The 56984-nt window shown below is 60.8% G+C and carries 52 protein-coding genes and 1 tRNA gene (1 of these 53 only partly in view); 27 read left to right on the top strand and 26 right to left on the bottom strand.

The features are described from left to right. Nucleotides 1-198 carry the final stretch of a peptidoglycan D,D-transpeptidase FtsI family protein gene (locus SU48_RS06620; RefSeq protein ID WP_064014563.1) on the top strand. Its footprint begins 1926 nt before the window's first position, so the window shows 198 of its 2124 coding nt (coding positions 1927-2124); the start codon falls outside the window, past its left edge; it ends in the stop codon at nucleotides 196-198. A gap of 129 nt (nucleotides 199-327) precedes the next feature. On the opposite strand, the gene SU48_RS06615 is transcribed toward SU48_RS06620, so the two are convergent. The 4 genes from SU48_RS06615 to SU48_RS06600 all read right to left on the bottom strand — a co-directional run bounded on the left by SU48_RS06615 (nucleotide 328) and on the right by SU48_RS06600 (nucleotide 6415). After that, a complete protein-coding gene (locus tag SU48_RS06615) occupies nucleotides 328-726 on the bottom strand; it encodes an OsmC family protein (RefSeq protein ID WP_064014562.1) in 399 nt (132 codons plus the stop codon). A gap of 80 nt (nucleotides 727-806) precedes the next feature. After that, nucleotides 807-2024, bottom strand: coding sequence for a hybrid sensor histidine kinase/response regulator (locus SU48_RS06610; RefSeq protein WP_064014561.1), 1218 nt, complete (start codon nucleotides 2022-2024; stop codon nucleotides 807-809). Nucleotides 2025-2148: 124 nt separating this feature from the next. Further along, nucleotides 2149-5622: a CHASE domain-containing protein gene (locus SU48_RS06605; protein WP_231881704.1), complete on the bottom strand. Its 3474-nt coding sequence runs from the start codon at nucleotides 5620-5622 to the stop codon at nucleotides 2149-2151. Next, nucleotides 5615-6415 carry a shikimate dehydrogenase family protein gene (locus SU48_RS06600; protein ID WP_064015894.1) on the bottom strand — a complete coding sequence of 267 codons (801 nt, stop codon included), beginning with the start codon at nucleotides 6413-6415 and terminating at the stop codon, nucleotides 5615-5617. The genes SU48_RS06605 and SU48_RS06600 overlap by 8 nt, the downstream gene beginning before the upstream one ends. Before the next feature lie 518 nt (nucleotides 6416-6933). Here SU48_RS06600 and SU48_RS06595 point away from each other — a divergent pair. The 5 genes from SU48_RS06595 (at nucleotide 6934) to cdd (ending at nucleotide 11322) form a co-directional block, all read left to right on the top strand. After that, a complete protein-coding gene (locus SU48_RS06595; protein ID WP_064015893.1) occupies nucleotides 6934-8046 on the top strand; it encodes a PhoH family protein in 1113 nt (370 codons plus the stop codon). A gap of 183 nt (nucleotides 8047-8229) precedes the next feature. After that, nucleotides 8230-8697, top strand: a complete 468-nt coding sequence (gene ybeY, locus SU48_RS06590) for an rRNA maturation RNase YbeY (RefSeq protein ID WP_064014559.1) — start codon at nucleotides 8230-8232, stop codon at nucleotides 8695-8697. 9 nt (nucleotides 8698-8706) lie between these two features. Then, entirely contained in the window at nucleotides 8707-9081 is a 375-nt protein-coding gene (locus SU48_RS06585) for a diacylglycerol kinase (protein WP_064014558.1), read from the top strand. Between the two features lie 431 nt (nucleotides 9082-9512). Further along, nucleotides 9513-10853, top strand: coding sequence for a hemolysin family protein (locus SU48_RS06580; RefSeq protein ID WP_064014557.1), 1341 nt, complete (start codon nucleotides 9513-9515; stop codon nucleotides 10851-10853). Next, on the top strand, nucleotides 10846-11322 hold the full coding sequence (cdd, locus tag SU48_RS06575) for a cytidine deaminase (RefSeq protein WP_064014556.1): 477 nt from the start codon (nucleotides 10846-10848) through the stop codon (nucleotides 11320-11322). The genes SU48_RS06580 and cdd overlap by 8 nt, the downstream gene beginning before the upstream one ends. 4 nt (nucleotides 11323-11326) lie before the next feature. On the opposite strand, the gene SU48_RS06570 is transcribed toward cdd, so the two are convergent. The 4 genes from SU48_RS06570 to SU48_RS06555 form a co-directional block, all read right to left on the bottom strand. Continuing rightward, a complete protein-coding gene (locus tag SU48_RS06570) occupies nucleotides 11327-11956 on the bottom strand; it encodes a hypothetical protein (protein WP_157451102.1) in 630 nt (209 codons plus the stop codon). 96 nt (nucleotides 11957-12052) lie between these two features. Beyond that, on the bottom strand, nucleotides 12053-13378 hold the full coding sequence (aceA, locus tag SU48_RS06565; RefSeq protein ID WP_064014554.1) for an isocitrate lyase: 1326 nt from the start codon (nucleotides 13376-13378) through the stop codon (nucleotides 12053-12055). Nucleotides 13379-13688: 310 nt separating this feature from the next. Further along, complete coding sequence (locus tag SU48_RS06560; RefSeq protein WP_064014553.1) at nucleotides 13689-14315, bottom strand: HAD family hydrolase; 627 nt, start codon at nucleotides 14313-14315, stop codon at nucleotides 13689-13691. A gap of 82 nt (nucleotides 14316-14397) precedes the next feature. Further along, complete coding sequence (locus SU48_RS06555) at nucleotides 14398-15105, bottom strand: hypothetical protein (protein WP_082869697.1); 708 nt, start codon at nucleotides 15103-15105, stop codon at nucleotides 14398-14400. Between the two features lie 87 nt (nucleotides 15106-15192). Between SU48_RS06555 and SU48_RS06550 the strand changes: the two genes are divergently transcribed. After that, nucleotides 15193-16242, top strand: a complete 1050-nt coding sequence (locus tag SU48_RS06550) for a DHH family phosphoesterase (protein WP_064014552.1) — start codon at nucleotides 15193-15195, stop codon at nucleotides 16240-16242. Between the two features lie 41 nt (nucleotides 16243-16283). Here the strand turns inward: SU48_RS06550 and SU48_RS06545 are convergent, their stop codons facing one another. From SU48_RS06545 to SU48_RS06535, 3 genes are all read right to left on the bottom strand, one after another. Further along, nucleotides 16284-17291, bottom strand: coding sequence for a serine hydrolase (locus SU48_RS06545; RefSeq protein ID WP_231881716.1), 1008 nt, complete (start codon nucleotides 17289-17291; stop codon nucleotides 16284-16286). A gap of 140 nt (nucleotides 17292-17431) precedes the next feature. After that, on the bottom strand, nucleotides 17432-18277 hold the full coding sequence (locus tag SU48_RS06540) for a DegV family protein (RefSeq protein ID WP_064014550.1): 846 nt from the start codon (nucleotides 18275-18277) through the stop codon (nucleotides 17432-17434). 102 nt (nucleotides 18278-18379) lie between these two features. Further along, entirely contained in the window at nucleotides 18380-21760 is a 3381-nt protein-coding gene (locus SU48_RS06535) for a heterodisulfide reductase-related iron-sulfur binding cluster (RefSeq protein WP_064014549.1), read from the bottom strand. A 331-nt stretch (nucleotides 21761-22091) separates the two neighbouring features. Between SU48_RS06535 and SU48_RS06530 the strand changes: the two genes are divergently transcribed. Both SU48_RS06530 and SU48_RS06525 read left to right on the top strand, forming a co-directional pair. After that, a complete protein-coding gene (locus tag SU48_RS06530) occupies nucleotides 22092-23120 on the top strand; it encodes an AAA family ATPase (RefSeq protein WP_064014548.1) in 1029 nt (342 codons plus the stop codon). 91 nt (nucleotides 23121-23211) lie between these two features. Beyond that, complete coding sequence (locus SU48_RS06525; RefSeq protein WP_064014547.1) at nucleotides 23212-24342, top strand: vWA domain-containing protein; 1131 nt, start codon at nucleotides 23212-23214, stop codon at nucleotides 24340-24342. A 178-nt stretch (nucleotides 24343-24520) separates the two neighbouring features. Here the strand turns inward: SU48_RS06525 and SU48_RS14280 are convergent. Beyond that, nucleotides 24521-25520 (bottom strand): IS630 family transposase gene (locus tag SU48_RS14280; protein WP_197474693.1). Its coding sequence is split into 2 segments (ribosomal slippage): nucleotides 24521-25048 and nucleotides 25050-25520, totalling 999 coding nucleotides; the frame shifts between segments, so codons are not numbered across the junction. A 331-nt stretch (nucleotides 25521-25851) separates the two neighbouring features. Between SU48_RS14280 and SU48_RS14135 the strand changes: the two genes are divergently transcribed. From SU48_RS14135 to SU48_RS06500, 7 genes are all read left to right on the top strand, one after another. Continuing rightward, complete coding sequence (locus SU48_RS14135) at nucleotides 25852-26280, top strand: hypothetical protein (protein WP_157451101.1); 429 nt, start codon at nucleotides 25852-25854, stop codon at nucleotides 26278-26280. A gap of 107 nt (nucleotides 26281-26387) precedes the next feature. Continuing rightward, nucleotides 26388-27107: a hypothetical protein gene (locus SU48_RS14130; protein WP_157451100.1), complete on the top strand. Its 720-nt coding sequence runs from the start codon at nucleotides 26388-26390 to the stop codon at nucleotides 27105-27107. A 291-nt stretch (nucleotides 27108-27398) separates the two neighbouring features. Beyond that, nucleotides 27399-27746, top strand: coding sequence for a hypothetical protein (locus SU48_RS14125; protein WP_157451099.1), 348 nt, complete (start codon nucleotides 27399-27401; stop codon nucleotides 27744-27746). Then, nucleotides 27746-28915, top strand: coding sequence for a hypothetical protein (locus tag SU48_RS14120; protein ID WP_157451098.1), 1170 nt, complete (start codon nucleotides 27746-27748; stop codon nucleotides 28913-28915). Before SU48_RS14125 ends, SU48_RS14120 begins: the two co-directional genes overlap by 1 nt. Nucleotides 28916-29034: 119 nt before the next feature. Continuing rightward, complete coding sequence (locus SU48_RS14115) at nucleotides 29035-29358, top strand: hypothetical protein (protein WP_197474692.1); 324 nt, start codon at nucleotides 29035-29037, stop codon at nucleotides 29356-29358. Nucleotides 29359-29428: 70 nt separating this feature from the next. Next, nucleotides 29429-30862 (top strand): hypothetical protein, encoded by a 1434-nt coding sequence (locus SU48_RS06505; protein WP_064014543.1) that lies wholly within the window; start codon nucleotides 29429-29431, stop codon nucleotides 30860-30862. After that, entirely contained in the window at nucleotides 30859-31359 is a 501-nt protein-coding gene (locus SU48_RS06500; protein WP_064014542.1) for an NUDIX domain-containing protein, read from the top strand. The genes SU48_RS06505 and SU48_RS06500 overlap by 4 nt, the downstream gene beginning before the upstream one ends. A 26-nt stretch (nucleotides 31360-31385) precedes the next feature. Here the strand turns inward: SU48_RS06500 and SU48_RS06495 are convergent, their stop codons facing one another. Continuing rightward, nucleotides 31386-33671, bottom strand: coding sequence for an ATP-dependent helicase (locus SU48_RS06495; RefSeq protein ID WP_064014541.1), 2286 nt, complete (start codon nucleotides 33669-33671; stop codon nucleotides 31386-31388). A gap of 121 nt (nucleotides 33672-33792) precedes the next feature. Between SU48_RS06495 and SU48_RS06490 the strand changes: the two genes are divergently transcribed. Beyond that, nucleotides 33793-34716, top strand: a complete 924-nt coding sequence (locus tag SU48_RS06490; protein ID WP_064014540.1) for a cation diffusion facilitator family transporter — start codon at nucleotides 33793-33795, stop codon at nucleotides 34714-34716. Between the two features lie 63 nt (nucleotides 34717-34779). Here SU48_RS06490 and SU48_RS06485 read toward each other — a convergent pair whose 3' ends face one another. The 5 genes from SU48_RS06485 to SU48_RS06465 all read right to left on the bottom strand — a co-directional run bounded on the left by SU48_RS06485 (nucleotide 34780) and on the right by SU48_RS06465 (nucleotide 39619). After that, nucleotides 34780-34986, bottom strand: a complete 207-nt coding sequence (locus SU48_RS06485) for a DUF1540 domain-containing protein (RefSeq protein WP_064014539.1) — start codon at nucleotides 34984-34986, stop codon at nucleotides 34780-34782. Between the two features lie 205 nt (nucleotides 34987-35191). Then, nucleotides 35192-35701: a hypothetical protein gene (locus SU48_RS06480; protein ID WP_064014538.1), complete on the bottom strand. Its 510-nt coding sequence runs from the start codon at nucleotides 35699-35701 to the stop codon at nucleotides 35192-35194. 169 nt (nucleotides 35702-35870) lie between these two features. Continuing rightward, complete coding sequence (typA, locus tag SU48_RS06475) at nucleotides 35871-37652, bottom strand: translational GTPase TypA (protein ID WP_064014537.1); 1782 nt, start codon at nucleotides 37650-37652, stop codon at nucleotides 35871-35873. Nucleotides 37653-37876: 224 nt separating this feature from the next. Then, nucleotides 37877-38824 (bottom strand): GNAT family N-acetyltransferase, encoded by a 948-nt coding sequence (locus SU48_RS06470; RefSeq protein WP_197474691.1) that lies wholly within the window; start codon nucleotides 38822-38824, stop codon nucleotides 37877-37879. Nucleotides 38825-38887: 63 nt separating this feature from the next. Then, nucleotides 38888-39619, bottom strand: coding sequence for a PQQ-binding-like beta-propeller repeat protein (locus tag SU48_RS06465; RefSeq protein WP_064014536.1), 732 nt, complete (start codon nucleotides 39617-39619; stop codon nucleotides 38888-38890). A 312-nt stretch (nucleotides 39620-39931) separates the two neighbouring features. Between SU48_RS06465 and SU48_RS06460 the strand changes: the two genes are divergently transcribed. Further along, nucleotides 39932-41578 (top strand): methylmalonyl-CoA mutase family protein, encoded by a 1647-nt coding sequence (locus SU48_RS06460; protein WP_064014535.1) that lies wholly within the window; start codon nucleotides 39932-39934, stop codon nucleotides 41576-41578. 75 nt (nucleotides 41579-41653) lie between these two features. Here SU48_RS06460 and SU48_RS06455 read toward each other — a convergent pair whose 3' ends face one another. The 3 genes from SU48_RS06455 to miaA all read right to left on the bottom strand — a co-directional run bounded on the left by SU48_RS06455 (nucleotide 41654) and on the right by miaA (nucleotide 46057). Continuing rightward, the gene (locus tag SU48_RS06455) at nucleotides 41654-43489 is read right to left on the bottom strand and encodes a hypothetical protein (RefSeq protein WP_064014534.1); all 1836 of its coding nucleotides are present in this window, start codon (nucleotides 43487-43489) and stop codon (nucleotides 41654-41656) included. 141 nt (nucleotides 43490-43630) lie between these two features. Further along, a complete protein-coding gene (glgC, locus tag SU48_RS06450; RefSeq protein ID WP_064015890.1) occupies nucleotides 43631-44872 on the bottom strand; it encodes a glucose-1-phosphate adenylyltransferase in 1242 nt (413 codons plus the stop codon). 234 nt (nucleotides 44873-45106) lie between these two features. Next, the gene (gene miaA / locus SU48_RS06445) at nucleotides 45107-46057 is read right to left on the bottom strand and encodes a tRNA (adenosine(37)-N6)-dimethylallyltransferase MiaA (RefSeq protein ID WP_064014533.1); all 951 of its coding nucleotides are present in this window, start codon (nucleotides 46055-46057) and stop codon (nucleotides 45107-45109) included. 30 nt (nucleotides 46058-46087) lie between these two features. Between miaA and SU48_RS06440 the strand changes: the two genes are divergently transcribed. Further along, complete coding sequence (locus SU48_RS06440; protein ID WP_064014532.1) at nucleotides 46088-46504, top strand: Hsp20/alpha crystallin family protein; 417 nt, start codon at nucleotides 46088-46090, stop codon at nucleotides 46502-46504. A gap of 233 nt (nucleotides 46505-46737) precedes the next feature. Here SU48_RS06440 and SU48_RS06435 read toward each other — a convergent pair whose 3' ends face one another. Next, entirely contained in the window at nucleotides 46738-47076 is a 339-nt protein-coding gene (locus SU48_RS06435) for a hypothetical protein (RefSeq protein ID WP_064014531.1), read from the bottom strand. A 303-nt stretch (nucleotides 47077-47379) separates the two neighbouring features. Between SU48_RS06435 and SU48_RS06430 the strand changes: the two genes are divergently transcribed. Together SU48_RS06430 and SU48_RS06425 are read left to right on the top strand one after the other, a co-directional pair. Beyond that, nucleotides 47380-47946: a hypothetical protein gene (locus SU48_RS06430; RefSeq protein ID WP_157451095.1), complete on the top strand. Its 567-nt coding sequence runs from the start codon at nucleotides 47380-47382 to the stop codon at nucleotides 47944-47946. Nucleotides 47947-47979: 33 nt separating this feature from the next. Then, on the top strand, nucleotides 47980-48654 hold the full coding sequence (locus SU48_RS06425) for an ImmA/IrrE family metallo-endopeptidase (RefSeq protein WP_064014529.1): 675 nt from the start codon (nucleotides 47980-47982) through the stop codon (nucleotides 48652-48654). A 13-nt stretch (nucleotides 48655-48667) separates the two neighbouring features. On the opposite strand, the gene SU48_RS06420 is transcribed toward SU48_RS06425, so the two are convergent. Both SU48_RS06420 and SU48_RS06415 read right to left on the bottom strand, forming a co-directional pair. Further along, a complete protein-coding gene (locus tag SU48_RS06420) occupies nucleotides 48668-49096 on the bottom strand; it encodes a response regulator (RefSeq protein WP_064014528.1) in 429 nt (142 codons plus the stop codon). Nucleotides 49097-49455: 359 nt separating this feature from the next. Continuing rightward, the gene (locus SU48_RS06415; protein ID WP_064014527.1) at nucleotides 49456-50676 is read right to left on the bottom strand and encodes a type II secretion system F family protein; all 1221 of its coding nucleotides are present in this window, start codon (nucleotides 50674-50676) and stop codon (nucleotides 49456-49458) included. A gap of 126 nt (nucleotides 50677-50802) precedes the next feature. Here SU48_RS06415 and SU48_RS06410 point away from each other — a divergent pair, with 126 nt between their 5' ends. The 3 genes from SU48_RS06410 (at nucleotide 50803) to SU48_RS06400 (ending at nucleotide 52991) form a co-directional block, all read left to right on the top strand. Then, on the top strand, nucleotides 50803-51474 hold the full coding sequence (locus tag SU48_RS06410) for an L-threonylcarbamoyladenylate synthase (protein ID WP_064014526.1): 672 nt from the start codon (nucleotides 50803-50805) through the stop codon (nucleotides 51472-51474). Beyond that, entirely contained in the window at nucleotides 51471-52019 is a 549-nt protein-coding gene (scpB, locus tag SU48_RS06405; RefSeq protein WP_064014525.1) for an SMC-Scp complex subunit ScpB, read from the top strand. Before SU48_RS06410 ends, scpB begins: the two co-directional genes overlap by 4 nt. 210 nt (nucleotides 52020-52229) lie before the next feature. After that, nucleotides 52230-52991 carry a DUF4388 domain-containing protein gene (locus tag SU48_RS06400; protein ID WP_064014524.1) on the top strand — a complete coding sequence of 254 codons (762 nt, stop codon included), beginning with the start codon at nucleotides 52230-52232 and terminating at the stop codon, nucleotides 52989-52991. 12 nt (nucleotides 52992-53003) lie between these two features. On the opposite strand, the gene SU48_RS06395 is transcribed toward SU48_RS06400, so the two are convergent. Next, nucleotides 53004-53879, bottom strand: a complete 876-nt coding sequence (locus SU48_RS06395) for a prephenate dehydratase (RefSeq protein WP_064014523.1) — start codon at nucleotides 53877-53879, stop codon at nucleotides 53004-53006. Between the two features lie 164 nt (nucleotides 53880-54043). Between SU48_RS06395 and SU48_RS06390 the strand changes: the two genes are divergently transcribed. From SU48_RS06390 to SU48_RS06380, 3 genes are all read left to right on the top strand, one after another. Beyond that, nucleotides 54044-55504: an amidase family protein gene (locus SU48_RS06390; protein WP_231881703.1), complete on the top strand. Its 1461-nt coding sequence runs from the start codon at nucleotides 54044-54046 to the stop codon at nucleotides 55502-55504. Between the two features lie 66 nt (nucleotides 55505-55570). Then, nucleotides 55571-55645, top strand: a tRNA-Val gene (locus SU48_RS06385). A 256-nt stretch (nucleotides 55646-55901) separates the two neighbouring features. Then, entirely contained in the window at nucleotides 55902-56105 is a 204-nt protein-coding gene (locus SU48_RS06380; protein WP_064015888.1) for a hypothetical protein, read from the top strand. Between the two features lie 278 nt (nucleotides 56106-56383). Here the strand turns inward: SU48_RS06380 and SU48_RS06375 are convergent, their stop codons facing one another. Beyond that, nucleotides 56384-56923 (bottom strand): metal-binding protein, encoded by a 540-nt coding sequence (locus SU48_RS06375; RefSeq protein WP_064014522.1) that lies wholly within the window; start codon nucleotides 56921-56923, stop codon nucleotides 56384-56386. Nucleotides 56924-56984 lie beyond the last annotated feature (61 nt).

Raw genomic sequence — 56984 nt, 5'->3', positions numbered from 1 at the left:
GGCGAAGGCTCCGGCCCCGCCCTGAACGCCACCGCCAAAATGTACGCCGCCCGCTGGTGCCTGACCCTAGACGAACGCCACCACGCCACTGGGCCTCAGCAGCCCTGCATGGGCGAACTGGACAACATGCACAAGGTCATGAAAATCCGGGCGCAGCGGGCCGCCGCCACTGCCGCAAAGGGGACGGCGGAAGAATAATTGGCAGCTTTGATTGTTCGGCCTGAGGGCAAGAAGTTTATAGGTCTAGGGTCTAAGGAAGGGCAAAAGCTGAAGCACTCGCTCTTTTCTTAGACTCTTAGACGTTCTTCGGCCCTGTCACGCCAACGCCTACCCCAATTTAGTTTCCAGCACGATTTCACTGCTGATACTCGCCGCCACCGAGCAGTATTTTTCGTGGCTCAGGTGGGCGGCCTTGCTCAGCGCGTCCTCGGTCACGCCTTCCCCGCTGGCGATATGGCGCACGGTGATGGTGGTGTAGCGTTTGGGATCGGTGTCGGCCCGCTCGCCTTCCACTTCTATGCGGTAGCTGCTTAACGGCGTGCGGCGCTTTTTCATAATTTCCACCACGTCATAGGCAGTGCAGGTAGCAAGTGCGCCCAGCAGGGCTTCCATTGGGGACACACCGATTTTGGTGGGGCTGTTGTCGATCAGCAGTTGGTGGCCGCTCTCGCTGACGCCGAGGTAGCGTTGCTCGCCCAACCAAGTCACGTTCAGGGTCTTCTTCATGGGCTTAGGCTAGCGCCTTCGGAACATGGGGCAAAGTCAGCCACTACGCCTTTCCCATTCACCACCTACACAACGTCTTTCTAGGCGTACCCGTCGTCTTCCCCATTGTCTTCATCGGGCATGGGCAGGCGCACGCGGAAGGTTGCGCCGCCGCCGGGGGTGTCCAGCACGTCAATCGTGCCGCCGTGCGACGTGACCACTTGCTGCGCGATGGTGAGGCCCAGCCCCGCCGAACCTGCCTCTTTGCCCCGGTAGAACTTGTCGAAAATGCGCGGCTTGATGGCGTCGGGCACGCCGGGGCCTTTGTCGACGACGCGAATCTCTATTTCTCCGGCCCGTGGCACGATGTTCAGGCTGACCAGATCGGCTGACCCCGACACGCGCACGGCATTGCTGACCAAATTCACGAACACCTGCGTCAGGCGGCCCGGATCACCCACGATTTCTACGTCAGGCACTTCGGCTTTCACACTAAAGTCTCGGCCCACTTGCCGCAGCAGTGTGCCCAGATTCATAAAATGCATTTCTATGTTCTGCACCAGTTCGCCGCGAGACAATTGCAACAGGTCATTGACGAGGCGGGTCATATTTTCGGCCACGCGCTGGGCATCTTGCAGCACTTGGCTGCCGCCTGCCTCGCGTTCGGCGCGGCGTAGGTAGCCTAGCAGGGCGGTCAGGGGCGTGCGGAGTTCGTGGCTGGTTTCGGCCAAAAACGTCTTCTGAAGATTCAGTGCCTCCTCCAGTTGCCGCGCCTGCACTTCTAAGCGCTGGCTTTGGCGTTCGGCGGTGTTCCGCAGGCGTTCTACTTCCAGCAGCCTCGCCTGCAACGACTGGTTCAGTTCGTGCACGGCCTGCTCGGCGCGGGCGCGGGAATCGCGGGCCTCGACCTCGGCAATGGCGCGGCGCACACTCGGCACCAAGCGTTCCAGCCGCTGTTTCAGGATGTAATCGGTCACACCCTGCCGCAAGGTATCCACCGCGATTTCTTCGCCCATCGCGCCCGTTACGATAATGAAAGGCAGCAGCGGATCGCGGGCATGAACGGCGTGGAAGGCGCTCAGGCCGTCGTATCCGGGCAGGGCAAAGTCGCTGAGTACCAAGTGCGGCGGATCGGTTTCCAGAGCGTGAATAAATGACGCCTCGTCTTCCACACGCTCCAGTCGCACCGTCCACGGCAGGTCGTCGGCCAAGTTCATCGCCACGAGTTCATGGTCGAGTTCGCTGTCCTCCAGGTGAAGGATGTGCAGAACGTCGCCGCGAGCAGGCATGGCGCGGAGGGCGGGAATAGGCAGGGTCATTGGGTCTCCGGACTGGGCATAGGTGGGGATACAGCTTAAAGGGTGAAGCGGGCGGGCAATGTGGAAAACTCAGGGTGCAGGACTATGTGTGAACAATTCAGGGTGCAGTCCTAGGCTGGAATCCTCAGGTCTGCGGCGACTGGAGGGGCAGGGTTACCCGGAAAGTGGCCCCCTCCCCCGGCACGGACTGGGCCTGCACGCTGCCGCCGTGCCGCATGACCACGCGGCGCACGTTGGCGAGGCCGATGCCCGTGCCTTCAAATTCTTCGGCGCGGTGCAGGCGCTGAAAGACCCCGAACAATTTGTCGGCATACCGCCCATCAAATCCCACACCGTTGTCCTGAACCGTAATGACGGCGTGATTCTGGGCGGCTTTTTGCAGATTGACCCGGCCAGACTGCGTGTGCACCGACTCGGATGCTCCGGAGCTTGAAAGGAGCGGCCACTCGGCACTGACCTCGATTCGGGCATCGGGCCGGTTGCGGGTGTACTTGATGGCGTTGGACAGCAGATTCACGAAGACCTGAGTCAGCAGCGCGGCGTCGCCGGGGACGGTGGGCATGGGGCCAACGGTCAGGACAATCTCGCGGCCCTGTCGGTCTGGTTCCAGCGTATTCCACACCGTCTCCAGCAGCGGCCCCAGCGGCACTGGCCCGCTCCGCAGTTCCTGACGGCCCATGCGCGAAAACTCCAGCAGGTCGTCGATCAGGCGGCTCATGCGGCTGGCGGCGTCGGTCATGACGGCCAAATAGCGCTGGCTTTTTGGCCCCAGCCCCTCTCCGGCGTCCTTTTTCAGCAGGTCGCCAAAGCCCACGATATGCCGCAGCGGGGTTCTGAGGTCGTGGCTGACCGAGTAGCTGAAGGCTTCGAGTTCGCGGTTGGCTTCCTCAAGTTCCAGCGTGCGCCTCTGCACCCGTTCCTCCAGCGACTGGTTCAGGGCCTGCAAATCCTGCTGGGCACTGATGGCCCGCACACGCAGGGCGTCGTTGTCGAGGGCGGTGGCAAAGCGTTTGGCAAGTTCCTGCGCCAACTCCTGATCGCGGTCAGTCAGGGCCTGTCGGTAGGTGAGGGCCAGCACGCCGCGCAGGGTGCCGTCGCGGCCCATCAGCGGAAACAGCAGCGCCCCGGTGGCGTTTACGGCGTGCAGCAGCGGATGAGACGGAATAATCAGCGGTTCTTCCAGCTCGGCCACGCGCCGCACCGCCGCCGTTGCCGCCGCCTGCATATGGGCCGCCTGCCACACCGCGCCCGTGCGTGAGGCGGCCAACACGGCCAGTTCGGGCGGGGCGCTCCAGAGGGCGGCACTCTCGGCCAGCCGTCCCGTCAGCAGTTCCAACGCCGCGTGATAGTGCCCGGCGCGGGCGGCCAGCGGGTCTTCAGCGCGGGCACTCAGTTGCTCGGACACGTCGGCGATCAGGCGCGAGGCGGTTTCGGCGTACACGCTGTCGTCCACATCGGTGCTGGTGCCCACCCATTCGATGACCTGACCCTGCGCGTCGTGAACAGGCAGGCCGCGCGTCACGAATGTTCTGTACCAGCCGCCTTTTCCCAGCAGGCGGTGTTCGGCTTCGAAGGGACGGGTGGCCTTCACTGCCGCCGCCCAGCGCTGCTGGTATTCGCCCCGGTCATCGGGGTGCAGCAGGTTCAGCAGGCCCGTGCTGGCGCGTTCTTCGCCCACGTATTCATCCCAGCGGCGATTGAAATAGGTGGGCAACCCTGCCGGATCGGTGAGCCACACGATCTGCGGCATGCCCTCCAGCACGCCCCGGTAGCGCTCCTCGCTGCGCTGGGCCAGCCGCTCGGCCTCTAGGCGGTCATGAATATCGGTGGCGCTCGCCACCCACTCGGCCACGCTGCCCCGCTCATCCAAAATCGGGGCCACCCGCACCACGAACCAGCGGTAAGCCTCGCCCACATGCAGGCGCACCTCGCACTGGGCGCGGTCACCGATTTCGTAGGCGCTGTGCCACATGTTGTCGTAGGTCAACAGATCGGCGGCCAGCACCGCCTCCCGCACGCTGCCTTCGCTCAGGCGCTCGTGATGTTGCGCGTTCACGTAGGTGACGTCGCCCGCCGGACTGCTGGCCCACAAAATGTGCGGAATGGCGTCCAGCACGCCCCGGTAGCGCCGTTCTCCGGCCTGTACGGCCCGCTCGGCCTGCACGCGGTCTGTCACGTCGCGGATCACTTCCAGCAGGCCCAGTTGCTCGCCGCGCCCGTCGACGACTTCGCTGCGCTGGGCCTCGCCCGAGAACACGCTGCCATCGGCCCGCTGATACGGCGTGGTGATGGCCTGAAAGGTGGTGCGCCCCTCCAAGCGGCGGTCTAGATGCAACCGGGCCAGCGGTTCTCCGATCAGGGCCGCGCTGTCCACCCCGAATTGCTCGGTCAGGGCGCGGTTCACCAGCCTCACGCGCCCGGTGTCGTCGGTAAAGGCGGCGGCGTCCTGCATGGCCTGAAAAATCGCCTCAAACTCGGCCCGGTCACGCGCCTGACGGGCCTGCACCAGCGTCAGGCGGCGGTTGATTCGCTCGGTACTCTCGCGGGACTGCACCTGCACATGGGTCAGCCGGAAGGCCAGCCCGGCCACCAACAGCCCAGCCAGCAGCGTCAGCAAGGGCAGATTGGCCGCCAGATCTCGCCCAAATCCTATGGGCGCGCCGTAATTCAGCGTCCACGCCTGCCCTGCCAAGGTCAGCTTGGTATCGGAACGGAACGACAGAGCGGCAGGCAGCGGCACTTTTTCCAGCCGTTGCCCGGCCAATCTGGTCGTGATGCTGAGGCCATTCGGCGTGCCTCCCTCGTCCAACTGGGCCAGAAACTCGTCGGCGCGGGCCACCAGATAGATGAAGCCCGCCAGTGTGCGTGTGCCGCCGCCTCCATCCTGAACCTGCTCGTCGTCGGTGGGCTGCATTCCATTCCATACCGGCAAAATGAGCAGGAATCCGAGATCGGGCGGGCCACCGGGGGTGCGCTGCAAATTCACGCGCCCGGTGGCCTGCACGCTGTTGTTCAGGCGGGCCAGATCCAGCGCGGCGCGGCGATCCGGGTCGCTGTAGAGGTCGAACCCCCACGCACTCTGCGTAGCATTGTTCAGGGGCGACAGGGTCACCACAGGCGCGCGCATGGCCTGACTGGAGGTCAGCGGCTTGATGCGGTATTCGGAACCGGCCCCGGCCCGGATGCCCGCTTCCAGTTCGGCGGTGTCGGCGGCAGGAATCCACGCGGCGAACCCCACAGCAGCCACGCCCGGATAGCGGCGCGTCAGGTCAAGGCGGGTCACGAAGTCGTCGAAGACCGACGGCAACACCATGTCCTGATTGCTCATCCAGTAGGCGCGGGTGGCCCGCAACAGGTTCTCGTAATCGCCGATCCGGTTTTTCAGGGCAAAGGTGTGGGCCGTCGCCTCGCGCTCAAAGCGGGCTTCTTGCTGATCGCGCACGAAACGGGCGATGGTGGCCGCCGTCGCCACCGTCAGCAGCAGCACCAGCAGCAGCACCGCCAGCGGAATCATGCGCGAAGTGCGGCCCAACAGCCCGTGATCCGGCTGGTCTATCAGCGTGTCTTTGACCGACATCGGTGCGGGGCGCTCAGACATGCTCGGCCTCCGGGCTAGGCAACGGACTGACCACCTGCGCCGCGTGCAGGGCGTCCAGAAACACCCGCACCGGAACGTCTACCCCAGTCCACGCCAAGAAGGCCAGCCGAGCCTGATGGGCCAGCATTCCCAGCCCGTTTTCGGCCCGCAGTCCAGCGGCGCGGGCGTCGCGCATCAGCCGGGTGTCCGCAGGTTTGTAGACCATGTCGTAGATCAGGGCCGACTTGGGCAACGGGGAGAAATCGAAATCTGGGAGTGGGGACTGATCGGGGGCACTCAGACCAGCGCTGGAAGCGTTGACGATCAAGCCGACTTCGGCCCACCGAATCTCTGGCAAGTCGGCAGCCAGTCCGCCCAGATCGGCAGTGAGGCGTTCCGCTTTGGCACGAGTCCGGTTGACCACAAACACTTGACGCCCCTGAGAACCGAGCGGAGAACGCAGCGCCCACACCGCCGCCCGCGCCGCGCCGCCCGCACCCAACACCACCGCTGCTCCGTCCGGAGAGACGCCAACATCCGCCAGAGCCGCAAGAAATCCGGGCGCGTCCGTGTTGTCGCCCAACAGCTTGCCTTCCCGGTAAATAATGGTGTTCACTGCACCGATAGCCCGCGCCGCTGCGGTCAGGCTGTCTAGATACGGCAGGGCGGCTTCCTTATGGGGCAAGCTCAGATTTGCGCCCAAGATGCGCCCCTGCCTCAGTTCGGCAAGGGCCGCGCCTAGGTCGGCGGGCGGCACACGCACCGCCTCGTAACTGCCTGCCAAGCCCGCCCAAGCAAAAGCGGCGCGGTGCATGGCGGGAGACAGGGAATGCGCGGCGGGGTCTGCATACAAAAAGGCGCGAAGAGCGGCCTGCGCCCCGTCCGGATAGACGCCAGTGAAACTCACGTTTCCAAGTGTATCCCGGCCCGCGCCTCAAAAAGATCAGACAACAGGGTCAGGCCGCACAGGCAGACAACATGGTCAGACAACAGGGTGGGAAGCTCAAGGCCTAAGCCAGCCCCGCGCCCCTGCTAGGCCAATTGCATCTGGCTGGCCCGTGCCGCACGGGTTTAGGCTACGGCCATGCTCTTCCATCCTTTCCGCTGTTTCCTCAGCTTCCAGCGCCCTCTGCCTTGAGAATCTGCTGACCCTCATCCCAGAAACACCGCAGAATGTGCAGCGGGACACGCACCCCTCTGCCTTCCCGTCCGACAATGGGGCATCCGAATGACGAACCCACCCCTCTCCTCTCACCCGGCCAAGTCGGGGAGAGACTGCGCCTGTGTGGCGTGCTTGGAGCCAATCTCTTGACAGACAAGAAGCAAGACCAGATGCCCGAACAGACGCCCGAGTCTCAGACGCCCGAAACGGCTGCAAACGGCGCACACACCGGGACACCCACGGCCCCGACCACCAGCAATCCGGTGACGGCCACCATCACGCTGACCAACCAGCGTCAGGCGTTTGCGCTGCTGGGCACAGGCGACGTGAACCTGCGCCGGATGCGCGAACTGACCCGTGCCCGCCTGATCGCACGCGGCGAGACCATCACCATTACCGGAGAAGAAGCCGACGTGGTGGCTGCCGAACGCATGGTCAAAGACGCGCTGGACGTGATTCGCGGCGGCGGTGAGCTGACGCCCGACAGCCTGCTGCGCTCGGCCCGCCTGAGTGGAGAAGGGCGCAGCCTCGCCGCCGAAACGCAGGTGAACGGCATGAGCCTGCCGCGCGGTATCCGGCCCAAAACGCCGGGGCAAAAGGTGTATCTGGAAAAGGTCGAAAAGAGCGACATTACTTTCGGCATCGGCCCCGCCGGAACCGGAAAAACCTACCTCGCGGTGGCGATGGCGGTGCAGGCCCTACGCAACAAGCGGGTCAAGCGCATTATTCTGACCCGCCCAGCCGTAGAAGCCGGAGAAAAACTGGGCTTCTTGCCCGGAGACTTGCAGGCCAAAATTGACCCCTATCTGCGCCCGCTGTACGACGCGCTTCAGGACATGCTGGATCAGGACAAGTTCGAATCCTACCTGACGAGCGGCGTGATCGAAATTGCTCCGCTGGCGTTTATGCGCGGGCGCACGCTCAATGATGCTTTCGTTATCCTCGACGAAGCGCAGAACACCACTGGCGAGCAGATGAAGATGTTCCTGACCCGCATGGGCTTCAGCAGCAAGGTGGTCGTGACGGGCGACGTAACCCAGATCGACTTGCCGCGCCATATTTCCAGCGGGTTGGCCGTCGCCAAACGCGTGCTGAGCAACATCGAAGGCATCGAATGGCACGAATTTACAGACGTGGACGTGGTGCGTCACCCGTTGGTGGGCCGGATCATCAAAGCCTACGAAATCGCTGAAAATGCCGAGCAGGACAAGCGGGCCGCACGCCGGGGCGAGTTTGCCAGCATCCCGGAAGTGGACACCGACCCGGTAGGCGCAGACGACTGAGCAACTGGCTCTGAACTAGAGCCATCAACAAGCCAGAAACGGCGTCGGGGATGCACTCCCGACGCCGTTTCTGGCTATCTGCAAAAGGAGCAACTGCCCTTCCCTAGACCATAGACCCTGAGACTCCTAGCCACCGCACCCGGAGAACGCTCGCCGCACCCCAACCTTGCTATGCTCCCCCATGTGATCGACCTGATCGTTCAGAAAAAGCCGCCTGCGGGCCTGCGTCCGGCGCTGCGGGCCTCGCTGGAAGCGGTCATGGCGCATTTTGGGGTGCAGGAGCGGGAAGTGACGGTGGTGCTGGTGGGTGACCGGGCCATCCGGGCGCTGAAGCTGGAGCATTGGGGCGAGGACGCGGCCACCGACGTGCTGAGTTTTCCCGCGTGGGAACCCGGCGATCCGTTTGTCCCCCCCATTTTGGGCGACATCATCATCAGTCTGGATACGGCGGGGCGGCAGGCAGAGGCGCGGGGGCATTCGCTGACACGGGAAGTGGCGCTGCTGGCCAGTCACGGCATGACGCATCTGGTGGGCCATGACCACCCACACGCCGATGGGCTGGGCTTCGAGGAAGGCGCGGCGGGGCCAGAGTGGACGGTGTTTCACGGCGCTTGGGACGCCGCCCGCGCAGCCCTCCCCGACGGGATCTAGGCGGGGCGCATGCGTTCAGACGGCTCGGCCCTGAATCTGCGCCGCTGGTGGCGTTCGGCGGGCTTTGCATGGGCCGGGGTGCGGCAGGTGTACCGCTCGCAGGCCAATTTCAGAATCGAGGTCTGGGCGGGGGCAGTGGCTCTGGCTCTCGCGCTGGCGTTGCGCGTGCCGCTGCCCCCCATCTTGCTGTGTTGCGCGCTGGTGCTGTCGCTGGAACTCCTGAATACGGCGGTGGAAGCGGTGGTGGATCTGGCCAGCCCAGAGGTTCACCCGCTGGCAAAAGTAGCCAAAGATGCCGCCGCAGCCGCCGTGTTGGTGGCCAGTATCGGGGCTGCTCTGGTGGGGCTAGTGGTGCTGGGGCCTGCGCTGTGGCAACTGTTCTAGGTTGCGTATGGGCCGTGGCGTTTGGATTGTCGGAGGGGCGGAGTGGCTGTTTGATCTCTTTTTCCAACAAAGGGGAAAGCCCTGAAAACACAGTACAGGTCGGGCCTCCCGGCAAATTCATCTCCATAATCTCAACCTTAAGACGTTGTCAATCCTGCGGTTCTGACCAGCCGGGGCGCGTGCTATAGTCCGGTCTGCTATGGAGCCTCCGAGTTCTGGCTCTGAATCCACGCCCGGTGAACTCCGCCTCAGGGCGGGTTTTTTGCTGTGGCCCAGCAGTATCAAGTATGACCAAGTGACAGGACAGTCACCCGAAGACCCTTTCCGGCGTCCGACGCTGCGGGTTGGCAGGCCGATTCCGGCCCAAGCCACAGCAGCGGGCAGCATGTGCCTTGCGGAACGCCGGGGCGCGGCATGGAGCGCGCCCATTCATGAATGACATTCTTGGCCTGTTGGCCCTGTTCGTACTCGTGCTGATCAACGGCTTTTTTGTGGCCGCAGAGTTTTCGCTGGTGGCCGTCCGGCGTACCCGCATAGATCAGCTTGCAGAAGAAGGCAATACGGTGGCCCGCGCCACCCAGAAGGCCCTCAAAAGCCTCGACCTGTATATCGCCGCCACGCAACTCGGCATCACGATGGCGTCGCTGAGCATCGGTTTTGTGGCCGAACCCGCCATAGAACACCTGATCAGCCCGCTGCTGGAAGGCCGCTCGCTGTCCGAAGGGCAAATTACGGCCATTTCGTTCGGCTTGGCGTTTGCGGTCAGCACCGTGCTGCATATCGTTTTTGGTGAGCTGGCCCCCAAGACGTGGGCGTTGCAGCGCAGCGAACAGGTGGCCCTGATGGTCACGCGGCCCCTGTTGGCCTTCACCTTCGTGTTCAAGTGGGCCATTCGTGGCCTGAACGCGCTGGGCAACGCCGTTGTCCGGCTGTTTGGCCTGCGCGGCGTCACCGGACACCACAGCGCCCACAGCGAAGAAGAAATTCGCATGATCGTGAGTGCCTCCAGTCAGGAAGGCGTACTGGAAGAGGACGAGAAGGAACTCGTGTACAACGTGTTCGACCTGTCGGATACCACCGTGCGCGAGATCATGACGCCGCGCAACGACATGGTGGCCGTGGACGGCGCTTCTCCGCTGCGGAGGCTGCTGGAACTGAACACCGAACACGGCTATTCGCGGGTTCCGGTCTTTCACGATATGGCCGACAACATCGTGGGCATCGTGCATACCAGCGATATGCTGCGCCACCTCGACGCGCTGGACGACACCGTGATTGCCGACGTGATGCGCCCCGTGTATTTCGTGCCCGAAGGCATGAAAATCAAGGATTTGCTGGCCAAGATGCGCGACAAGAAAAGTCACCTGAGCATCGTAGTGAACGAATTCGGCGGCACCTCGGGCTTGGTGACGCTGGAAGACGCGCTGGAAGAAATCGTGGGCGAAATCTACGACGAGACCGACGAAGACGAACTGCCGATGGTGGAAGTCATCGCGGAGGGCGTGTACCTGATGGACGCCAGCCTGACTGTAGGCGAGGCCGAGGAACGGCTGGGCAGCAACTTGGAGGACGGCGAGGGCGAATACGACACCCTGTCGGGCTTCATGACCAACCACTTTGGTGATATTCCGGAAGTGGGCCAGAGCTTCGTGCATGAGGGCTGGGCCTTTACTGTAGAAGAAGCCGACCAACGCCGCGTGGTACGTGTGCGTGTAGAGCGGGCCACCGAGGAAACCCTGCCCGAAGCTCTTGAGGAGACTGTGCGTGAGTGACGTCAATTTGGCCGCCCGAACCCCAGACCTGTCCAGTGACCGCCTCGGCATCACGCCCGACGCCGAACTCTTGGCAGGTGCACAGGCCGCGTTTGCCAAAGCCTACGCGCCCTACAGCAAATTCCGAGTCGGCGCGGCCCTGAGAACTGCAGACGGGCAAGTGTACCGGGGCGCAAACGTCGAAAACGCGAGCTACGGCTTAGGCCGCTGCGCCGAACAAAGCTCGATTCAGGCGATGGCGACGGCGGGCGGGCGCGACTTTATCGACATCGTGGTGTACTCGGAAGCCACGCCGCCTGCCAGCCCCTGCGGAGCCTGCCGTCAGGTGTTGTACGAATTTAGCCCCGACGCCCGGATCGTGTGCGTGAACCCGCACGGCGACATCGTCAGCGGCCTCGTGCGCGACTTTTTGCCCAACGGCTTTCGGCTAGAGCAAAGGGACGACGGGCATGGAGTGGGGACGGAGTAGGCGATTAATTCAAATCGGACGACGAAAGGGGGCGGCATTCCGCCTCTTTCGCTTTTTGCTGGCTTGGAATGTGCGGCAGTGTTGTCACGGTCAGCACCTTGAGCGTTGGCAGGGCGTAGCGAAGAGTCGTCATGGTGGTGCGGTAAACACCATTTACAGGAAGCATACGGCCCACCGATACGCACAAATCAGCTTTGCCCGAACGACTCTGGGCCAGCCAAAGCCGCTGCACCACTGACCCCACCACCGGAGTCGCCGCCGTTCTGACGCCGCCCACCAGATTCCACAGCCGAAGCGTATTGGCCCCGGCTCCGATCAGATATTTCCCGTCCGTAGTCCAGAGCAGTTGGCTCACATCGCCTTTGGGCAGGGTCAGCACAGGCTGTGCGGCCCATGCCAGCTTGGTTTCACAGCCCGTATATTTCACTGCATTCCAGCAAAAGCGCACGGCGGCGGCCTGCTGAGTTGGTGCATACAGGGTTTGCCGGAGCGTCCAAGGATATTCGGCGTTCTGGGCAGTGTTGGCTTGCCCCCGGACGACCTGCGCGGCCATGCCGGGAAAAGTGACAGTGGCTTGCGGAGAGGAAGCAGAGGCAGCAAAAGCGAGGGCCATTGCCAGAAGAAGGGCGAACATGGTGCAAGGTAGCCCGCCATGCATCCGAGGGCATCCAACCAAAGAGAGTGGAGCAGCCCGTTCAAGGCTCCCCCACTCCCCTACTTTCGTTGCTGCTCAGTCGTGCGCGGCGGCCAGTTCCTTGTGCGATTTGCCGAATTGCTCGGCTTCGGTGCTGCCTGCGAGTGCGGTGGTGCTGCTCTGGCCGCCGCCTGCCGCCGTTGCCACCAGGTCAAAGTAACCCGTGCCCACTTCACGCTGATGCTTGACGGCGGTGAATCCGCGTGCCTGCGCTGCGAATTCGCGCTCCTGCAACTCCACGAAGGCGCTCATCTGGTTGCGGGCGTAGCCGTAGGCCAGATCGAACATGCTCATGTTGAGGCTGTGGAAGCCCGCCAGCGTGATGAACTGGAACTTGTAGCCCATCTTGCCCAACTCGACTTGGTACTTGGCGATGGTTTCGTCGTCTAGATTCTTCTTCCAGTTGAAGCTGGGCGAGCAGTTGTAGGCCAGCAACTTGCCGGGAAACTGCGCGTGGATGGCCTCGGCAAACTTGCGGGCGTCCTCTAAGTTCGGCACGCTGGTTTCGCACCAGATCACGTCGGCGTAGGGGGCGTAGGCCAGAGCGCGGCTGATGGCCTGCTCGATGCCGGGCTTCACGTGAAAAAAGCCTTCGGGGGTGCGTTCGCCTGTCAGGAAGGGCTTGTCGTTGTCGTCGATGTCGCTGGTCAGCAGGTTGGCGGCGTCGGCGTCGGTGCGGGCGATCAGGACGGTGGGCACGCCGGACACGTCGGCGGCGAGGCGGGCGGCGTTCAGGGTGCGAATGAACTGGCTGGTGGGCACCAGAACTTTGCCGCCCAAGTGTCCGCACTTCTTCTCGCTCGCCAATTGGTCTTCAAAATGCACGCCCGCCGCGCCCGCTTCGATCATGGCCTTCATCAACTCGAAGGCGTTCAGGGGGCCGCCAAACCCGGCTTCAGCATCGGCCACGATGGGCGCGAAGTAGTCGATGTCGTCCTTACCCTCGCTGTGCTGAATCTGGTCGGCGCGGCGCAGGGTGTTGTTGATGCGCTTGACCACGTCGGGCACGCTGGAGGCGGGGTAGAGGCTCTGGTCGGGGTACATCTGGCCCGCGTTGTTGGCGTCTCCGGCCACCTGCCAGCCGCTCAGGTAGATGGCTTTCAGGCCCGCTTTCACCTGCTGCATCGCCTGATTTCCGGTCAGTGCGCCCAGTGCGTTCACGAAAGGTTCTTCGGCCATCAAGCGCCACAGCTTCTGCGCCCCGTGCTTGGCGAGCGTGTACTCGATGGGCAGGCTGCCGCGCAACTTGACCACATCGTCGGCGCTGAAATTGCGCTTGATGCCTTGCCAGCGGCCTTCAGTCTTCCAAGTCTTGTCCAAAATTTCGGCGTGGGTGCGCGGGCTGTGTGCGTCGTGGGTCATGGCGGCTCCTTGGGCGAATCGGGGTGTGAAAAGGTTGCCTCTGCGTTGCCGGAGAGGTGGGAACTGAGCTGGTGCTGGGGCGCGTCGGCCCGGTCTTGAATAGCTGCATTGTGCGGCGGGCACACTGGGTTGGGGGGTGGTGTACTTGGGACGCACAGAGGTACACCAGTGCGGCAGGTACACCAGCAGGGATGTCTAAGGGTCTAAGGAAAGATCAATGGCATAACCCGTGAGAAACTGTATTACTCATGTCAGAGCCAAAAAACCGCCCCGAAGGATGGCACTAAAGTTGAATCCGCAAGGGTAAGCTCTAGCTTTCGCCGCCCAACCACGCCGCCAGTTCTGCTTCAAACTTCGCGTGCTGCTCGTGATGGTACAGAATGCCGTGAAAGCCGTAAGCGTTGGCGGCGTCTATGTTTTCTTGCACGTCGTCTACAAAAGCGACGGCCCCAGCGGGGTGCTGCATGGCTTTTTCCAGTGCCGCGAAGGAATCGGCGTGCGGTTTCTTCTGGCCCAATTCGTTGCTGAACACTAAGGCGTCAAAGCGGGCGAAGCGGGGATCGCGGCGCAGATGATCGCTGACGACGGGGTAGTTGTTGCTAAGTAAGCCCACGCGCACGCCCGCAGACAGGGCCGCGAGGCTGGTGTACATGGGCAGGTTGTCCAGAATGCTGCCCAAATACAGCGCCTCGAACTCGGCATACGGCATCTGCACACCCGTTTCCTCTTGCATCACCGTCCAGAACTGAGGCAGTGTCCACGCGCCGACTTCAAGCTGCCGCACATACCGGAAGTAGCTTTCGCGGACTCGTTCTACCCTGACGCCGCTGCGGTCAGAGACGTTCTGTGTGGAGCGGCCATCGAAGGTACCGATGGTAAAGACGCCGCCCCAATCGAAGGCGACGTGGCGGGTGGGGGGAGCAGCGAGATTGGTCATGGGCCGCACTATGCCGCAGCCGGGGCGGTAGGGGCGGCGGGCTGTTCAGATAGGGGGCAGACTCAGCAGCGGCCCAGACCCTCTACCGTTCGTCTGGCACGATGTCCAGCAGGAGGCCCCGGCGTGTCCACGCGGCCACGTTCAGGGCGTACACCGCTTGCCACGCTTTGCCCCAGCCCTCGGCGGCGTGTTCGGTGGGGGTCAGCTTCTGGCCGCGTCCATGCCTCAGCACATGCGCCCGGTGTGCGTCCAGCAGGGCGGCGGCAGTCAGGTCAGGCCAGCGGTGCAGGTCGATTTGTTCGCTGAGGGTCGGCGTGGGCGGCTGCGGCGCGGCGGTGGTGAGGACACAGGCCACGCCGCTGGCCCGGTCTTTGAGCCAAGTCACGGCCTGTACGAACGGCGGCGGCGTCTGCCCGTGCGGACTGTGCGTGGTGTCGGGCGTCTCACTCCAGCGCAGGGCCAGCGCAGTATCGGGTTCCAGCAGGTAAGCCCGCTGATGCCGCGCCCCACTGATCAGCGGCGCGTAATGCACCCCCAGCTCCTGTGCCCCCAGCCCGCGCAGGGCAGCGTCTTCGGCAGCCAGCGTGCGCGTCTGCTCGGGCGAGGCTCCCCACCCACGCTCGGGCAGGGGCGTGAAGGTCAGGGTGGTCTGAATCTCCGGCCCCGCCAGTGTTCGGCCTTCCAGCCGCGCCCGGCTGACATCGGGCAGCACTGCCTGAGCACCGTTGACGCCGTAAAGAACCTGAAGTTCTTCGGCAGTTAACGCGGCCAGATTGAGGCGGGCGGGCACACCGATCAGGATAGCGTGTACAGCCCAACATTCGAGCGGGCCACCCCCAAAGTGCGCCCTCTCACCCCACACCCGTATACTTTTCTGATGATCAATCCGGCGAATGGAGACACGAGTTATAGAGAAGGAGTCGCGGCGATTGTGCGTCTGCTACGAGAACACAGCGGCCCAGTGGTCATTCTGGCCCACGAAGGCCCGGACGGCGACGCCCTCGGCAGCGTGCTGGGGTTGGCGCGTGCGCTGAGAAGCCTCGGCAAAGAGGTGGTTGCCCCGATGGACGTGCCGCGCTACCTGTCGTTTTTGCCTGAGCCGGGCGAACTGAGCGCCCCGCTGGAAAGTTGGCCCGCAGACGCGCTGGCGGTGGTGCTGGACGTGGACAACAACGATCCTGCGCGGGTCGCCGGGGCCGACTTGAGCATATTTGAAGGGCCAGTCATCAATATCGATCATCACGGCACCAACCGCAGGCAGGCCACCGCCCTGCTGGTCGACCCCGCCCGCCCCGCCGCTGCCATGATGGTGGCCGACGTGGTAGACGCGCTGGGCGTGACGTGGACAGAAGCGATTGCCACCCCGCTGATGCTGGGCCTGAATACCGATACCGGTTCGTTCCGCTTCAACAGCGTCACGCCCGAAACCTTCGAGTGCGCGGCCCGCCTGCTGGCACACGGGGCACGCTTGGGCTGGATCAACGATTCAATGGCCCAAAATCCGCGCACCTACTACCTGCTGCTGCGCGAGGTACTGGGTACGATGGAGTTTTTGCACGGCGGGCGCGTGGTGCTGGCCCGCGTGGACGACGCCATGCTAGAGCGGGCCGGAGGCAGTTGGGAAGATGTGGAATCCTACGTGGGCATGCTCCGCGCCTCGGAAGGGGCCGAGTTGGCTGTGATGGTCAAGGATTTTGGCGAGCGCGTGAAACTGTCGCTGCGTTCTCGCGGCAAAGTCAGCGCCCAGAATATTGCGGTGGCGTTGGGCGGCGGCGGCCATGTGCCCGCAGCAGGCGCGACGGTGGCCGAGCCTTACGCGGCAGTGCGCCCACAGTTGGACGCGGCCATTGGGGCGGAGTTGGCGCGGGCAGATGGCACGGGCAGATGGGACGGGGGCGATCTGAGGGGCGGAAGTCTAAGGGTCTAGGGTCTAAGAGCGGCAATCACTTCGCTCAGACGGCCCTAAGCCTAGTTCTTCTTTTCCCCCAGCACTGCGTCTACCCCGGCATTGATCCATGCGAAGGCGCGGCGGGTATTGGGCATGGTGTAGCTCTGGTCGGCCCCGTGCTGCATGAAGGCGTACACCAGATGCCGCCCGTCTTTGGTTTGCACGTAGCCGCTGTAGGTCAGGATGCCCCAGCCGTTGCCGCCTTTGCCGCCAAACCACGCCACATTGCCCCGGTGTTGCACGTTCAGCGCGCTGCGGCCAAAGCCCTGCGCCATCACTTCACGCTGCCACTTCTGGGCGCGGGGTGAGAGGCCGGGTTGCAGGAATTCGGACGCCAGCAGGGTGCCCCATTCATAGGGCGTGCTGAGGTTATGAACCCGCAAATCGTCGTCGCGGTCATAGCGGGTTTCAAAATAATCGTTGAGCTTGCGCTGAAGATAATCGGCGCGGTACTCGCGGGCGTCGGCGTCGATCTGGGCGGCCAGCTTGATCCGGTCATCGCCCTGTGCGGCGGCCCAACGTGTGGTGCCGTTGAACGTAGCCGACAGGCCCGATTGGGCCACCCACCAATCCCGCGTGGGCAAGATCAGGCGGGTATGACACAAACCCAAGTCGTCGGCCACCGCCTGCACGTTCTGCAACCCCACGCGGCGGTGGAGGATGTCTGTGGCGGTGTTGTCACTCTTTTGAATCATGCGGAGCGACAGGTCTTTGATGGATGTGCCGTCGTAGGGATAGTTGCCGAGGCTCTGGTTGTCGCGCGTCACATTAAAGCGTTCGGTGGGCGAGAGCGTTCCGGCATCGAACTGTCTCAGGACGGCCCACAGCACCGCCTGTTTGTACGTACTCGCCAGCGGAAACAGGCTGTCTGGATTGGTGCCCACAGCCCGGATCGGCGCGAGGGTCACCGGATCGACTTCGGCCACCCACAGGCCCAAGCGCCCGCTGAGGGGCAGGGGCGGTGCGGGGGCTTTGGCGACGACTGGCGCGGTATCGAGACAACCGTTGGGCAAACGCAACACACCCAATTCCACCCGGCCTTCCGGGGCAATCACGACCCGTTTCAGGCTGATGTTTTGGTCTGAGCTGGGGGCAGTGCGGCAGCCCCCCAACAGGCCAGCCAGCAGCACACCCCAGCCGAGAGGGTGTAGAGACGCTCGGCCCACGCTCAGGCGGTGATGGGTTCCAGCGTCGCGCCCATCGTGCCGGGGCCTGCGTGCGTGCCCACCACTGCGCCGATGGTGTGGTCGCCCAGATCGTCGAATTTCAGGTCGCTGAGACCTGCGCGAACCTCACGGATGTACTCCTCGCCGCCCACCGTACACATGAACGACACCCGTGCCCCGCCGTGCTGCGCGACGTACTTGCGAACATAATCCATGATGTCCTGCATGGCCTTTTTGTGGCCGCGTACCCGTCCGCCGGATTCCACTTTGCCGTCTTTGACGGTCAGAATCGGCTTGATGTTCAGTAGGCCGCCGAGGAGCGCCTGTGCGCCGCCGATGCGCCCGTTGATCCGCAGAAAATCCAGTGTATCCACGGTAAAACGGATGTCGGCCACCGCGCCCACGCGCTCCAGTTCGGCCACGATTTCCGGTACGCTCTTGCCCGCACGCGCGAGTTCTGCGGCGCGGATGGCCCGCATCCCGAGGCCCATGCTGACCGATTTGGTGTCCAGCACGGTCACTTTGTTGCCAAATTCCTGCGCGGCCAAGCGTGCGCTGCCCACCGTGCCCGACAACTGCCCGCTGATATGCACGCTCAGCACCTCGTCGGCGGTTTCCAGCGCCTTGCGGTACACCTCGCCAAACTCGGCGGGGCTGGGCTGCGACGTACTGGGCGTCTTCTTGCCCGCCTTCAGGCCTGCGAACAGTTCGGCGGGCTTCAGGTCTATGCCGTCGCGGTGCATCTTGCCGTCGAACAGCACGTACAGGGGCACGCTGGTGAGGCCGTATTGCTCGCACAGGTGCGGGTTCAGGTCGCTCGTCGAGTCGGTGACGATGGCAATGGTCATAGCATGATAGTAGCGTGACTCAGCAGTAAAAAGAGCGCGGCGGGAGTGATGCACAGATCAGCCCCCGCCGCGAAACATTGGATTTAGTTCAAAACCAGGTGATTATTCCTTCTTCTTGGGCACCCACTTCTTGCGTGTGCCCGTTTCCGGGGCGGATTCAGGCGCTTGTGCTGGGGCGTTCGTCGCCCGTACACGTTCCTCCAGCGCATTTTCGCCTACTTGTTCCAACTTGATGTGTTCAGTGATGGGCGCGGCTGTTTCTCCTTCTGCAAGCTCAGTCACAGCTTCAGCAGCCTTTGCCTTCGGCTGCCATTTCGGGCGGGCCGTGGGCACAGCTTCCACCACAGGAGCGGGCGCGGCGGCTCCAGCCTGAGCAGGCTCGGTCTGAGTTTGCAGTACGGCTTCGGCCATCGGGGCGACGGGCGCGGAAGCCGCCGCTTTAGGCGTCCACTTCTTGCGTTCCGGGATGGCAGCTTCGGTGCTTGGGGCTAGGCTGGATTCGGGCTGAGTGGGCTGCACAGGTTCGGCACTCTGAGTAGGAACTGGGGCAACTTCGGCAGGAGCCACAGCCGGGGCCGCGCCCTTCGGCGTCCACTTCTTGCGCTCACCTGCGGAGCTGGCCTCTGATGGAGCAGGCTCAACCGGGGCGACTTCGCCGGGAGTGACAACCTCTGCCACACTCTCAACACTGTGACTGTCAGACACTGGCGCAGCAGTTTTAGGCTTCCACGCTTTGCGGGCGGGCGCGGCGTCTGGGCCGGGTTCGGAAGTGGCCTGAATCGGTGCGGCGGCCTGCGGCTGAACTGCTTGAGTCTGGACTGCTTCTGCCACAGGCGCGGGGCTGACATCATCGCCGGACTTGGCCTCTCTACCTTTGGGTTTCCAAGCTTTGCGGGCCGGGGCAGCGGGGCTGAGTTGACTGGCACTGGGTTCGCTGGGGCTGACGGCTTCTGCCACGACTGGGGCCGGGTTCACGTCGTCTACGGGTGTGGCGGCCTCTCCCCCACTCTTGGGCTTCCACGCTTTGCGGGCGCTGGGTGAGGCTTCCGGCTGTGCCAGTTCCGGGTGCGACGCCTGCGCTTCGGGCTGGGTTCCGGCATTGGCGGTGGGGCTACCGGGTTGCGCGTTGGCGACATCGGCAGCGGTTTCGCCCACCACAGCGGCGGGAGCATCAGCCGCAGGCACCTCGCCCGTGCGTTCCATCGGCAACTCGGCATTGGGGACGGGAACAGGTTCGGATACGGCGGGCGCGGCTACCGGTGCGAATCCGCCCGCTTTTTGCACGCTCTCGAACATCAATTCGGCCACATCTTTTACCACGATGTCGTCGCGCTTCTGCTTTTCAGGCGTGGAATTCATCATGGATTTGCAGAAGGGGCAGCCTACCGCCAGCACCTTGCCCGCCTGCACATTGTCCTTGGCTCCGTCCAGGCGAGCCTGAATCTCGCGGAAGCGGTTGTCGCTGATGCGCTCGCGGCCCTCTTCCTCCTCCTTCCAGAACTGCGCCCCGCCCGCGCCGCAGCAAAACGAGTTGTCGCGGCTACGCTCCAGTTCCAGCACCTCGCCCGCCATCTGGGAAATCAGGGCGCGGGGCGCGTCGTACACGCCGTTGTGGCGGCCCAAGTAGCAGGGATCGTGGTAGGTCACGTTCTGATCGAGTTGCGCCAGTGGCAGTTTTCCAGCGGCCACCAACGTCTCCAGATATTCGGTATGGTGAACCGTGCGGTAGTCGCCGCCCAACTGCTTGTACTCGTGCCCGATGGCGTTCATGCAGTGCGGGCAGGTGGCGACGATCAACTTGGGGCGCACGCTGTTCAGCGTCTCCACGTTTTCCTGCGCCAGCGTTTGATACAAAAATTCGTTTCCGGCACGGCGGGCGCTGTCTCCGGTGCAGGCTTCTTTTTTGCCCAACACGGCGTAATTGATGCCCGCCTTGTCCAGCAGTTGAACAAACGAGCGGGCCACTTTCTGGGCAGCGGGATCGTAGCTGGCCGCACAGCCCACCCAGTAAATCACGTCTGGTTCGGGATTTTCATCAATCGTGGGAACCTTCAGCCCCTCGGCCCATTCCATGCGCTTGTCGCGGGAAATGCCCCAAGGGTTGCTGGTGCGCTCCATGCCCCGGAAGGCGGTCTGCAACTGCGGTGGGAATTCTCCGGCCACCATGACCTGATGACGGCGAATGTCGATGATGTCCAGCATTTGTTCGTCCTGCACGGGGCAGACCTGCATACACGCGCCGCAGGTGGTACAGGCCCACACGCTTTCCTCGTTGATGGCGAATTCCAGCAGCGGGTGCGCGGTGCTTGCGCCCGATTCGAAGGATGTGGGCCGCAGCGTAAACGGGCTGGGATGCGGTGCGCCCACTGGAGCCGCCAGTCCTTGCGCGGCAATGCCCAGCGTGGTCGGCCCGCCCGCCAGCACGCTGTTTTGGTTCTGAATACTTTGACTCTGAACGCGCGGCCCACCCGTCAACACATTCAGTTCCATGCGCTTGTTGATTTCCAGCGCGGCAGGACTCAGCGCCTTGCCCGTCGCGTTGGCGGGGCACACATCCTGACAGCGGTTGCACTGAATACAGGCGTAGGCATCCAGCAGGCGCGGCCATTCCAAGTCTTCCAGTTTCTCCGCGCCCAGCCGGGGTTCATCGGCTTCCATCGCCGCTTCCAGACCCTTCATAGGGGGCAGCACGCCGCTCTTTGACTCACGCTTGAGGGCGTAATTCAGGGGGGCCATAAAAATATGGATGTGCTTGGTGTACGGAAAGTAGGCGAGGAAGGCCAGCACGCTACCGAGTGCGCCCCAGTAGCCGAAAATGCGCCAGCCTTCCAGCGCCGCGTCGGATGCACCGCCGAACAGCACGCGGCCCAGCGCAGAGGACACGGGTTGAAAACCGTCAAACCGTCCATACTCGCGCGCTTCTACGACCATTTTGGCGGAGTTGCCTAAGATTCGGCTGCCGACATGGAAGAAAATAAAGGCGGATACGAACAGGCTGTCGCGCAGGATGTAGTTTTGCTTGAGGAGCGGGTGTAGCAGCGTCTTTTCGGTGAAGCGGAAGTCGCGCTTGCTGGGCGTGTACAGGCGGCGAACCACCAAGCTGACCACGCCGAACAACACCAGAAAGCTGAGAATGTCGGCCAGCAGGTTGTAGGCGGCCCCCAGCGGATTGCTGGACAGGATGCTGAAATGGAAGTAGCCTTCCAAGCCGTCTATCACATTCACCAGCAGGTAAAACACGAACCCGTAGAAAATAAAGCTGTGCAGCACGCTGATGACGGTGCGGCGGCGGAAGGTGCGCTCCTGCGTCAGCGAGGTTCGGACGGCGTAGGCGACGCGCTGGCCCAGCCGATCAAAGCGGGCTTCGTTGGAGGGCGCACCCCGGCGAACTCGCAGATAGAGGCGGTAGAAGCCCCAGACGCCGTAGCTTCCGGCGATCAGAGCAAAGATGAAAAACAGGATTTTGTGGATGTCGGGCAGCACAGGCAGGGCCTCCGGGCAGGGATTACGGATAGGAAGAGTGCGGGAACGGAATATTGAACTGAGTCAAAGTATAACGGGGTCGGCGGCCCAGTATTCTGTTTGGTTGGGATTGGCCGGGAACGCGTGCCACACGGAGAGGAGAGAAAGCCAGCATACGCCTCTGCCCCCGCCCTGATGGTTCTCCGGGTTGCCGTAGACCGCTGACCATCCGGCAAGAACTCTGCCTACGCGCTACGCTCGGACTCTGCGGCGTGTTCTGCTGCCGCGCCCGTCCCGTGAGCTTTTCCCACCAGCGACCATCTACGTTCCACATCCCAAAAGGAGCACTGCCTTGAGCCTCACCCCCACCGAACTGCAAACCTACCTCGCGGCCCTCACACGCGGCCAACTGAAACTGGCCACCATGATCTGGGGGCCTCCCGGCGTGGGCAAAAGCAGCGTGGTGGCGCAAGTGGCGCGGGCGCACAACCTCGATTTTGTGGATGTGCGGCTGTCCCAGTTGGCCCCCACCGATCTTCGCGGATTGCCTGTGCCGCAAGCTGACCCAGAGGGCAACGGCGGAGTGAGCCGCTGGTTTCCGCCCGAATTTTTGCCGCGTGGTGGGCACGGCATCCTCTTTCTGGATGAAGTGAACATGGCCCCGCCCACGATGCAGGGCATGGCACAACAATTGATCCTAGATCGGCGCGTGGGCAGCTACGAACTGCCCGACGGTTGGTTCGTGTGGGCGGCGGGCAACCGCAAGGAAGACCGCGCCAGCGTGTTCGACATGCCCGCGCCCCTAGCCAACCGCTTCCTTCACCTGACCGTGCGGCCTGATTTTGATGCGTGGCGAGCCTACGCTCTGGGCCGCAGCCTGCACGAACACGTGATCGCCTTCCTGACCTTTCGGCCCGAGTTGCTGCACCGCCTCGATCCCCAGCAACCTGCTTGGCCCAGCCCGCGCTCTTGGGAAATGGCCGCGCACCTGCACCGCGCTGGGCTGGACGTGTCGCCCGCGATTGGCGAGGCGGCGGGAGCCGAATTCAGCGCCTTCGTGCGGCTGTTCGAGCAGTTGCCTGACCTCGGAACCGTGCTGAACGGGCAGGGCAGCGGCCTGAAATTGCCCGACGAACCCAGCGTGCGCTACGCCGCCGTCGTGGGTCTGGCTGCCCGCGCCGCCGATGCAGACGAGGCTTACCACGCCTTCCGCTGGCTCAGTGAGTCGGCTGGCCCAGAGTGGCTGCAACTGTATGTGGCGACCCTCGTGACCAAATTTCAGGCGATTGGGCAACTGGGCGAATTGGCCGGATTGCTGGGAAGGGATGAGCGGTTGGCGGAACTGGTGGCGGGAACGTTGGCGCTGAGCGAGGGAGCGTAGTGGAACGGAGGGGGTGGATCGTGGATGGTAGAAAAAGATCAACTCACGATGCACGATCCGTGATCTCTCGACCAACTTCACCGGGAACACCATGACGCCGCCCCCAGATTTCCAACGCCTGATCTCCGGCTCCCGCCTGCGCATTCGCAACAAGTCTGCCTTTTTTGCCACGCTGCTGCTGCACGCCGAATTTGTACCCTCTCAGGAAGTGGCCGCCGCAGGCACAGACGGCGAGCGGGTGTACGTGAATCCCGAAGTGGCCGCCAACCTGCCGCCCGATGTGCTGGACGGCCTGCTGCTGCACGAGGTCTTGCACGCTGCCCTGTCGCATGTGCAGCGGCGCGGCCCCCGCGAGAAGAAACGCTGGAACCGGGCCGCCGACCTGATCGTGAACGGCATGGTCACGGCGGCGGGGTTGCCCGTGCCGCCGCAGAGTTCGGGGGCGCAAGCACCGCAAGACGAGCATCTGGAAAAGCTGAGTGTGGAAGAGGTATACACGGCGCTGGAAGGCGAGGAACACCCCGGCGACGAAGACAGTGACGACTTGCTGGACAGCCCGCCCGGAGACGCGCCGCCCAAAAATCCTAAGCCGGGGCAGCAGGCGGCCAAGCAGTGGCAACAGGCTCTGGCACAGGCCCGCAGCGTGGACGCCATGAGCGGCGGCAAGGGCGACGATCCCCTCGGCATGCACCGAGAGCTGATGCGGCTGGCTCCGGCGCGACTGGACTGGCGGGCGCACCTGTGGCGCTTTTTGGCCCGCACTCCGGTTGATTTTGGGGGCTTTGACCGCCGCTTCGTGGGGCGCGGCCTGTACCTAGAGGCGCTGGACGACGAAAGCCTGACTGCGTTGGTGGCCGTAGACACGTCGGGCAGCGTGGACGATGAAGCGGTGCGGGCCTTGGTGAGCGAGGTGCAGGGCGTGCTGGGCGCGTATCCGCATGTCCGGGCCACCCTCTACTACGCCGACACCGAGGCTTACGGCCCCTTCGACCTGCGCCCCGGCAACCCTGTTCCCCCACCGCAAGGGGGCGGCGGCACCGATTTCAGGCCCATTTTCAGGCTGCTGGACACCCACGAACCTGATGTGCTGATCTATCTGACCGACGGCTACGGCGACTTTCCCGACACGCCGCCGCGTATGCCGACGCTGTGGGTGGTGCCACCGGGCGGGCTGGAAGACGAGGGCTTCCCGTTTGGCGAAGTGCTGCGGCTGGAGGAGTGAGGGAATTGAGCTGACCAAGTGTGTATTGAGACTGTGCCACACGGCGAAAATGTCGCCTAAAGTACTATCTGTCTAGTCATTTAGTTTTCCGGGGGGGGGGAGTAGAGTCACGTCGGATTGGAGAAAGGGGAAAATAACAATAAGCCCTCCACCACAATAGATTTCTATTGATTCCGGTTTAAATCGGAGTTGCCGCCATGAGCCGTTGTGGCAAGCTGATGTACCGAATCCGCTGCCAACCCGCACGGAGCCGCGCTTTGAGTTCTTTGGTCGTCTTGGCACAGAAATTGCCTAGAATGTTGCGTTTGACGTACGCCCAGACCTTTTCAATGGGATTGAGCTCTGGCGAGTAGGGCGGTAAATAGACCAAGGTCAGCCGTTCTACACTCTCCACGAAGGCCGATACGGCCTTCGCTCGGTGAATGGCGGCATTGTCCAGCACCACGACGACCTCGCCTGGCACATGCTTCAAGACATGGTGCAAAAACGCCACCACATTGTCCGTCTTGATGGCTCCTGCCTGCGTATGCTGCAGGAATTGCCCCGTTGAGGTGATCGCACCAATGGTCGACAGCTTCTGCCAACTGGCGGGGAGACGCACGATGGGCGTTTTCCCTTTGGGGGCCCACGTTCGGCGCACCACACCCTTTAAACTGAAGCCCACCTCATCGAGATACACCAGGGTCGCGCCGCGCGCGACCTTTTTTTTCGACCTCCAGGCGCGTGGTCTGCACCCAGATTCGCCGTGCCGTCTCGTTCTGCTCGAGCGCTCCCTTGCTCGGTCGTTGAGGTGAAAACCCTAGGCCATGGAGCAGTTTGCGAACATGATCCGGGTGGTACCACACGCCTAACCGACGACCGATGACCTCACGCACTCGAGGTGTCGTCCACGTGTCATCCGGAAACCCAAACGCGCGAGCACCCTCCTGCAGGAGGGTGCCGATCTGTTGCCGCTGTTCCGGCGTCAAGCGGCCCGGCCGACCGGGCGTGACGGTGGCTTCCAGACCACCCTGCTTGTTGAGACGCTGCTTCCAAGTGTAAATGGTGTGGATGGAAACGCCGAACTGATCGGCAATCTGCTGGTTGGATTGACCACCGGCTTGAATCACGGGCAGAGCGGCGAGCCGTCGTTCTTCAAGTTGAGCGCGGGTGTACTTGGAGGGTTGCCAAAGGGCCATACTTCACCCAAAATAGCAACTTGTATTTGAACCGCTATCAATAAATGGTTTCGCTCTCTGCTTTCACTCAGTGGGAAGGGAGAATCCTTACATAGGCTTGAACTTTCGTAACTACTCAGATGATAAACACGGCAAAAAATCGATACTGATTCGTTTTTCGACTGAATACGATACCAAAATTACGTTCTGAGCATCGATTTGGGAGATCACCCTCAACATAAGAAGGTCGATTACTATCTAAAATGGCCGGTTTATATGCTGAGCAATTACGAACTTCCTTCCTCGTCTCACTTAGCAATTTGAAATCGCCCAACCTGATTGGAGGTGTTACTTGCTCAAGATTATAGGAATGTTCACAGGAGTACTACTACTCTTGCCTGTTAGTGTAAATGCGTCAGGCACAGAGCCAAAAGTACTTTACACATTCAAATCAGGAAAGGTTTACGATGCCAACAGTCGCGTTATTAATAAATCCTGTTATAGTATGATAGGTACTACTGAAGAGGAAGTGAAAAGCGCATATAAAGTTACAATTCAATCCATGAAACTCACATCGCCACCATCAAGTAAAAATATTAAGCCAATTGTTCTATTCATTATCAAAGATAGTAAAATTTTTGATGTGAGAGGAGATAAAATAGATAAAGTCTGCTATTCTATATTAGGTGTTACGGATAAATATGTAAAGTCAATAAAATATGCAGAAATTGCCCAATCTCTTCAAGAAGGTCAATTTTATATATTTAAGGAGATGAAATGAACACACGATACGCCGCATTTTGCATCTTGATTACAGTCGGCCTCGTCGCTTGTGGCAAACAAGACGTGGTTAACACCCCCTCTGAATCTCGTACTACTCTTAAAGTCGTGGCGAAAATCATCAACGGGATAGTATATAGTGCGGACGGGGGCAGAATGTCTATGCAAGATGTTACCAAGACAGATTTGGGTGGACTAAATCCAGAGGAAATCAGCAATGCGATTGATGTAGAGATTATATCAATGGACAATATGACCGAAACACCTGAAAAAATCAATAGAAGTTTCAATGAGACTGAGGAAAGATCTTTAAATGCACAAAATCTGGGCGCACAGGCTTCATGCGTGTTTGATTTTAATAAAAATGGCAAATGTGATACCTACCTAGATTACGAGATCATTGCTAAAAAAGATTATTATGGTAATTTTCGACAATTTCTTTATGAGGGCTCCAGAAATGTGTGCTGGAGCGCCACCAGTACTTTCTGCGAGTTTGGCATGAAGAATACTTACACAGGGAGTGTTAAAGCAAGTGTCACTGGCAAATGGGTGTTTCCAGCAAAACAAGAAATTGGCGGAAGCTTGGACTACACATACACTTGGTCAACAGAGTTAAACGCCACAACTCGCATTCCCAAAGGCTCCTGTGCGCAATATAAGGTTACGCTGAGCAATACAGAATATAAAGGATATTATAAAGCGCCTTTTTATGAAATCACCAATATATGGGGTGCAAAATCCTACGTTGGAACTTATAATATTCCCTACGAAAGATGGAGAGCTGTTGTTCCAGCTTCAACTACAGCCAGAGGCTGGTTTGCTTGCTGATATAGTGTCAGCAATAGTAGGTTACGTCCAAATAGTTAGGAGGAGTATAGAAAGTCAAAAGTAAGTAATTGGCTGGCGGGAATATATTTACTCATTAAATTATGAGCAAATCGGCGGACAGTCCGCGCTGAAGAGGCATCTGAGTCTAACGAACAGGTGATCATTTGCTGGAACCAGATGCCACATTCAAATCGATTTTGCGTTAACTTAGACACAAGAGGATGATACAGCCTTTTTTCCAGTATATTCAATCATAAAAAACTCAGAGCGCATCTAAGTTAAGGAGTCAATATGAAGAGAGTTTTACTTTTGAGTTTATTGACGATCTTGGCATCTTGTGACACGATGTCTGAACCCATACAGCCTACCACTGCCACTGATGAGTTTGCCTATCCCGACACACCACCTGTATCTACAAACCTGCCAGCAATCCGCCCAAAAACAAAAGTGCTGACTCAGTTTGCCTCACAGACAATCCAACAATACTCGCAGGACGGCGAAATAACAATTAAGAAAAACATCAAATTTCCAATACGTGCCCAAAGCGAACTGGGGACTATGAAGATAGATGATGTTGCAGACGTAGAAATTGGCACTCTTATCGTTTCTGCCCTACAACTCAAGCTCCATATGGCCTAATGCGTAAGATTTCCTCTGTCATTCAGAATCCAGATGGAACGACAAGCATGGAAACTGAGGAAACCACTTTATCTGATGTCATTGCGGGGTCAGATGTCAAACCAGGGGATATTCCGAAGCAAATCGTTTCGACTCCTATTGAAGTTTCCATGATGGCCGTACCCCCATCTGATGCCATAGCCACGCAGTCACTTCCAAAAGTACTGTCTATAAATGACGCTCAACGTTTGTCTCAGCAAGGGTGGGATTTCTTTCCAATTGGTAATTCCAGATGTTCGAGCAGTTCATCACCCGAAAATCCCATCAAACGAGAAACGTGTGTCGGTATCAAATTATGGATGACAGCACAAGTAGATATTGGATGGTGGTGGGCATTTCCTTATCTGAAAGGATTCGGGATATGGGCAAATGGATATGTAAGCGCAGACAACAGCTTTAATTTTGTAGCAGAAGTATCGCCTCAGCCTAAAGAGTATAAAATGCCCAGTTATAATCAGCGTTTGATCGATACTCCAGGGCCAGCAACTGTTTTTTGGGCAGGGCCAATACCTATTGTCCTCACGCCTAAAATTATACTTGATCTAACGGCAGAAGGTTCACTCAATTTGCAAGCTGGTGCAAGCATTAGGGCATCAAGCTCCATTCCAAACATCAGCTTTGGATTAGGCTCGGAATACGATCCAGTCAAATACGGTTTCTATTGTGGAAACACAGTAAAAAATAATGCTTGGGGCTGCCAAGAAATAAACAACACATCAGAGAAATTTGAACAGACCCGGCAAAACCTTCTGAACTGGAATCAGATGTCAAATCCCTTGTCGGTCTCCGCAGAAGTATATGCAAATGCGTCCTTAAATTATAAAGTATCCACCAAGCTTCAAATAGGGGTCTATCTATATGGAGTAGTTGGCTTGGCTGAAGAACTGTCGCCATACATTGGGCCACGTCTAAATCTTAGAACTTCTGTAAACAGCACAGATTTTAAAGTTAAGACTCAGCTCGATGGCGGAATATATGCAGGTGTCAAAGGGCGTTTGTATGGTGGAATTGACGTCCTTGGCTTCAAATTGCAAGGGGATATATTTCCAGAAGGAGATGTTATTCCAGAACAGACGCTCATCAATTTTGGTCAGTATTGCTGGACAGAATCAAGGCGTGCCACATGCTAAAAATACCTAAACTCAGCTTCATCCTCTTGACTAGCACCGCCCTTCTCTCCGCCTGTACTCCTAGCCTGAACTCAATTTCTTGGAGTTATACACTCAAAACTTCGGGCGATTTAGGAGACATGACTATCTTCAATGGTCAAAGTCGTTCAAGTATTATCCGGTACAATAGCGACTCTTTTTCGTTTGGCATTCAGCTTCTTCCCGTTGATGAACTGCCGCTGGGCAAGATAAGCGAGACCTATAAGATAGTTTTTAGTTCGCAAGATTATAACATCTCTCCAAGCTCAGTTTTCACGAAACTTGCCTCAAATTCATCCATTATGTTATCGCCCAAAAATACCGCATTGTCAGAGAAGGCAAGGTTTATCAAGATTTCTGCGTATGACAATACTGAAAACCTTCTCCTCTCGCATATTCTTGAAATCACTACAGCCAAACGCTGACACACACTCAGGCACATGCCCCCCGCACTTCTCAACCCTGTGCGGGGGGCAACTGTCATATCCTCCCCCCATGCACTCCGACGCCTTCCATTCCTTCACCTCATCGGCTGAACTCGATCCGCGCTCCCTGACGGCCCTCGGCGTGGACGGGGCGCTGGAGGCGGCGAGCCATGCACGGGCTACGTCCGACACGTTGTCGGGGCTGTCAGCCCACCCCGATTCGCGGGTGCGGGCCTTGGTGGCGCGGCATCCCAACACGCCGCCCGAAATCTTGGGCACACTGGCGGCAGGCTTCCCGCGTGACGTTTTGGAGAACCCCGGCCTGCCCCTGATCCGGCTGGCGCGGCCGAGTTTTCTGGGCATGTTTCCGCCCGAAGGCGTGGTGGCGCTGCTGGGCGTGCCGGACGCTCCCAACTGGGTGTTGGACGGCGCGGCGCGGCACGAGGATTTTGGGGTCAGAACGGCATTGGCCGGGCGCGTGGGCCTGAGTGCCGAACGGGTAGCCTCGCTGGGAGCCGATGCGGGTTGGCAGGTGCGCGAAGCAGTGGCCAAGCGCCCCCAATTGCCCGAGCCGCTCGTGCGCCAACTGGCCGCCGATGACGACTACGACGTGAGAAAGGCGGTGGCGGTGCGGCCCGACCTGCCCACCGATACTCTGCGCGAACTGGTCAAAGACCCGCACGGCATGGTGCGCTCCAGCGTGGCGCGGCGGCTGGATTTGCCGCTGGATTGCCTGCTGATGCTCGCCAGTGAAGATCACCCTGACCCCGATGTGCTGGCGACCCTGGCCCGCCGAATGGATTTGCCCGGAAACGTGCGGGCTTGGCTGGCCTCGCACGATGAACCGCTGGTGCGGGCCGCCGCGTTGCAGGCGTGGCGCGTACCCGCACCGTGGTTGGGCCGAGCCGCACTGGACGCCGACCCAGACGTGCGGGCCGCCCTTGCCCGCCGCCCAGACACCACGCCGGACACCCTGATCCAGCTCTCAAACGATGATGCGGAGGGGGTGCGCCGCGCCTTGCTGGAACGCAACGACCTGCCCGAAGCCGCGATTCTGGCGCTGCTGCGTTCGCCGGAGCAGGATATCCGGCTGCATATCGCCAGCGCCGAGGGACTCACAGACGCCGTGTTGGACATCCTTCTGACCGATTCAGACCCCAGCATTCGCACCCTGCTGTCGGTGCGGCCTGATATTGGTACGGCTCGGTTGGCCCGCCTGGCCGCCGACGACAACGCCGAGGTGCGCCGAGCGGTGGCCTATGCCGAAGCGCCGGGAGAAGGCGTGCTGACCCGCTTGGCCACCGACCCCAACGCCGGAGTGCGCCGCGCCGCCGCCCTGCATCCACAGTTGCCCACCGAAGTACTGCCCACGCTGGCCCGTGACCCCGACGGGGGTGTGCGGATGATGATCGCCGGACGCGCCGACCTGCCGGACAATGTGCGGGCCGAGTTGCAGGCCGACCCCGACCCCAGCGTGCGCTTGGATGCAGGCGGCACAGCATGACCGAGTTCAACCCTGATCCGGTGGATATTCGCTTACCATTGGGCGGCCTGACCTTCAGCGTGCGGGTGGCAATTTTGTGCGTGCGGAATGCCCATACACCGGAGGCCTGCCTGCTCGCCAACACCGAAGACAACTTAGGATTCTGGTATCTGCCGGGGGGCGCACTGGGCACAGGCGAGACCAGCGAAAGCTGTGCCGCCCGCGAGTGGGCCGAAGAAACGGGCACACCGCCGGGGGGAATGCAGTTGGTGGGAATCGTGGAGAATCACTTCGGCCCACCGGACAACCGCGCCCACGAAATCGGTTTTTTCTACCGCATGGACGCGCCCGCCGAGTTGCCCGCCGAATCCTTCCCGGTGTTGGACAACGCGAGCGTGCGCTGCGAGTGGATTCCACTGGCAGAACTTGAATCGCGGCTCGTGTATCCACGGAATATAAGCGAGCTTTTGCGCGTACCAGCGGGCGAACTCCGGCACTGGGTGGTCTTAGACGAGTAGAGACAGAAGCCCAAGCTAAACTCAGTTCAGGCCAAGCTCAGGTTTGCAAACTTCACCAACAGCTTTTTAGTTCCCACGCTGGGAAAATGCACCGTCACTTCTTGGCGCTCGCCCATGCCTGCGACTGCCAACACCTGACCCGCGCCAAATTTGGGATGCGTCACTTTTTCGCCGCCCCGGTAGGCCATCTCCGCCGTCATGGAACTGGTATTTTTCACGGCGCTGGGGTGGACGAAGGTGGGTGCGCTGGGACGGCTCGGCACGGTGGGGCGGTACTCTTTCCACGTTTTGGCGCGGTATTCGATGACCTGTCCGTAGGGATCGATGGTGTCAAACCCGCCCTCGATTTCTTCCAGAAAGCGGCTGTCTTCGGCAGCGTTGGTTTTGCCGAACTGCATCCGGTTTTGCGCGGCGGTGAGGAACAGGCGATCCATCGCCCGCGTGATGCCCACATAGAACAGGCGGCGCTCTTCTTCAATGCCGCTCGCCTCCAGCAGCGCGTTTTTGCTGGGCAGCAGCCCTTCTTCGGTGCCCACGATAAACACGGTGGGAAATTCCAGCCCTTTGGCATTGTGCAGCGTCATCAACGTCACGGCTTCTTCGGGCACGTCGCGGTTTTCCTTCTTGGCCCGCATGTCGTCCACGCTGGACAGCAACGCGGCGTCATCCAAAAAGTCGCCGATGGTGCCGTCATTGGTCTGAGACCATTCCTCGGCGGCGCTCACGAGTTCTTCCAAGTTTTCCAGCCGCACTTGGCCTTCCTGCCCTTCTTGGCGCAGCAAATCCAGATACCCGCTGTTCTCGATCACGAAGCGGAAAAACGGCCCCGGCAGATAGTTGTCGGCGGCGTCGCTCATGGCGGCCATCAAGTCGGCAAATTCTTTGGGCTTCTGCGCGCCCCGGTCAAGAATGCCTTGCTCAACGCAGTTGGCGCAGGCCGTCAGGATGGAGGTCTGGTTCAGCCGCGCCCACTCCATCAGCTTTTCTAGGGCCGTATCCCCGATGCCGCGCCGGGGCCGTCCGATGATTCGGCGCAGGGCCACATCGTCGTCGGGGTTGATGGCGAGGCGGGCATAGGCGAGGATGTCGCGGATTTCGCGGCGGTCATAAAACCCCACGCCGCCCACGATTTTGGCCGGAATCTGCACCCGCCGCAGCGACTCCTCAATCACGCGGGATTGGGCGTTGGTGCGGTACAAAATCGCCATATCGGTCAGCTTTTGCCCCTGCCCATGCAGCCTTGTCACCCACTCGGCCACGAAGTCGCCCTCGGCCCGGTGGTCGGTGGCGCGGTGAAACACGACAGGATGACCGTCATCCTTAACCGCCAACAGCGTCTTTTCTAGGCGTTCGGAGTTGTTTTCAATCAGTCGGTTGGCAATGCCCAACACTTTGGCGCTGGAACGGTAATTGTGCTCCAGCATATACACCTTGGCGTCGGCGTAATCCTTCTGAAAGTCCAAGATATTTTGGATGTCTGCACCGCGAAACTTGTAAATCGATTGATCGGGGTCGCCTACCACCAATAAGTTTCTATCTCTGGAGGCCAGCAGGCGCGTCAATTCATATTGCGCCTTGTTCGTATCCTGATACTCGTCGACATGAATAAAGCAGGCGCGGTCTTGCACTCGGTCAAGCACGCCGGGCACTTCCTTAAACAGCCGCACCGTTTCGGTAATCAGGTCGCCAAAGTCGATGGCGTTTTGGCCTTTCTTGCGGGCCTCGTAGCGGCGGTACACTTCAGCGGCGGTTTCGCGGGGCAGGCCGCTGATATAGGGTTCGGGCCAGCGTTCCAGATCGGCGGGCACCTGCAAATTGCTCTTGGCCCGATCAAGAATGCCGCGCAGCACACGGGGATTGGTGTCGGGGCCAATGCCCGGCACCGCGCCCATGATCTCCTTCAGAATGTCCATCTGATCGTCGTCGTCGTAAATCACGAAGCCGCGCCGCAGCCCGATGTGTTCGCCATACGCCCGCAAAATCCGCACGCCCGCGCTGTGGAAGGTACTCATCCACAGTTTGTCGGCCCCCTTCACCAGATGTTTGGCCCGCTCGCGCATCTCGGCGGCGGCCTTGTTGGTAAAGGTCACGGCCAAAATTTCGCCGGGGTCTGCGCCGTAATGCTGGATCAGGTGGGCAATCCGGTAGATCAGGGTGCGCGTTTTGCCGCTGCCCGCGCCCGCAATGACCAGCGCGGGGCCGGTGTAATGGTCGGCGGCCTGCGCCTGATTGGGGTTCAGTTGGCTCAGCAGATCAGAGGCGGGCAGGTTGGCAGCAGTCAAGTTGGAGGGAGCAGAATCCGGCACAGTCACCGAACAAGTGTATCAGGCCGCGTTATGTGATGGGCGTAATGGAACGCAACCCCGGCCCATCTCCGCTGTCCCCGCTCCGGGCACCGTTTTCGCCGCGCCTAACCCTGTTAGCCTACAGCCGATGACCTCTGGCCCACTTCCTCTGCCGCCCGCGCCGCCCACGTCCCTGATCCGCATTGCGGCCTTCAGCGTGGTGGTGGCGCTCGTGGTGCTGGGTCTAAAATTCGTGGCCTACTTGCTGACGGGCAGCGTGGCTCTGTATTCCGACGCGCTGGAAAGCGTCATCAACGTTGTGGCGGCGGGCGGCGCACTGCTGGCGCTGTGGGTGGCGGCGCGGCCCGCCGATGCCAACCACCCGTATGGGCACACCAAAGCCGAATACCTGAGTGCGGTGGCGGAGGGTGTATTGATCGTACTGGCGGCGGTGAGCATTTTGCGGGTCGCCATCCCAGACCTGACAAGCCCCAGGGTCGTGGACGCGCCGCTGCTGGGCTTGGGCGTGAACCTGATCGCCACAGCCATCAATGCCGTATGGGCGAGCGTGCTGCTGCGCGTGGGCCGAACCGCCCGCAGTCCGGCGCTATTGGCCGATGGGCGGCATGTCTTCAGTGACGTGCTGACCAGCGTGGGCGTGCTGATCGGCGTGCTGCTGGCAAAATTTACCGGCTGGCATGTGCTTGACCCGGCACTGGCGATTCTGGTGGCCCTCAATATCCTCTGGAGTGGCTGGAATCTGATGCGCGATAGCGTCGGCGGCCTGATGGATGCGGGCGTGAATCCCGTCACCGAGCGCCGCATTCGCACCGTCATCAGCGAGCAGGCCGAGGGCGCACTGGAAATCCACGATCTGCGTACCCGGCACGCGGGCCGCACCACCTTCGTCGAGTTTCATCTGGTCGTGGCCAGCGAAATGACCGTCCGCGCCGCACATGCCATCTGTGACCGATTAGAGGACGCGATCCGGGCCGAAATGGAAGGCGCACACGTGACCATCCACGTGGAGCCGCAGGACAAAGCCAAGCATCACGGCGTATTGGTGCTCTGAGACAGCAAAAAGCCCAAACCTGAGTCTGGGCTGAAGCGTTCTGCGGTATCGAATTGTGGTTATTCAGTCGTGACCGGGATTGGCCTGCATGCCCTGCGTCATATCGGCCCCGTCTTCGGGCGCGAAGGTCATGCAATGGGCCATCTGTGCGCCCATTTCACCCATGACCATTTGCACTTCTATCTGTCCGGCGTGGCACTGCATATCTTCGTTGTAGCGGCAAGAAGTGGCGTCGCAACGGCTGACCAAAGACTTAGAGGTGTCATTCATGTTGATTCTCCTGTACGGGCAGAATGAACTGACCGCCCAGAAACCATCGTGATCTGGCTTGCAAAATGAATATCAGCCTACAATTCCGACTGTCCCGCGTGGTTTTGTACGCCAGCCCAGAAAAAAGCGCGTCCAGACGAGATTTGTACTCATCTGGCCTCTGAATACCAGCAGAAGTACATGAGACCAAAGCCAACCCGCGAGGTCAGTTCAGCAGTGTGCCGCGAATGCTTTGGGCACAGGCAATTCGGTGGGCCACATCGCGGGCGTCCAGTTGGCCCAGTTCACGCAGGCCCGCTGCCACCACTTCCACCTCGGCCCACGAACGCCGCAACAGCACCCGCGCCCGCGCTTCCAAGACCGACAGGTAAGCGGGCAAGACTTCCTGTTCTTCGGGTTCGGTCAGGGCCAACGTCAGCAATTCGCCCGCGTCGCGCACTGACCCCATCCGGCTTGGAGCGAGTCCCAGCAACGCACCCGCCGCCGCCTGAGCCGAGGCCACCAGCACAACTTCTTCGGCCAAAGCGCGGTTCAGGCGCAAAGCATCGGCGTCGGGCGCACTGGTATAAGCCACACCCTCGAAGTTGACCTGTGCCAAGCGCAGCGGGGCGCGGGGATGAAGATGGGCCAGCACCGCCTCAGCCGCCAATAATAGCGAGCGGGTGTGCGTGTTGAGGTGGGCGGTGGCGGTGGGGGTGGTTTGGAGTTGGGTCATTAATCCTGAGTCCTATAGTCAGGATAAAGCTCAGGTCAAGGGCACACAAGGGCGAATGTCAGACAAGTGAGCCTTCATGGTGGCTACTGGCCCGGAGACAGGCACTGTATACAGCAAAAGCACGCGCCCCAAGCCGAAGCCGGGGCGCGTGCCGAGCAGATTTCTCTGCTTACTTGCGCATGCTGGGGTTCAAGACCTTCTTCCGCAGACGGATGCTCTGAGGCGTCAGTTCTACGAGTTCGTCGTCGCTGATGTACTCCAAAGCGTCTTCCAAGCTCATGCGCTTGGGCGGAATCAGGGTCAGGGCGTCGTCGGCCCCGCTGGAGCGCACGTTGGTGAGCTTCTTGTTCTTGCAGACGTTCACGTTCATGTCCTGCTCGCGGGCGTTCTCGCCTACGATCATGCCCACGTACACGTCAGCGCCAGCGTCGATGAAGAAGTTGCCCCGGTCTTGCAGTTTCCAGATGGAGTAGGCGAACGCGGTGCCGTCTTCCATGCTGACGAGCGAACCGTTCTGACGGGTTTTCAGTTCTCCAGCCCAAGGCGCGTAGCCGTCGAAGATGTGGCTCATGATGCCTTCGCCCTGCGTCATAGACAGGAATTGGGTGCGGAAGCCGAAGAGGGCGCGGCTGGGAATCTTGAATTCCACGCGGGTGCGCTTGCCCTGAGGCTCCATGTTTACCATCTGGCCCTTGCGGGAGCTGAGGATACCGATCACGGCGCTGGAGTGATGCTCCGGCACGTCAATGACGAGGTGTTCCACAGGCTCATGCTTCTCGCCGTCGATCTCGCGGATGATGACCTGAGGCGAGCCGACCTGCACTTCGTAGCCTTCGCGGCGCATGGTTTCCAAGAGAATCGAGAGGTGAAGTTCGCCGCGTCCGCTGACTTTAAACTCGTCGGGGCGCAGTTCTTCCACTTTCAACGACACGTTGGTCATCACTTCGCGCTTCAAGCGGTCATTCAGGTGGCGGGAGGTGACGTACTTACCTTCCTTACCAGCGAAAGGGCTGGTGTTGGGCTGGAAGGTCATCGACACGGTGGGTTCATCCACGGTGATGATGGGCAAGGCCTCGGGATCGGCAAGGTCGGCCACGGTTTCGCCAATCTGGGCGTCCTCGATGCCCGCCAACGCCACGATGTCGCCCGCGCTGACGCTGTCGGCTTCGATGCGGCGCAGACCCATGTGGGTAAACGGCTGCACGATACGCGACTTGGTCATGGTGCCGTCTTTGTGGATCAGCTGAACGAATTCGCCCTTCTTGACGGTGCCGCGCTGAATGCGGCCCAACACGATGCGCCCCAAGTACTCGGAGTAATCGAGGTTGGTGACGACCATCTGGAACGGCTCGTCCACTTTGACGGGAGGGCTGGGGATGTACTCCAGCACCATCTCGAACAGTTCGTGCATGTCTTCCTGCGGGCTTTCCAAGTCCTTGTACGCTTTACCTTCGCGGGCCACGGCGTACAGGATGGGGAAATCCAACTGGTCGTCGCTGGCTCCGAGTTCGGCCATCAGGTCAAACGTCAGATTGACAACTTCTTCGATACGGGCATCCTGACGGTCAATCTTGTTGATGACCACCACGATTTTCAGGCCGAGTTCGATAGCCTTCCGCAGCACGAAACGGGTCTGGGGCATAGGGCCTTCGGCAGCGTCCACCAGCACCAGAGCGCCGTCGACCATGCCCAACACGCGCTCCACTTCTCCGCCGAAATCGGCGTGTCCGGGGGTGTCCACGATGTTGATTTTGATGCCCTTGTACTCCACAGCGGTGTTTTTCGCCAAAATGGTAATGCCACGTTCTTTTTCAAGATCGTTGCTGTCCATAGCACGTTCGGCAATTTCTTCGCCGTGACCGAGTTTCAGGGTTTGCTTGAGAAGTCCGTCTACCAGCGTAGTTTTGCCGTGATCGACGTGTGCAATGATCGCAATATTCCGGTATTCCATGTTCATTCTCTCCCCCGCCCGCAAGCGCACCAGCAACGGGCTGGAGGCGAGGGCGGAACTTGGTGCATGTCCGGGGCGCTGGCCTGACACTGTGGTCAGGATGTGCCTGTTCAGAAGCCCAGCGGCCCCGGCATGAAAAGGCTCGCCACACATCACTGGTGGGCGAGACACCCAAACATAGATTCTAGCAGATCAGCAGGGCGTCAGGGCAGGGTCAAGCAAATTCAGGCCAAAGCATGGAGCAGGGGCAGCCATGACCAGCCCCCTATATCCACGCGCCCCGCCTGCAAAGCGGCTTGTCGTGCGCCCCGATTGTCTGCATGAATGGTGCCAAGGAGGACGCGATCTCCTTGGGGCAATGCTTGAGCCAACAACGTGGTCAGCGCCGCGCCGTATCCACGTCCCCGGCAGGCTGAAGCCAAGATCAATTCCTGAAGCGAATAGGCGTTTAGACCGTGCTTGGGCTTAGGCAACACGCCCACATACCCCACCCACTCGCCGTTTCGCAGCACATCGAACATGGTTCCCGCGTCTACCGTTTCCTGCAAATCTTCCTCAGAGAAGATGCGGGCCTGACCAGGATGGGCGGGATGCAGGCGGTCTACATCGGCATAAGCCTCACGCGCCGCTGCCAGTTGGGACGTGTCCAGCGTGGGTCGGAGCGACAATTCTGGGGGAGTGGGACGAGGTTGCAAGTCGCGCACAGGAGCAGCCAGCACGCGCATATCCGGCTGTGTGCCTACAAAAGCCCCAGCTTCGGCAGACGACCAGAACCGGAGACGCTGGGGGTTGAATACACCATAGGTTTGCTGAGCTGAAGCGGAGAGCACAGGCAAATCGGCGGGCAATACGGGGCGGGAAGTGGCGCTCACATCTACAAACGGTTTGTCAGGATTGCCGCCCTCGAACCGGATGCTGAGCATGGCGTCAAGGTCAGGCCGCACCGAGAGCCACCGGTTCAAAAAGGCTTCTGGCGGCTGCGAAATGTTCATCCACTGGGCGCGATTGGCCGCCAATTCCAGATCGGTTGCCAATTGCAGATCGAAGGCGTGTTCGTCGGCCAGATTGCTCAGGCGCTGGGATTCCGAACACCACCCCAGGCTGACCGGATGCTGGGCGGCAAAGCTGAACCGGGCGAGGGCGGCAGCGGTGGGCAGAGTTGGAAGGGTCACTGGCCTCAGCTTAGACAGGACGAGTGACGGCGGCATGGGCTGAATGGCTGAGGCTCCGTGAATCTACTTGACGGCGGGCGCGGCGTTCCTGCGGTCTGGATATAACAACGGCGTCTGAGCCGCGCCACCGTGCCAATCCACACGGGCAATGAACGGGCCGCAAGAGTCTTGCCGTAGAGCGTAGAGAAACTTGTGGGCAAAGGTCAGACTGGGAATGCTTCCCTGATAATTCATTGGGCCGCAGTTGGGACGATTGGGCAGCTTGACCGTGAAAGAAGCCATCTTGCCTGTCGCCAGCGTGATGCGGTTCAAGGGCAGCAGACCTGCGCTGTTCATCGGCTGAGCGCCTGTACCCAGATCAATCACCAAGGCTTCAATATCGGTGTAGCCCACCAAGTCCTGCCTAGCCGTCCAGCGCACATTTCCTGTCTCCAGCGCGATTCCCTGTACTTTGCCTGTCATCGGTTCGCCAGACACCGCCGACAAAACCAGCGTTTGGCCTGCACTGCCCCTCATGCCTGCCGAAGCGTTAGCGTAATTCTCAAGTATGGGCGTCTGCCATAACAGTTTGCCCGTTTGTAGTGCGTAAGCCGAGAGAATGATTTGGCTTCCAATGAACGAATTTTCCTCACTGAGTAGCAGCAGTTTGCCGGGATTAGCCAACAATTCCAACCGCGTCGGATGGGCAAGCGGGCCAGTCTTGCGCCAAAGAAAGCGGCCTGCACGGGTAGCCGTCAGCGCCCCCGGCAACGCCCGAAACGTGATGCCCTGAGCGGAGGCTTGAGCTTGGGGCATGGGTGAAGTCGGAGCAGGCGGCTTAGCACATGCAAAGCTACCCATCAGAACCAAAGACAACCATCCCATCCGGCGGATTTGCATGGCGGCACACTAACGCCCCAAGCTGATGTGGCTCTGGTCTGCTAGGCTAGAGGCCACCTAACGAGCGTTTGTTTTTACTGCCTAAGTACGTCCAGATTACCGTTTCGGGATTCCGCAAAAGGCACTCCATCCCTCCACTCTCATCTGAACGTACTTTTTACCAAACTCGCTCCGCTCGGTTTATCTAAAGATAAACATGGTTACTCTTATTCACCCGGAGGTTTACCGATGAAGACCAAAAATGAATGGCTGCAAAGCGTGTATCAACCCGCCGTCGCCAAGCACCCGGAGCGCAAATACAACCATAAGAACTTGTCGGACATGGAACCCGACCCGATTTATACGCAAGACGACCTGAAAGAGTGGGACGCCGAGCGTGATTTGGGCTATCCGGGCGAGTTCCCTTATACGCGGGGCGTGCAAGCAAGCGTGTACCGGGGCAAACTCTGGACGATGCGGATGTTTGCAGGCTTTGGCAGCGCCGAACAGACCAACGAACGCTTTCATGCACTCTTGCGGGCCGGACAAACGGGCCTGAGTACCGCCTTTGACCTTCCCACCCTGATGGGCTACGACTCCGATCATCCCTTCAGCAAAGGCGAAGTGGGCAAATGCGGAGTGGCGGTGGCGAGCCTAGCCGACATGGAAATCTTGTTTCAGGGTATCGATCCAGAACAAGTCACCACGTCTATGACCATCAACAGCCCCGCCAATGCAATTTGGGCCATGTACATCGCCAACGCCCAAAAGCAAGGCAAAGACCTGACCAAAATTGGCGGCACCATTCAAAACGATATTCTGAAAGAATTTATTGCCCAAAAAGAGTTTATCTATCCACCTGCACCCAGTGTCAAACTGGTCATCGATACCTTCGAGTGGGGGCCTAAGATTGTGCCGAAGTGGAACTTTATTTCGGTCAGCGGCTACCATATTCGGGAAGCGGGCGCGACGGGCGTGCAGGAGTTGGCCTTTACCTTGGCTGACGGCTTCCACTATGTAGAAAAGGCGCTGGAGCGTGGGCTGGACATTGACGAATTCGCGCCGCGGATCTCTTTTTTCTGGGACATTCACAACGACTTTTTTGAAGAAATTGCCAAGTTGCGGGCCGCCCGCCGAATCTGGGCGCGGCAGATGCGTGACCGCTACGGCGCGAAAAATCCCAAGTCTTGGATGCTACGCACGCATTCGCAGACCGCTGGGGTAAGCCTACCCGCGCAGCAACCGCTGAACAACATTGCGCGGGTGGCGATTCAGGCGTTGGCCGCCGTGCTGGGCGGCACGCAGAGCCTGCACACCGACGCCTTTGACGAAGCGCTGGCCCTGCCCACCGAGGAAGCGGCGACCATTGCCCTGCGAACGCAGCAAATTATCGCCTACGAAACGGGCGTGGCGGGCGTGGTTGACCCATTGGCGGGCAGCTACTACGTAGAAAAACTGACGGACGATATAGAAGCCGCCGCGTTGGGCTACATCGAACAGATTCGCGCAATGGGCGGCGTGGAAGTCGGGATTGACAACGGCTTTTTTCAACTGGAAATGGCCGAGGCTGCTTACCGTTACCAGCGCGAAGTAGAGAAAAAGAGTCGAATTATCGTGGGTGTGAACGACTTTGTGCAGGACGCCGTGCAGGTGCCGCTGCAACTGATCGACCCGGAAGTGGAACGCGTGCAGGAAGCGCGACTGGCACAGGTTCGCCGCGAACGCGACCCGGCCCGCACTGCGGCGGCGTTGGCGGCCCTACGCGACACTGCGGTAACTGGGGCGAACTCTATGCCCGCCTTCCTAGAATGCGCCCATGCCTACGTGACGCTGGGCGAGCAGATGGACGTGCTGAAGGGCGTGTACGGGGAGTATGTAGAACCCGCGATGGTGTAAAAGCGGGGGTGGAGTGTGGATCGTAGATCGTGGTTTAACCACTGGCTACGATCCACACTCTTTAATCTGTCTCTATCAGGGCTTCACCCCAAACACCGTCACCGCGTTCAGGCCGTCCAGCAAGCCCGCACCTACGGTTAGCTTGGCGTTGTCGGGTGACCAAGACATGAAGGCCGGAGCGTTGGCGAGAGGCGGCGTGCTGGCGGCTACTTTACCACTGGCAATGTCAACGACATCCACTCGGAAGCTGCGTTCATCGGCGTTGACGAGGGCCAGCAGGGTGCTATCTGAACTCCAGCGGTGCAGGTTTTGGCGGGTGGCGGCTGAATTGGCTTTAAGTGTGGCGTAGGGCCGACCCTCATTGGGGCGGTACAGGCCCACTTCTGCCGTGTTGGCGTCGGCAGACCGGGTGACGGAACCCAGCGCCAGCACGCCTTTCCCACTGATTTGGAGTGAGGTGTACGACTGATTGGCGGTCATGGGAGGCAGCGTCAATGGGGCGCGTTGGCGGGTGGCGAGCGTATAGACGAACGGCGCGGCGTTTGCAGGCAGGACGAAGAGGCGGGCCGCGTCGGGCGAAAGGGTCAAGCTGGAGGCGGCTAACACCGCTGGAGCCAGATTCAGCGCACTGGCCTTGAAGGACGCCACGACTTTCCCGCTGGCCTGAGAGACCACCGTGACACCTGCTGTATTCCAAAGCAGAGCGTGGTTGCCCCAGTGATTCACGCTCAAGCGGGCTTCTGCGCCTTCTGCCGCCGCCACAGAGGTCAGCACCCGCACTGCACCGCCCGACAAGAGGCCCACTTCTTGCCGTTCCTCAGACAGTACGCCGAGTGTCCAAGTGGTTTTGCTCATGGCCTGCACCGCTGCAAAGCCGCCTGCCACCGTTTTTGCGTCTACCCGCAGTTCCCCGGAAGGCAAGAGTGCCGCGCCCTCTCCCCCACCCAACAAGGCGGCGGGCAACGCCACACGCTGCACGTCGCGGAAGGTCAGATCGGCGCTGAGCAGGTCGCCGCTGTCGGTGAGGGCCGAAATCCGCCCCTGCCCGGACAGGCTGACCGGCTGGGCCAGCACGCCCTGAATCGGCAACAGTTTTTCCCTGCGCCCCGTTTGCAAGTCGCGGGATTCGGCGTTGCCGTCTACAAAGGTCAGCACTGAGGAATCGGGCAGCGGTAAGCCGGAGGCCGGATCGGAGGCAGGCAGGCCGCGCACAAGGGTGGAACTGGGATAGCCCTCGCGCAAAGCCAGCAGCGCAGACCCGGCCCGCGCCACAGCCCCCCGCCCATTGACACCGAAGTGAGCGTTCTGGGGCACGCACAGGGCGTCACACACCGTTCCAGACAGCACGGCCAGCGTGGTGGTATTGATCAGTTGCACCCGTCCACGTCCCGCTGCCGACGTGCCGATGACCGCCCGCACACCGTCCGGGGCGACAAATAGGGCGGTTACAGGGGTGTTCTGCACCGTCTGACGCGCTCCAGTCAGCACATTCAGGCGCTCTATTCGGGTTGAGGTTGCGAGCAGCAGATCGGTGTCCGAGACGAACCCACCCCCGCTTAGAGGCCCGGTAGGATGCTGGGCCACGCGCACGCCGTCGCCCAAGCGCCACACGTTCAGGGTGCCGCCCGCCGAGGTTGCCGCCAACGTTCCGGCCTGATTCACGCTCAGGCTTTGGCAGACCGTTTCTCCGGTGGGAATAAGCCGGGACACCTTGCCCACGCCGTCCAGCACAAGCAGGCGGTTGCCCAAGCACACGGCCCGGGAGTCGCCCGGCAGCCACGCCAAACCGCCCACTGCGGCGGGGCCAGTGACTTGCACTTGGCTTTCTACAGTGAGCGTCAGCGCCCCAGCGGGAGCCGCTACCAGAACAGCAGTCAGGAGGGAAAGGGTCAAGGGCGTGCGGAATTTCACGTTGCACAGTGTACGGGGAGTTGGATGACGGAGGAATGACAGCCGAGCTTGGACGGCCAGTAACAGGCCACAGCACAGGCAGGCGCACCGATGCTGACGCGCCTGCCTGTGCTGTGGAGCTGAATTCAGTTCAAGCGGTGTTTAGAACGTATAGCCCTTGGACACCACCACGACGCCGCTGTCAGTGACGGTGAAGCCACGTGCCAAATCGTCCTCTTTGTTCAGACCGATCACGGTTCCGGGCGGAATGACCACGTTTTTATCGACGATTACGCGGTTCAGGCGGGCGTGACGGCCCACTTCCACATCATCGAACAGCACGCAGCTTTCCACCACAGAATAGCTGTGCAGGCGCACGTTCCGGCCCAGTACACTGTCGCGCACGGTGCCGCCACTGATGATGGTGCCCCCGGCCATGATGGAATTGAAGGCTTGCCCCTTGCGCCCATCGGACTCGTGGACAAACTTGGCGGGCGGAGAGAACTCGCTGCTGGTACGCAGCGGCCATTCGGGGTTGTAGATGTCGAATTCTGGATTGACCGTCACCAGATCCATGTTGGCTTCGAAGTAGGCGTCCAACGTGCCCACGTCGCGCCAGTACAGGTTGGGGCCAGCCTGACCGGGAATGGGATTGCGGTGGAAATCGTAGGCCATGACGTTGTAGCCGTCCGAGAGGGCACGCGGAATCACGTCGCTGCCGAAGTCGAAGCCTTCCTCGCCACCCGACATGCTGGTTTCCAGCAGTTCATCCAGCGCTTTACGGCTGAAAATATAGTTGCCCATGCTGGTCAGGCTCACGCCCTCCTGACCGGGAATGCTGGGCGGATTCTTGGGCTTCTCCAAAAAGTCGGTGACCTTCCAGCGCTCGTCCACGTGCATCACACCGAACTGGTGCGCCTGACTCTGGGGCATCGGGTAAGCGGCGATGGTGATGTCGGCACGGGAGTCGATATGCGTCTGGAGCATGTGCTCCACGTTCATCTTGTAGATGTGATCGCCGCTGAAAATCGCCACGTAATCGGCGTCGTAATTGTCTATGAGGTGCATGTTCTGATACACCGCGTCGGCGGTTCCCCGGTACCACACGGGGCCAAGTTCCTCTAGGCGGTACATCTGAGCAGGCACCAACGTAATGAAATAGTCGCTGAGGAAGGTGCCGAAGCGCCAGCCCCGCTGAATATGCTCGGTAAGGCTCTGGGCTTTGTACTGCGTCAGCACGTAGATGCTGAACATGCCCGAGTTCATAAAGTTGTTGATGGCGAAGTCGATGATGCGGTACTTGCTGCCAAACGGCACGGCGGGCTTGCTGCGCTTTTGCGTCAGTGGCGCAAGCCGTGACCCCTGCCCGCCCGCCAAAATCATGCCCAAAACTCTCGGCTTCATGTGCATTCCCCCTGATGATGGTGCTGCCAAGACACGGCCCCGGATCAGGCCCGCGCAGGCGTGTGTGAGAACCGGCTGACCAAGAGGCCAGCTGGCCCCCCGGTTCCGCTACCGTACCGCCTGAAAATGAGGTGTAACTCACTTCTGAGTTTAGCCTGTGCTGCGGGGGCGCGGGGCACACGCTTAGGCAGGGCAGCCAACACTGAACGGGGTGTAAAGATTCAGGGCAACGATTTAGGGCTGGCTGGAACGTACTGCACGGTAGGAAGCGAGAGAAACGGTGAGCAGATCGGCGGCCTGTGCGGGCGTGACCGGCACGGCGGCCAACTGGGTACGCGCCCACGTCAGTTGGCGTTTGGCATATTGACGGGTAGCGAGTGTGATGACTTGTTGCGCGTCCTGCACACTTAATTTGCCCTGCCACACCGCCAACGCCTCGCGGTAGCCGAGGGCTTGCCACGCGGTAGGCCGGGGCAGGGTGTCTGGGTCTAGCTGCGACGCCAACCACGCCGCTTCTTCGGGCCAGCCGTGTGCCAGCATTGCCACTACGCGCCCGCTGATGCGTTCTTCGAGTTCGGCGGCGGGGCGGGTAAAGGCCGTGACTTGGTAGGAAAACGCAGGCTGCGTGCGGCCAAACTCGCCGGGAAAACGCCCAGTGCGGCGGTACACCTCCAGCGCCCGAACGACGCGGCGGGGGTTGCGCTCCATGCGGGCAGCTTCGGCAGGGTTGGTGGCGGCCATATCGGTCAATAGTGCATCCAGCCCGCGTGCGGCAAGCTCGGCTTCCACTTCGGCCCTCAACTCTGGCTCCGAGGGAGGCGTGAGCGGCAATCCCCGTGTTAAGGCACTCAGATAAAAGCCAGTGCCACCGACGACGAGCGGAATGTTTCCCCGCGCCAACACGCCGCGAATGGCTGCCTCGGCCTCCTGCACATAGCGGGCCACGTCGTATTCCTCGTGTACATCAGCCACATCCAACAGGTGATGCGGCGCGGCCTCCCGTTCGGCGGCGCTGGGTTTTGCTGTGCCAATACTTAGCCCCCGGTACACGGTAAAGGCGTCTGCGGCGATGATTTCCAGATCATGCTTGGCCGCCAAGTGCAGCGCCAGCGCCGTTTTTCCGGCAGCGGTGGGGGCGGTGAGGATGGGCAGGGCAGGAACAGGCGGGGCGGGCGGGACAGACATCACACCCAGAAGTCTAGTAGCGTATTGGGCATGAACGAGCCTGTGCTTGCCCGCCTGCAACAGCTGATGAACCTGCGCGAAGAGGTGGAGACGCTGGGCAGCGCCCGCCCGTGGACGCCCGCCGCCGACTGGATAGACGGCGATTCACACCTGATCTTGCTGCTGGACGTGCCGGGTGTAAATCTGGACACGTTAGCCCTGTCGGAAGAAGACGACACCGTGACCGTTCAGGGCGAGCGGCCTGCACTAGACGAAACGCTGGGGCGCGTGCTGAGCGCCGAACGCTCCAGTGGCAAGTTCACCCGCACCCTCGTTTTTCCGGAAGCCGTGCTGCCCCAAAGCGGAGAGGCCCGCCTGAGCGCAGGAGTGCTGACCATCCAATTCGAAAAACGCCACCCCACGATAGACGCCACTGCGCAGGAGTTGGGGGAGGAAACGGAGAGCTGAGGCTGGGGCGTTGGCAGAGCAACCCCCCGCTGCTGACGCAAGTTCATAGTTGAGTTGGAAGGTGAACCCCCCCGTCGCTGTGCGACGCCCCACCTTAGAGGGGAGGACGAATGCTTTTGCGCTCCCCTCAAGGGGGGCTGGCTGCACAGCAGACTGGGGGGTTTACCCGCAATCGTCAACTTCAGACAGGACTGAGTTTGGCAACCGTAGGATGCTCAGCCGACCAGTACACTCTACGCCCGCTTCATATCCCCGTCTGCGGGCCACACGCTCCGAGGCCGCTCGCCGTGTTTAAGTTCCAGAAACTCTAGCCGCACCCGCGCAGAATCGCGCTGATACCGCAAGTCGTGGTTTTGCTGCGCCAGCGTCAGCACACGCGCCTCGGCCTCTTTCAAGCGGGCTTCTGTGTCAGCCAATTGCTGCTGGGTATCGTGTTCCTTCTGCTCGGACACGCTGCCGCCGCGCCACTCCCGAATGACGTGTGACAGCCCGAAGAGAAGCGCGATAACAACGGTGGCGGCCCCACTTTTGGCGATCAGCGGGAGGACGGCGGCAAGGTCTGTTCCGGTCATAGCTGAGACTCCTCTACTGAATGACGGGCTGAAAGATGAAGGCTATTCTTGATCTGTTCTCAAAAATAGGACTAGGCGATTGGAAATTCATAGATAGAATTGCCACAGTTGGCCGAAAGTCCGCATCACACACACCCAAATCTAGGAATAGAATAAGACCAGTGCTGCTCCATGTCAATCCCAATCTCACTTCAATCCCAACTTAAGAGTGCCCTCTACCCAATCTGAGGCCAATGATCTACACTTCAGCCATGAATCCACCAGACTGGATTGGGAACAGATTCGGTGTTAGGGCGGTTGCAGATGACGCCTGCTAAGGCCGCTCCCTCTTCCAAATCGGTGCGGGAAGCCGATCCACGTGCCACACAGCATGGACGGCTGATTCAGGGACGGCGCTTGGAATTGGGGCTGAACCGTCCAGCATTCGTGGCGCAGATGGAAAAGCACGGCCAGCACATCACGCCGGATTATCTGAACAAACTGGAACGGGGCACGGCGGCCCTCTCGCGGGCGTCACTGGAGGTGCGGGAGGCGGTGCGGGCAGTGCTGGGGTTTTCGCCGGAAGAGTGGCACGCTCAGACGGGATTGTTTACGCCCACCGCTTCGCCCGCCCCACCCGCACAGGCGTTCAGCGCGGCGGCGCGAGGCTACCGCACAGTGCCCAAGCCTGTAAGGGAACCTCTGCCCGAAGCCCTACAGGAAGCGGTGCGCCTGTACAGCGGCCAACCAGAATTCGCGGCGTTGGCCGAACCGCGCTGGCCCCGTTATCTTCACCGCCTGCACCACAAACAGCGCCCCACCACGCCCGACGGCTGGCTGGCCCTCTTCCTGCGCTACCGCCACGAATTCGATCCACCGGAGTTGGACTGATGCGGGAGCCAAAGTGGTACAGGAGTCAGAGTGATGGATGACGTGCTGCACGATCTGTTCATGTATCACGTCGCCCGGCACGCCGAGGCGGAATTTGCCCCGGAAATGCCCGAACTCGCCCGCCGCTTGGGGATGCACTACCGCGTCGGCCCCGACAGTTTGGCGACGCCCGAACGGGTGGTATACGTGCGGGCCGACGCCTCTGCGCCCCAACGCCGCAGCGAGGCGGCCCATGAAATCAGCCACCTGCTGACGGCGGAAGCCCAACCCGGCGAACCCAGCTATGAGGACGTTATTCGCTGGTATCACGCCAGTGTGCCCGATATGCAGGCGCATCTGGAGGTGCTGGCCGATCACGGCGCAGACCGCCTGCTGATGCCCGAAGTGTTGGTCGGGGCCGTGTTGGGCCACTGCGGCTACTCCGGGCGGGCCGTGTGGGAACTGGCCCGCTTTGCCGACGTGCCCACCGAAGACGCTCTTCGCCGCCTCGTGTATTTTGACGAATCGGTGCGGATCGGCGGCTTCATTTCGCACGGCGGCTTTATCCAGTCGGCCTTTTCCAAACGCTGGCGGCTGCCGTTCTGGGTGGGTGACCGCGTGCCTGAACCTCATCTGCTGCTTGATGAAGGCGTGTCGCTGTTTGCCGTGCCGCACACCACGCGCCAGTTGATCGGGGTGACCACGGTGGGCGAATTCGACGCGGCCTAAAGCTTTGGCCCGCCTACTCCAATTCGTCTGACCGGGTGGTTAAGCGGGCCTGTGTCCAGAAAACCACGAAATCCTCGATCTGGGTCAGGAACGTCTGAAATTCCACCGACTTGACGAGGTAGGCGTTGGCGTGCAGCGTGTACGCCTTGCGAATATCCTGCGGCGCAGAGGAACCGCTGAGCATGACCACCGGAATCGGACGAAGATGCGGTTGCGCCTTCATCGCCTCGAGTACCTCGAAGCCGTCCATACCGGGCATGTTGATGTCCAGCAGCACGACATCCGGCCGAATCCCATTTTTGTCCATCAAGGCGGCCAGCGCGTCGTCACCACTTTCCATCATCGTGACTTCGCAGGGTTGCCCAGAGAGAGAGAAGGCTTCTTCGGCCAGCCCACGCGCCGCCGGATTGTCATCGACCAAGAGAACCTGAAGAGGGCGCATCAGGCCCCAGCACGGCGGCTGGCAGGCAACCTGAGGAAAGCGGGAGTGAGCATGACCCAAGTTTATCGCGTCAGACTGAGGGGCTGTAGATGATCTTAAATTACTTGACCTAAAGTCATCTTTAAGCGGCGCGACTCTGGCCCACGCTGCGTTGGCCTTGACTCTGCGCTTGGCTACATTGACTTCCGACCTCCTAAGTAGAGCTAATCGAGAAGACAGCGCAGAGTAAAATCAATTTCGTTCGAAGATGCAGGTTGCCTAAATCCAGAAAACCGCAGCTTAAACAAAAATGGCCGCTAAATCTTACGGAGGTCGTTCAGGTCTTTATCAGTCAGGCGTTATGATTGGAATTTTCGCGCTTATTGCGAGAGCTGCCCAATAATAGCGAACATCGGCAAAAACATCCCTGCCACAATCGTGCCGACGATTCCGCCGAGGAACACGATCATCAATGGTTCGATGGCAGCAGTGAGGCTATCGACTGCTTCATCCACTTCGCGGTCATAGAAATCGCCCACTTTGCCCAACATCGTATCGAGAGCGCCCGTTTCTTCTCCGATAGACACCATGCTGACGACCATCGGCGGGAAGACTTTACTGGTCGCTAAACTGGAACTCATCTGCTCGCCCACCATCACCACATTCTTGGCATTTTCAATCGTCTCTTCTACAACTGCGTTGTTGGCTGTTCCCTTTGTAATTTCCAGGCTCTCAATGATATTCACTCCACTTCCGATCAGCAGACCAAATGTGCGGGCAAAAGAACTAATTGCACTCTTTTTGATCAGTGGGCCGAACACAGGGAGCCGGAGCTTGATGTCATCGATAACCATGCGACCTTTAGGTGTTTTGTAATACCAGCGGTAGGCAAATACGAACGCGGCGATAAAGACAAAAACCAGCAAGCCACTATTGCGGAGGAAATCAGAAACCGCCATCAAGAACTGAGTGATGAGGGGAAGGGGGGCGTCCAATTGGGCCAGAATTCCTGCAAATTGCGGCACGATGGTCGTGAGCAAGAAGTAAGTGATCCCCAAAGCGAAGACCAACACCACGACGGGGTAGGTCAAGGCACTCTTAAGCTTGCCTCGCAGGGCCAACTCTTTTTCCTGAAAGCTGGCAATTCTTTCCAGAACGCTGTCGAGTGTGCCGCTCGTCTCGCCCGCACGCACAAGGTTGATATACAGTCGGTTAAAGATTTTAGGGTGTTTAGCCATTGCCTCGCTGAGAGGCGTACCGCTTTCTACATCGTTGCGAAGGATTTTTAGAATGGCCTGAAAATTCTTACTCTCGATTTGACGCTGCAAAATAGCCAGCGACTGCACCAGGGGCACGCCCGCATTAATAAGTGTAGCCAATTGTTTACTAAAGATCGCCACTTGCTTCAGTCCGGGAGGACGGTCTGTTAGGCCCGGAATCTTGATGTCGGCGTTCATACCGCTCTTTGGAGCCTTGATCTCTACAATCATTAGGTTTTTGGAACGCAGCGTATCGCGCACCTGATTGAGAGTTTCGGCTTCCATCTGGGACTTCAGGACCTTGCCGCTCTGGTCCCGGACACGATATTCGAAGACCGGCATATAAGGTGAGTATAGTCGGGGCGATCTTGCCTGCGCCTTACAGCAGCGCCAGCTTCAGAAGCCCAAGAATGCCAGACTGATCAGGCAGGAGTTCCCTCCAGACCCGGCACAAGGACAGAAACGAACATGCTCACGTCATCCAACCACTCATCATTCGGGCCGCAGCTTCGGCAGGCCATCCTCGCCCTCGAAGCCGGGCAGGTTGTCGGCTATCCAAGTGAAACCGTATGGGGGCTGGCGGCCCACGCCGCGCGTCCGGGCGCAGTGCAGGCGCTGACGCTCCGCAAGGGCCGGGAAGAAGGCAAGCCTATTCAGATGTCTTGTTCAGATGTGCAGGCCGTGCAGGCGGTGGCCCACTGGAACGCCGGACTCGAGGCGGTAGCGGCCTTTTGGCCCGGCCCACTCACGGTGGTCACGGCGGCCCGGCCCACCTGCCCCCCTGACCTCGCGCCCGGCGGCTGGGTGGGGGTACGCGTGCCCGATCACCCGGTCATTCAGGCGTTGCTGGCCCACTGCGGCGGCCTCCTCGCCACCACCAGCCTGAATCCCAGCGGTCAACCTGCCGCCCGCACTGTTGCCGAGGCGCGGGCCTATGCTCTGGCCGATCTATTGCTGCCGGACACCGATCAGGCGGTCTATTCCGGTTCAGGCAAGACCGCCGGGGTCGCCAGCACCGTCATTCAGTTGCCTGCCGAACCCCAGCAGGCGGCGCGGATATTGCGTGAAGGCGGGCTGCCTTTCCCGGTGCTGGCCGAAGCTCTGGCGCGAGTCGGCATCCTTCTGGTGTCACCCACATGACTGGCCCTGCTCTTGCTGCTCCCACCCGTTCTGCCCTGATCGGCGCGGCACTCTTGGCCGCCGGACGCCCCGTGACGGTGGCGGAACTGGCCCACCTGCTGAGCCTGCCGCCCGAATCGGCGGTGCAGGCCATGACCACCTACACACGTGCATTGGCCGACGCCGACGCCGGATTTACCGTGGAGGCGGTGGCGGGCGGATACCGCTTGGTGGTGCTGCCTGCCCTCGCCGCGCACCTCGCGCCCATCCTGTCGCCGCCGCCGTTGCCCGCCCTCAGCGCCGCCGCGCTGGAAGTGCTGGCGATTGTCGCCTACCGCCAACCCGTCACGCGGGCCGAAATAGAAGCCATGCGCGGCGCGAGTGCCGGAACGGTGGTGACCTTGCAAGAGCGCGAACTCGTGAAGGTGTTGGGCCGCAGCGACGCCGTGGGTGGGCCGCTGCTATACGGCACCACCGACAAGTTTTTGCTGGAATTCGGGCTGTCCACCGTCAAAGACCTGCCCGAACTGGACGGCACAGACTTTTCGCACCTCCTGCGCGGCTGACCAAAAGCTCTCCCCTAGCTGATGGGGGGGTGTACTAGGCAGCTCGGGCCAGTGGCCAACGCTCAATTGAGCGTGATGCACGCGGGTTTTACCTGTCTCCGGCTGTTTGGGCCGTGCTTTCACACATTTACCAACGCGCCGCCCTGAACTGTGTCAGGGGAACGTGAGAAAACCTGTGACAGCCTCTGTTAGGCTTCAGCCTGCACCTCTATGACCAAATCCAACGCCAGCCTCGACACCTTCGACTTTTTGGAACTGCTCTCTATGCTTTCCGGAAGCAGCAAAACAGGCGCTCTCTCGGTACATCGGCCAGATGGGCTTTTTCAGTGCTGGCTCGAAAATGGGCGGGTGCGGCACCTCGACTTTGAAGGTGTGGAGGGCGTGCCCGCCTTGGTGAAGTTGCTGCTTGACCCACAGGGGCGATTTCATTTTGAAGACGGTCTGACCCACCCTACCCCCCGCATGGACGCCACACTGGACGAGGTGGCGTTTGAAGCGCTGGACGGCTTGCCGGAACACAAGCCGCCCTTCGATGGCCCCGCCCGCCTGCCCTCACCGCAGCGCGTGGCCGCCATGCGCTGGACACTGCAAGAACAAGATGTGCTGCGCCAGATCGAGGCCCAGCGCCCCCTGTCCGATCTGACCGCCGACCCTTACGCCCGCCGGATGCTGGCAAAGCTGATCCGAATGGGCCTGCTTTCTCCGCGCAAATCCCGCGTGGCCCGCCTGAGCGTGACGGTCACCCGCGAAGTTCGCGGCGTCGTCGTGATTGACGACCTGATCCTGAGACGCTGGAAAGATGACTTGGTGCGGCCCCCGCAACACATCGCTATTCGTGACGATGCGGGGAGAATCCACACCCTACCTGTTCGCAGCGGCCCCGACCTCGGCGCACAATTGCTGATTCCCACCGACCTGCTGATGAGAACCGGGTTGCGGGCCGGAGACAGCGTGCTGGTGCGCCCCGTCTGAGTCAGACAACACTTACCCCACCGTATTCTGCGCCACCGGATAGCTGCCGATGATCCGGGCATAGCTGGCCTTCCGCAGCACCCCGGCCAACGCCTGCGCCACTTTCGGGTCACGGGCGTCACCCTCAATGTCTATGTACATCAGGTAACTCCACGCCCGGTCACGGCGCGGGCGCGACTCGATGCGCGAGAGGTTCAGGCCGCGCAACTCGTTCAGGGTTTCCACCAGAAAACCGGGCGTGTGGCGCACCGCGAAGATCAGGCTGGTCTTGTGCGGCGCGTCCGAAATTTCACCCTCATGCCGCGACAAGATCATGAAGCGCGTGAAGTTGAAGGATTCGTCTTCTATTTCACGGGCCAGAATATTCAGGCCGTACAACTCGGCGGCGCGGGCCGAGGCGATCACGGCTTCATCTCGTGCGCCCCGTGCAGCAAGGTCTTTGGCGCTGCCCGCCGTATCGTGCGCGGCCACCGGCTGAAGGTTGTACTTGCGAATCAGGCCCGTACATTGATCGAGCGCGGGCTGCTGCGACGAGACGCGCCGCACGTCTTCTAGGGCTACGCCCGGCAGCGCCATCAGGCAGTGGCTCACCCGCACCACCACCTCCCCGATCACGTGCAGTTCGGTATCCGAGAGCAGGTCTATGGCCTGATGAATGGCCCCCATCAGGCTGTTTTCGACTGGCAGCACACCGAAGTCGGCCTCGCCCGATTCCACAGCGCGGGCCACCTCATGAAAGGTGGGATAGCCGCGGGTGTGCGCCGTGTGCGGCACAGCGTTCAGCGCGGCAATTTCGCCGTATGCGCCGGGGTTGCCCTGAAAAGCCACCGTGACGCCCCGCGGTGCTTCGGTAGGTTCAGGAGGGTGACCGATCTCGCCGTGACTCATGGCAGCGAGGCTAGCGCACAGGCCGCCGCCGTGCCGGAAGTGGTCTGAACTTGGGCTAGGGCGGTGGTGCAAGTGGGCAAGTCTCGGAGGGCAGCTGGCCCCTACCCTCCACAATTCTTCATGCGGAACACAATCCCTTCTGGCCCCGGTCTACACTTTTGGGCGTGCCCACCTCACTCCTGCCCGACCCGATCCTAGACCTTGACGTCTGTGCCTTGGCCGCCGCCACACGCCGGGGCGACCTGACGGCCAGCGAGGTCACGAGGGCGTACTTGTCGCGCCTGAAGGCCCACAATCCGCGCCTGCACGCGGTCATCACGGTGAATCCGCAGGCCGAGGCCGAGGCCACTCATCTGGATACCCTGCCCGAAGCCAAACGCGGGCCGCTGCACGGCGTGCCGCTGCTGATCAAAGACAACATAGACGTGGCAGGCCTGCCGACCACCGCCGGAAGCCTGTTGATGCTGGCGCACGTTCCTGCTGCCGACGCGCCGCTGGTGGCACGGTTGCGGGCGGCGGGCGCGGTGCTGCTGGGCAAAGCCAACCTGACCGAGTGGGCCAACTTCATGACGCTGGGCATGCCCAACGGCTTCAGCGGCGCGGGCGGCCAAACGGTCAATCCTTGGAATGTGCTACTGGGCGGCGGCGTGCGCGACACGGGCGGAAGCTCCAGCGGCAGCGGCGTGGCGGTGGCGGCCCGGCTGTGTGCAGCGGCCATCGGCACCGAAACCAGTGGCAGCATCGTCAGTCCAGCGCACCAAAGCGGCGTGGTGGGCGTCAAGCCGACGGTGGGGCTGGTGCCGCGTACAGGCGTGGTGCCCATCAGTTCCAGTCAGGATACGGCTGGCCCGCTGACCCGCTCGGTGCGCGACGCGGCCCTGCTGCTGTCGGTCATGGCTGGCCCCGACGAACAGGACGCCGCCAGCCGACGCCTGCCTGTGCCCGACCTGATTCTCGCCAGCAATGCCCTAGAAGGCGCACACATCGGCATTATTCGGGATGAGCCGCACCTGACGCCCGAAGAAACGGCGGCCTTGGCAGTGGCCGAAACTCACCTGAAGGCGGCGGGCGCGACCCTGCACGACCTCTCCTTCCCCACCCGCACCGAGATGTCGGGCTGGCAACTGGAGGTGCTGGAATACGAGTTCAAGGCGACCCTCAACGCTTACCTCAGCGGCGTGCAGCACGGCCCGCACTCCATGTCCGACCTGATAGACCAGATTGACGAAGACCCGGCCCGCCTCGCCCCCTACGGCCAAACGCTGCTGCACGCGGCCAACGGCACACGCGGCGATCTCAGCGAACGCAGCTACGCGCACGCCCGCCAGCGCGACCTCGATCTGAATGCCACACGTGGTCTAGACGCCCTATACGCCGAGGGTCTGGACGCCATCGTGTTCCCCGGCATTCACGGGTACGGCATCGTGGCCAAGGCGGGCTATCCCAGTCTGGCGCTGCCCGTGCCCCTCCCCGACTCCCCCCCATGCGGCATCCTGCTGACCAGTCCTGCCGGAAGCGACGCCCGCCTGATGGCACTGGCGGCCCACCTGAATACGGCCCTCGGCGGCGTGCAATTCCCGCCCGATCCCTCGTTGCCCAGTGCCCCGAACCAGCCCACCGCTTGACGTTTTGCGCCGCAGTCCCTACCATGTGGGGCCGGATGATCCTGAGAAGGGGAGTCCAGTCGGGTGGGGCGGTTAGCTCAGCGGTAGAGCTTTCGCTTTACACGCGACGGGTCGGGGGTTCGAATCCCTCACCGCCCACCACAGAAAGGCCCGCCCAGCGCGGGTTTTTTTATTGCCGAAAAAGGGTCAAGGGTGCGGCGTAAGTCACCGCGTGCGCTTTCCGAGTCAACAACCATGAACCTATTGCCCTGAGATGGCCTGCCACAGAAGACGAAGAGCCGGTGCTCGGCACCCAGAACTTCAGCTCCCCCATGACGGTTCTTCGACAGCCAGAGCGCCTGCCTCCTGTGGGGCGTAAGAGTATTGTTTGACAAAAAGATTTAGAATGTCTGAAGACATGACATATCTGAAGCTTGAGGAGTTGGTCTCTTACTTCGTACTCGCGCAACCGAAAGGCTACAACCTCTTGAGCGAACGCGATTTTGTGAGACTGATCGAAGACATCGGACTGGAAGACGCCAACGAATTCAGACAGATCATCGTGCGGCAACTGCATGAGGGACGCAATATTCACGTCATCTCGGCCATACTCGCCGCCTGAACACCCTAGAGGAAGCAACCTTCAGACCGCCTACAACAGGGCGGTTTTTTGTTGGCCCGCAGGGGAGAAGACTGCCTGTAACACAGATTCCGTGCCATTCCCGTTCAGTCAGCCCTGCTCATCAACACAGCTGCTCAAGCCAGCCGACGCCTATTCGTCCATCTCTGCTTCGCAGCTTTGCAAGTCGAATTGAAACCCAACACCTAGGGATTCAATCGGAGTCTGTATAAACCGAAAAAACATCGTCTGCAGTGCTGCGCCTAATCTGTTTTCACACCCTAAAACCGCTTGCGAATCTTCTTCATGCCGTGGCGCATGCCGTGATCGGGGCGCACGCCGTCGGCCATCAGGTGCAGCCACTGGCTGAGGTAATAGCCGAGCAACAGCGGCCACAGCGCGGGCCAGAGTGCGGCGACGCCACTGGCTTCGGGCAGGGCGGGCAGGCGTATACCGGGAAACACCAGCGACAGCAGGCCGACCACGATGCCCACCATCAGGCCAAGATACACCAGCCGGGTGAGCGGCCCCACCACCCACGTATGAGAGATGCCCCGGTGACTGAACATCATGCCGTAGGGTGCCCACAAAAAGCCCAGCACGCCCCAATAGCGTTTGCTGTTGACGTGCCCCTCGGCCAAATCCAGATCGGGCGACAGCAGGAAAGTTCCGGCGGCGTAGGCCAGCGTGAAATACACGGCCTGTACGGGCGGAATGGTCAATACATTTTGGCTAGAAGCAAGAAGGACGCCGCCCGCCAACACGGAATACACGGCAACATTGATCAGATTATGAACTCGTCCACTGGGCACGCCGCCCATGATGCACGCTGGGGGGCGGGCTTGTCCGTGCAGATTCGGGGGTCGGCACGGATAGTGCAGT

This window comes from Deinococcus puniceus (assembly GCF_001644565.1).
In the GTDB taxonomy this organism is placed as follows: Bacteria; Deinococcota; Deinococci; order Deinococcales; family Deinococcaceae; genus Deinococcus; species Deinococcus puniceus.
Note: the sequence above shows the minus strand (reverse complement) of the source record. Positions and strands in the feature narration are given on the sequence as shown.

Excerpts from the sequence above, each read along its gene's own strand:
- SU48_RS06425 (WP_064014529.1), top strand. The coding sequence starts at position 47,980 with ATGGATGACGTGCTGCACGATCTGTTCATGTATCACGTCGCCCGGCAC.
- SU48_RS06410 (WP_064014526.1), top strand. The coding sequence starts at position 50,803 with ATGCTCACGTCATCCAACCACTCATCATTCGGGCCGCAGCTTCGGCAG.
- SU48_RS06570 (WP_157451102.1), bottom strand. The coding sequence starts at position 11,956 with ATGTTCGCCCTTCTTCTGGCAATGGCCCTCGCTTTTGCTGCCTCTGCT.
- SU48_RS06380 (WP_064015888.1), top strand. The coding sequence starts at position 55,902 with ATGACATATCTGAAGCTTGAGGAGTTGGTCTCTTACTTCGTACTCGCG.
- SU48_RS06550 (WP_064014552.1), top strand. The coding sequence starts at position 15,193 with ATGATCAATCCGGCGAATGGAGACACGAGTTATAGAGAAGGAGTCGCG.
- SU48_RS06430 (WP_157451095.1), top strand. The coding sequence starts at position 47,380 with ATGACGCCTGCTAAGGCCGCTCCCTCTTCCAAATCGGTGCGGGAAGCC.
- SU48_RS06615 (WP_064014562.1), bottom strand. The coding sequence starts at position 726 with ATGAAGAAGACCCTGAACGTGACTTGGTTGGGCGAGCAACGCTACCTC.
- SU48_RS06440 (WP_064014532.1), top strand. The coding sequence starts at position 46,088 with ATGAACGAGCCTGTGCTTGCCCGCCTGCAACAGCTGATGAACCTGCGC.
- SU48_RS06420 (WP_064014528.1), bottom strand. The coding sequence starts at position 49,096 with ATGCGCCCTCTTCAGGTTCTCTTGGTCGATGACAATCCGGCGGCGCGT.
- SU48_RS06560 (WP_064014553.1), bottom strand. The coding sequence starts at position 14,315 with ATGACCAATCTCGCTGCTCCCCCCACCCGCCACGTCGCCTTCGATTGG.
- SU48_RS06435 (WP_064014531.1), bottom strand. The coding sequence starts at position 47,076 with ATGACCGGAACAGACCTTGCCGCCGTCCTCCCGCTGATCGCCAAAAGT.
- aceA (WP_064014554.1), bottom strand. The coding sequence starts at position 13,378 with ATGACCCACGACGCACACAGCCCGCGCACCCACGCCGAAATTTTGGAC.
- SU48_RS06540 (WP_064014550.1), bottom strand. The coding sequence starts at position 18,277 with ATGACCATTGCCATCGTCACCGACTCGACGAGCGACCTGAACCCGCAC.
- SU48_RS06400 (WP_064014524.1), top strand. The coding sequence starts at position 52,230 with ATGACCAAATCCAACGCCAGCCTCGACACCTTCGACTTTTTGGAACTG.
- SU48_RS06375 (WP_064014522.1), bottom strand. The coding sequence starts at position 56,923 with ATGGGCGGCGTGCCCAGTGGACGAGTTCATAATCTGATCAATGTTGCC.
- glgC (WP_064015890.1), bottom strand. The coding sequence starts at position 44,872 with ATGAAGCCGAGAGTTTTGGGCATGATTTTGGCGGGCGGGCAGGGGTCA.
- SU48_RS06610 (WP_064014561.1), bottom strand. The coding sequence starts at position 2,024 with ATGACCCTGCCTATTCCCGCCCTCCGCGCCATGCCTGCTCGCGGCGAC.
- SU48_RS06415 (WP_064014527.1), bottom strand. The coding sequence starts at position 50,676 with ATGCCGGTCTTCGAATATCGTGTCCGGGACCAGAGCGGCAAGGTCCTG.
- SU48_RS14120 (WP_157451098.1), top strand. The coding sequence starts at position 27,746 with ATGCGTAAGATTTCCTCTGTCATTCAGAATCCAGATGGAACGACAAGC.
- SU48_RS06605 (WP_231881704.1), bottom strand. The coding sequence starts at position 5,622 with ATGTCTGAGCGCCCCGCACCGATGTCGGTCAAAGACACGCTGATAGAC.
- typA (WP_064014537.1), bottom strand. The coding sequence starts at position 37,652 with ATGGAATACCGGAATATTGCGATCATTGCACACGTCGATCACGGCAAA.
- SU48_RS06585 (WP_064014558.1), top strand. The coding sequence starts at position 8,707 with ATGCGTTCAGACGGCTCGGCCCTGAATCTGCGCCGCTGGTGGCGTTCG.
- SU48_RS14115 (WP_197474692.1), top strand. The coding sequence starts at position 29,035 with ATGACTATCTTCAATGGTCAAAGTCGTTCAAGTATTATCCGGTACAAT.
- SU48_RS06465 (WP_064014536.1), bottom strand. The coding sequence starts at position 39,619 with ATGCCCCAAGCTCAAGCCTCCGCTCAGGGCATCACGTTTCGGGCGTTG.
- miaA (WP_064014533.1), bottom strand. The coding sequence starts at position 46,057 with ATGTCTGTCCCGCCCGCCCCGCCTGTTCCTGCCCTGCCCATCCTCACC.
- SU48_RS06480 (WP_064014538.1), bottom strand. The coding sequence starts at position 35,701 with ATGACCCAACTCCAAACCACCCCCACCGCCACCGCCCACCTCAACACG.
- SU48_RS06460 (WP_064014535.1), top strand. The coding sequence starts at position 39,932 with ATGAAGACCAAAAATGAATGGCTGCAAAGCGTGTATCAACCCGCCGTC.
- SU48_RS06500 (WP_064014542.1), top strand. The coding sequence starts at position 30,859 with ATGACCGAGTTCAACCCTGATCCGGTGGATATTCGCTTACCATTGGGC.
- SU48_RS06580 (WP_064014557.1), top strand. The coding sequence starts at position 9,513 with ATGAATGACATTCTTGGCCTGTTGGCCCTGTTCGTACTCGTGCTGATC.
- SU48_RS06525 (WP_064014547.1), top strand. The coding sequence starts at position 23,212 with ATGACGCCGCCCCCAGATTTCCAACGCCTGATCTCCGGCTCCCGCCTG.
- SU48_RS06600 (WP_064015894.1), bottom strand. The coding sequence starts at position 6,415 with ATGCACCGCGCCGCTTTTGCTTGGGCGGGCTTGGCAGGCAGTTACGAG.
- SU48_RS06490 (WP_064014540.1), top strand. The coding sequence starts at position 33,793 with ATGACCTCTGGCCCACTTCCTCTGCCGCCCGCGCCGCCCACGTCCCTG.
- SU48_RS06595 (WP_064015893.1), top strand. The coding sequence starts at position 6,934 with ATGCCCGAACAGACGCCCGAGTCTCAGACGCCCGAAACGGCTGCAAAC.
- SU48_RS14125 (WP_157451099.1), top strand. The coding sequence starts at position 27,399 with ATGAAGAGAGTTTTACTTTTGAGTTTATTGACGATCTTGGCATCTTGT.
- SU48_RS06485 (WP_064014539.1), bottom strand. The coding sequence starts at position 34,986 with ATGAATGACACCTCTAAGTCTTTGGTCAGCCGTTGCGACGCCACTTCT.
- SU48_RS06505 (WP_064014543.1), top strand. The coding sequence starts at position 29,429 with ATGCACTCCGACGCCTTCCATTCCTTCACCTCATCGGCTGAACTCGAT.
- scpB (WP_064014525.1), top strand. The coding sequence starts at position 51,471 with ATGACTGGCCCTGCTCTTGCTGCTCCCACCCGTTCTGCCCTGATCGGC.
- SU48_RS06395 (WP_064014523.1), bottom strand. The coding sequence starts at position 53,879 with ATGAGTCACGGCGAGATCGGTCACCCTCCTGAACCTACCGAAGCACCG.